Consider the following 57671-nt stretch of genomic DNA (forward strand, 5'->3'; position numbering starts at 1 on the left):
TGGTGATGGCGTTGCGGGCGGGGGTGTTGCCGCGGACGTTGCATGTGGATGAGCCGAGCCGGCATGTGGACTGGTCGGCGGGTGCGGTGCGGCTGCTGGAGGAGCAGCGCCCGTGGCCGCGGACGGGGCGGCCGCGGCGGGCGGCGGTCTCGGGGTTCGGGATCAGCGGCACGAACGCGCACCTGATTCTGGAGGAAGCACCGGCGGACGAGGGATCACCAGACGGCAAGGAAGTGCCGGCCCAGTCCTCCGGCGTGCTGCCCTGGGTGGTCTGCGGGTCGAGCGCGGCAGGCCTTCGCGCGCAGGCCGCCCGGCTGGCGGAATTCGCCGCCGAGCAGGAAGCCGACCCGCGGGCGGTCGCAGCCGCGCTGGTCGGATCCCGGGCAATGCTGCGGCACCGGGCAGTGGTGTGGGGCACCAGGCGTGATGATCTGGTGCGGGGGTTGGAGTCGGTCGCGTCCGGCCAGCCGACGCCAAATGTGGTGGTGGGAAACGCGCGTTCGGGCAAGACCGCGCTGCTCTTCTCCGGAGCGCATGCCGACCTCGGCATCGTGCGCCGCCTTTGCGACGCCTACCCGGCCTTCAGCGCCGCGTACGAGGAGATAACGGAACTCCTCACCGACCGGTCGGGCGAAGCCCTCGAGCAGATATCCGCAGCTGCGGTCTCCTTCGCCTGCGAGATGGCCCTGTGCGCACTCCTGGAATCCCTCGGCGTCGCACCTGACCACCTGATCGCCGACCGCGACGGCGAAGTGAGCGCGGCCTACGCCGCAGGTGCCATCTCCCTCCCCGACGCCTGCACCCTCTGGGCCGCTCGCGCCGAATCGGCCCCCGAAGAAGACGACCACAGCCGACCGGCACCACCGGCAGTCGAGCCCATCGAGTACGACGAAGAGCGATGCCCGGTGATATCGGTCGTGACGGGCCGCCCACTCGACCTCCGAACGCTCGCTTCCTCCGCGGCAGATGAAGGGGGCGCGGAAAGCGAGGACAGTCTCCGCACCGCCGTTCTCGACGCGCAGCGCAAGGGGTGCACGCGCTTCCTCGAAGTGGGCCCCCCGTCCCGTATGACGCCGGTCGTCGCCGACTGCGTCGCCGCCGACAGGAAGGCCGCAGCAGCGGTGCTGCTCGACAGCGCGTCGACCGCCGCGCCCCCGGTCCTCGGCGTTCTCGCGGACCTCTTCGTACGGGGACTGCCCGTGCGCTGGCAGCAGGCGGCGGCACACTCTCCCCGGGAACTGCGGGAAACGGCCGTGCGGCTGCCCACCTATGCCTTTCAGCGCAAGAGGTTCTGGCTGGACGGCCCCGGCACCGGCGCCGCTCCTGCCGAGCCCCTACCGGAGGCCCATACGCTGCTGGGCCGGCCCATCGTGCTCGCGGACCCCAATCAGCGCTGGTTCGAAGGCACATGGTCTCCGCCCGCAGACATAGCCGGAGAACCGGCCGCAGTGCAGCCGCTCCCCCTGGCCGCCCTCCTCGAATGGGCTCTCGCGGCGGCGAACACCGCAACCGCGCACCCCTCAGGCACGGCGTGGGAACTACGCGGGGTGGACCTCTCCGCACCCCACCAACTGGACGCGGACGGCGCCATCACCACCCAGACCGTCGTCGTGGAGCCCGCCGGATCCCCCGAGTTGCGCTGTTACGTCCGGAGCGGGAAGCCGGGCCCGGAGCCCTGGCACCAGCAGATAGCCGTCGCCTCGCTCTCCCCCGCGCCCAGGACCGAGCGCCACGTCGGGCGCCCCGCGGACCGGCTGGCGGGGATGACGGAAGTCCCTCCCCGGGAAGGCGGGGCGCTGACCAGGGCCGGGATCAAGGGCGAGGAAGCACTCGCGCAGCTCGCCGGTCCGTCCGCCCCCGGGCGCTGGCTCGATCCCCGCGCACTGGACGACATGCTCGGCCTGCTGGCGGGGGAACTCGGAACCACCCCGACCCCGGGCGGATCCCGTATGCCGGCCACCGCGGAGTCCATCCGGCTGCTCGGGGACATGCCCGCCGCAGCCTTGTGGTTCCACGCGGTCCGCCGGTCGTCTTCCCGGCGCCAGGCGGTCATCGACCTGCAGGTCGTGTCCGACGAGGGCGTGCTGCTGGCCGAGATGGAGGGACTGGCTTTTGGCGACCGCACGGGCCGGGCCGATGGCGCACCCACCGGAGAACGGGAAGCAAGTAACGTCACCAGCCGATCTGAGGTTTCATGAGCAGGCAACAAGTGATCAAGCGGAAGTCGGCCGAGCAGGAAGCCTCGGAGAAGAAGTTAAACCAGGCCGGCGGGGAGCAGCCCCAGAAGAAGCAGAAGAAGCAGGGCGGGAAAGGAAAGAACGGGAAAAAGGGCGGCGGCCTCACCGCGCCCTTCCGGCTGCTCTGGGAAACCAGCAAGGGCCTCACCATCGCGGTCGTCGTCTACGGCGTCATCGCCTCGGTCGCCCCCATTGCCGTGCTCGGCGCCCTCGGCCGGCTGATCCAGAAGATCCACACCGCGGGCCAGCAGGAGCTGACGTCACAGCTCGAGGCCGACATCCTCGACGCCCTCGTGCTGGCGGCCATCGCGTACGGCGTGACCCTCCTGCTCGGCCCCGCCCAGTCCGTCCTCTCGGGCACGGTGAAATGGCGGCTCGTCTACCGCACCCAGGACCGGCTCATGACCGCGGTGTCCAAGCCGGTCGGCACCGCCCATCTGGAAGACCCGAAGGTGCTCGACGACCTCTCCCTCGCCCAGGGCAAGATGGTCAACTACTACTCGGCAGACGCGCCTATGACCCTGGTGGGCGTGCTGGTCAAACAGCTCAATGGAATTCTCGCCTGCGCCGTGCTCGCCTGGTGGCACTGGTGGCTGGGACTCGCCGTGCTCATCGCCTGGGTGGCGATTCTGCGGCCGCAGCTCCTTCTCGTACGGAAGCAGGCCGCCGTCTTCTCCACCCGCGCCGAGGTGATGCGCCGCGCCTTTTACCTGGAAGAGCTGGCGTCGAAGCCGGCCGCGGCGAAGGAATCCCGGATATTCGGCCTCGGCGACTGGCTCGTCGACGGGTTCCGTGCCCAGTGGCGGCGCGCCATGGAGGGCTCCTGGAAGGTGATGCGGCAGCAGAACCGGCAGATCTTCGTGCTCGCCGTCTGCGTCCTGGCCGTCTTCGCCGCGGTCGCGGGCCTCATGGGAAACGCCGCCTACGACGACGACTTCGGCGTCGGCGCGCTGGTCGTGCTGCTGTCCGTGTTCATCGCGAGCTCGGCGCTCGGCGTGCTGTCCATGGAGGACCTGCGGCTGCCGTGGATGCTCCAGGGGCTGCCGCGGATGGGCGGACTGGAGAGCACGCTGACCGACGACGCGGAGGCGGCCGCGAAGGAGACGCCCGGGCCCGACCTGCCCAGGTCCGAAGTGCGCTTCTCCGGGGTGCGGTTCAGCTATCCCGGGGCGGACCGGGACGTGTTCCAGGGCCTGGATCTCACCATTCCGGCCGGGCGGTCCACCGCGGTGGTGGGGGTCAACGGCGTGGGCAAGACCACGCTGGTCAAGCTGCTGTCCCGGCTGCACACCCCCACCGGAGGGTCCGTCACCGTCGACGGCACCGACCTGGAGTCGTACGACCCGCGCGCCTGGCAGCAGAAAGTCGCGGTGGTCTTCCAGGACTTCACTCGCTACCCCTTCTCGGCACGCGAGAACATCGCCTTCGGCTCACCGGCGCACGCCGATGACACCGAAGGCCTGGAGTGGGCGGCGGAACAGGCCGGAGCACTGCCCCTCATCGAGCGGCTGCCGCAGGGCTGGGAGACGGTGCTGTCCCGGCAGTTCGGCCAGGGCGTCGAGCTGTCCGGCGGCGAGTGGCAGCGCGTCGCGCTGGCCCGGGCGCTGTTCGCGGTCCGGCACGGGGCGCGCATTCTGGTGCTCGACGAACCGACGGCCTGGCTGGACGCGCGTGGCGAGGCGGAGTTCTTCGACCGTTTCCTCGATATCACCCGGAACGTCACCACGCTGATCATCTCGCATCGTTTCTCCACGGTACGGAAGGCGGACCAGATCTGCGTACTCGACGAGGGACGGGTCGTCGAAGCCGGCGACCACGCGGCACTGATCGCCCGCGACGGGCAGTACGCGAGGCTCTTCGCCCTGCAGGCCGCGCGTTTCACCGAGGAGGACGGCAATGACCGCGACAGCTGACGCACCCGTTCGCGAGCGCTCCGTGGCGCTCGACGCCGACCTGCCGCGCTGGACCGTGGTGCGGTCCGTGCTGCGCTGGGGCTGGGCGGCCGCCCCGCGGCAACTCGTCCGCTCGGTGCTGCTGTTCCTGGCCGGCACCGTATGCCTGGTCCTCTTCCCGGTGGGGCTGGCGGCGATAGTCGACGCCGTGGTCCGCCAGGACTCCGGGCAGCTCGCGTTCGGCGTCTCCTTCCTGGCCGTCACCTTCACCCTGAACTGGCTGCTGACGATGCGGGTGGTCACCGAGGCCACGGTGCTGTGCGACCTCACCCAGGTGCACCTGTCGAGCCACATCGCGTCCAAGGTGAACGGCATCGGCGGCATTGAGCACTTCGAACGGCCGGAATATCTCAACGAACTGGAGATGATCGAGGAAAACCGGCTGCAGTTCAGCATCTGGCCGCGGCACGCGCTGTTCATCGCCCAGCTCGCGATGTACGTGATCGGCGTGGTGGTGGTCTTCGCCGTCATCTACCCGCCGCTGGGCCTGCTGCCGCTGTGCATCATCGCGCCCGTGCTCGGGGAGCGGTACGCGCTGCGGCTGCGGGAGCGTACGGACGAGGCGCTGGCGTCCGACCGGCGGTTCGCCGCGGAGCTGTTCTCCCTGTCGACGTCGGAGAGCGCGGCGCGTGAGCTGCGGCTCTTCGGGGGGATCGGGCCGATGCGGGAGCGGCACCGGGAGACGGCCGCACGGATCCGCGGGCGCTCGGGGCGCGCCGCCCTCCTGGGCGGCTGGCTGCAAGTGGCCGGCTGGATGCTGTTCGCCGCCGGGTTCATGACCGGCATCGCCGTGACCGTGCACCGCGCCTCGCGGGGGGACGCCTCGCTCGGCGAGGTCGTGCTCGCGGCGACACTCGTCCTGCGCGCCCAGGGTCTCATCACCCCGGCCGCCCAGGCGCTGGAGAAGCTGCTCTCGGCCGGCCGCACCGCCCGCCGCATCCTTTGGCTGGAGCGGTACGCCGAGTCCGGAGGCCGCCAGGAGCCCGCGTCCGCACAGGACCCCGCGCCCGCGCCCGACCGCCTGGAGCGCGGCATCACCTTCGAGGGCGTCCACTTCGCCTACCCGGGCGGCGTCGCCCCGGTGCTCGACGGGGTCGACCTGCACCTGGAAGCCGGCTCTGCCGTGGCCCTCGTCGGCGAGAACGGCGCCGGAAAGAGCACCCTCGTGAAGCTGCTCACCGGCATGTACGAGCCGACGGCGGGCCGCGTGCTCGTGGACGGGATGCCGCTCGACCGGATCAGCCTGCCGGCCTGGCGGGCCCGTACCTCCGCGGTGTTCCAGGACTTCGTCCGCATGGAGCTGCTGGCGAAGGAGGCGGTCGGCACCGGCGACCTGCCGTACATCGACGACGCCGAGCGGCTGCGCCGGGCCCTGGACCGGGCCGATGCCGCCGGGGTGGTCGACGAGCTGCCGGAGCGTCTGGAGACCCGCCTCGGCAAGTCCTTCACGGACGGCGTGGATCTGTCCGGCGGCCAGTGGCAGCGGATCTCGCTGGCCCGCGGCATGATGCGGACGTCGCCGCTGCTGCTGGTGCTCGACGAGCCGACCGCGAGCCTGGACCCGGTGGCCGAAGCGGCCCTGTTCGAGCGGTACGTCGAGGCGTTCAGGAGCGCCGCGCGGGCCGTGGGCGCCATCACACTCCTGGTCTCGCACCGGTTCACGACCGTGCGGATGGCCGATCAGATCGTGGTGCTCGACGGGGGCCGGGTGGTGGAGCACGGCGATCACGCGACACTGCAGGCGGCCGGTGGACGGTATGCGGAACTCTACGAATTGCAGGCGAGTTCCTACCGGTGACTCACCTCCCGCGCGGGCAAAGGGACCTGGAGACCGATCAGTTGGTGAGGTACGTATGACGAATATGTCCGATGGCGGGGGCGCGGAGCTGCCGTCCGGTGCCGCTGCAGGTGCCGAGTCGGCGGTGGCCCTGGAGGCACTGGGCGTCGCGGTGTCGGCCGGAGTGCCGGTGGTGTTGTGGGGCAGTCCCGGCACGGGAAAGACCTCCGCCGTCGTGGCGCTCGCCGAGGCGCTGGGCTGGCCCGTGGAGGTCGTGATCGGGTCGATCCGGGAGCCGTCCGACTTCGCGGGCCTGCCCGTCGTGGACGGCGGCACCGTACGACTCGCCGCTCCCGCGTGGGCGCAGCGCCTGGCCGAGGCCCAGCACGGCCTGCTCTTCCTCGACGAGCTGACCACCGCCCCGCCGGCGGTGCAGGCCGCGATGCTGCGCATCGTGCTGGAGCGCGTGGTCGGCGACATCCAACTGCCGCCGCAGGTCCGGGTGGTGGCGGCCGCCAACCCGCCGGGCGAGGCGGCCGACGGCTGGGACCTGGCGCCGCCGCTGGCCAACCGGCTGGTGCACCTCGACTGGACGATCGACGCAAAGCAGGTGGCGCAGGGCATGGCCGCCGGTTTCCCCCAGCCCAGCTTTCTGCTGCCGGAGGGGCCGCCGGACCCCACCTACCGGTCCGTGGCCAAGTCCGCGGTGGCGGGCTTTCTGCAGGCCCGCCCCGAACTCGTGCTGCAGGTGCCGACCAGCGTCACGGCCGCGAGCCGGGGGTGGCCGAGTCCGCGCAGCTGGGAGTCCGTCGCCACCCTGCTCGGGGCCTGCGAGGCGGCGAAGGCTCCGCCCGAGGTGCTCGAGACGCTGGTCGTGGGCGCCGTCGGCGAAGGGCCGGGCATCGAGTTCCTGTCCTGGCTGGCGGACTCCGATCTGCCGGCCCCGGAGGCGGTCCTCGAAGCACCCGGCGAGTTCGTGCTGCCGTCGCGCAGCGACCGGGCCTTCGCCGTACTGACCGCGGTGGTGAGCCTGGCGGTCGCCCGCGGCGACGAGGAGTCGTGGTCGGCCGCCTGGATCGTGGTGGGCAGAGCGGCCGAGGCGGCGCCCGACGTGGCGGCGCTCGTGGCCCGTAAGCTTGCCAGGCACCGCCCCGAGGGCGCCGCGCTGCCGGTGCAGATCACCCAGCTGCTGCCGGTGCTGCGGGCCGCGGGACTGCTGTGATGGAACCCGGCGTACGACTCACCGGGCTCGAAGGACTGCCGCCCGACGCGTCGCAGAAGTGGGCGGCGGCGCGGGTGTGGGCGGCGAGCCAGGCCCCGTATCTCGCCACCGCGCTGCTGGCGCTGCAGCCGCTGGTCGTCGACCAGAGCGGGGTGGACGGGGATCCGCCGTACGACCTGAGCAGACTCCCGGTGGACCGGGGCTGGCGGGTCTATCTGGATCCGTATGTGCTCGACGACCTGGACGTGCCCACCATCGGCTACTGGCTGGTGCACCAGGTGGCGCATCTCCTCCGCGACCACGCCGGCCGGTTCCCGGGTTCCGGCGCCCCGCCCGCAGAGGGCGAGGGCGATCTGTTCGGGCGGCGCAGCGCGGACAGCGTCCGCTGGAATGTCTCCGCCGACATGGAGATCAACGACGATCTCGAGGCCGGCGAGGTGAAGCTGCCGCCCGAGGCGCCGCTGCCGGAGCAGCTGGAGCTGCCCGACAGCTGGCTCGCCGAGCAGTACTGGCACGCGCTGGAAGGCCGCGAGGTGCCGGCGGTGGACTGCGGCAGCGCCACCGACGCCAGGCCCCGGGACTGGGAGACACACCAGCCGGGCCTGGACGGACCGAGCACCGGCCTGATCCGGCGGGAGGTCGCCCGCCGCGTCAAGGAGGCCCTGGAGGCCGGCCGGATGACGGGCGGCTGGGCGCGCTGGGCGGAGGAGGTGTTGTCGCCGAAGGAGAACTGGCGCCAGCAGTTCGCGTCCGCCATCAGACGGGGCGTCGCCGACGCGGTCGGCCGCGTCGACTTCACCTACGAGCGGCCCTCGCGCCGCTCGGGTGCCGCGCAGGGCGTGATCCTGCCCAGCATGCGGCAGCCGCTGCCGCGGGTCGCCATCGTGATCGACACCTCCGCGAGCATGCGGCAGGAGCAACTCGCCCAGGCGCTGGGCGAGGTGAACGGCGTTGTCCGCGCCGTGGGCGTCGGACGCCGGGAGTTGCACGTGATCTGCTGCGACGAGCGGGCGTACGACGCCCAGCGGGTGCTGGACGCGCGGGCGCTGCGGCTGGAGGGCGGCGGCGGTACGGATCTCGGCGAGGGCCTGCGGGCCGCGTCGGAACTGCGGCCCAGGCCGCATGTACTGGTCGTCCTGACCGACGGCCACACCCCTTGGCCGGACCGGCCGCCCGCGGGCCCGCGGGTCGTCGTCGGCGTGCTCGACGCCGACGGCTCGGCGCCGGGCTGGGCGAAGCGGGTCATGATCGACACGGGAGGAGAGAAGTGAGCCAGGAATTCGATCCGGCGAGCTGGCAGCGGGCGGGCTTCACGGAGGAGCAGATGGCGTCCTGGAGCCGCTGGGACATCCCGCTGGAACGGGCGCTGGCCTGGCGCGCGGCCGGAGTCGAGTACGGCTCCCGGGCGGCGCAGTGGACGATCGCGGGGGTGACGCCGGAGGAAGTGGCGGTGTGGCAGGCCGCCGGCGTCGACTCCACCGAGGCCGTCACCTGGCACGAGCTGGGGTTCGGCCGGGAAGAGGTGCGGGACTTCAAGCGCCGCGGGCTCGGCCCCGACAAGGCGATGGAGGAGCGCAAGCGCGCTCAGGACCGTAAGAAGTCGCTCGAACGCCCGGTCCCCGGCCAGGAGGAGATGTCCGTTCCGCTGGCCGACGACGACGCCATGGTGTTCTCCGTACGGCTGGTCAGCGACGCGCCGCCGGAGTGGGCCGAGCACGGCATTTCGGCGGCCGACGCGAAGCTGTGGGGGCTGCTGGGGCTCACGCCCGACGAGGCCGGGCGGCTGACCCGTCAGGGCCGGGAGGCGGAGGAGACCGTACGCGAGTGGTGGCGGTCGGGGATTCCGTACGACGAGGTGGCCAACTGGCTGGCGGCGGGGATGTCCCCGGCGGAGGCGGCGGAGCAGCGCTCCCGCGGGGTGACCGCGGAACAGGCTGCCGTGCTGCGCGCCCTGCGCAACGACGACGAGGACGCGGCGGGCTGAAACGACCGGCCGGGGGTGACGGCCCGCGTGGGGGACTCGTGCCGTCACCCCTTGGGGCCACCGGCGATCCGCCGGGTCACTCACGCTCCGCGGTCACCAGCCAGCCGGCGGCCACGTCCGCGGTGAGCTTGCGGCCGTAGTCGCCGGCGTACTGGCCGGCGCGCCGGGCGTCCGCCCGCCAGCCGTGGGAGGCGAGCCATTCGGCCGGATCCTGGCTGAGGCCGGAGCGGTAGAGCGTCTGGGCGGCGCCGGCCAGCGGGTTCGACTTCTGCTGCGCCACGGTGGAGCGGTCCTGATGGCCGAGGGCCACCCGGCTGCCGGGTGCGGACAGGGTGCTGACGCCCTTGATGAGCTTGGTGGTCTCGTCCTCCGACAGGTAGACGAGCAGGCCCTCGGCCGTCCAGGCGGTGGGCTGATCGGTACGGAATCCGGCCTCGATCAGCGCCGGCGGCCAGTCGTCGCGCAGGTCGACGGGGACCGTCGTGCGGCTGCAGGAGGAGACAGCGTTCTGGCGGGTGACCACCTCCTCCTTGAACGCGAGCACCTCCGGCAGATCGATCTCGAAGACACGCACCTCGGACGGTAGGTCCAGTCGGTACGCCCTGGTGTCCAGGCCGGCGGCCAGGATGACCACCTGCTTGCAGTCGGATGTCGCCGTGCGCAGGAAATCGTCGAAGAAGCGGGTGCGTACGGCGATGAAATGGGGCATCGCCCGGTAGTGCGCGTAGTTGGCCGGGCGTAATAGCTGCCGCAGCATGCGCCACGCCGACCCCTTTTTCCGGCCGCCACCGCCACCGCCGCCGGGGCCGCGGCGAAGCGGAGGGGCCGCGGCGACAAAATGTTCCGCGAATGGGTCATGGAACAAACGGTTGCGGCGCTTGGACTCCAGCGCCCGGAACTTCGCTACGGCAACAGCCGTCTGGCCGACCCCTTGTGGGGCAACAGGCTGGGTCATGGCTCCAGTCTTAACGGTGTGGATTGTGGGGCACAACAGCTTCGCGGCAAGGGCCGGGCCCCTGTGTGGACCGGTGCGCCGGGATATAGGGGGCGGCCCCGCCGCGATAGGGGGATGCCAGCTGTGCGTTACGGGTGCGCCGCGCGAAAGCGTCATCAGGCGGTGCCGGCGCCCCTGAGCGCGAGCGCTTCCCGCCGTGCCAGCTCCGCGTCCGGATTCACCGAGTCGATGGCGCTGACCCGCTCCATCAACTCCGCCACATCTACCCCGACTTCGTCCGCGACCCGGGTGAACATCGGGAAGGAGCTGGAATGCAGATCGGTGTACGCGCCGACTAGTTGATAGTAACGGCTGTCGGCAATCCGGTCGAGCGGCTGGATGAGCTGCTCGCTGGCGCTCGCCAGCCGGAAGCTGTCGATGTCGGGGTCGATCGCCAGCTTGCGCAGCAGCGTGGACACCGCCTCCGTGGACGCGTTTCCGGCGCTGCGGCCCATGCCGTCCAGGGTGGTGTCCACCAGGGACGCGCCCGCCTCGACGGCCGCGAGCGTGTTCGCGTGCGCCATCCCGAGATTGTCGTGGCCGTGGAATCCGACCGGGATGCCGACGCTGTTCTGCGAGCGCGCGACAAAGCGCCGGGCGTCCTCGGGCAGCAGGCTGCCGTACGAATCCACCAGATAGACCATGTCGGCGCCGTAGGATTCGCAGCGCTTCACGGTTTCTATGACCGCGTCTTCGTCCAGCACCTGCGTTTTCATCAGGTTGACGGAGGTGCGCAGGCCGAGTTCCTTGGCGCGCTCGACGAAGGGCGGGGCGGTGTCGGCCTCGGTGATATTGGTGCCGACGCGCAGGAATTGAATCCCGGCGTCGGCCGCCCTTTCCACATGCTCGAGGGAGGCGATACCGGGGACACAGATGGCGCCCCAGGACGCCTTCTTGACCACCTGCGCGGCGATCCGGAAGGCCTCCTCGTCCGGCACCAGGCTGGGGCGCGCCATGGTGTGGCCGTTGAGGCCCCAGCCATGGCCGAGCTCGATGTGGTGGACACCCGACTCCTCGAGCTCGATCAGAACGCGCTCGATGGTCGCGGCCGGCAGCTGGAAATCGACCGCGTAACTGCCCTCGCGCAGCGTGCAGTCCAGGATCTCGACCCGGTGGTCGGAGGCCGTGGCCGGGCGGGCGACGGATGCGCTGGTCATGGCGGGAATCTCCTCTGGTGGGTGGACTGGTCGGCGGGGTTCAGGGGTGGTCATGCCGGGATCGCGGCGCCGCGGGCGACGGCCGCGATCCGCTCCTCGGCCATCGCGTTGGCCGCGTCGCTGGGCAGCCGGCCGTCCCGCTCGGCGCGGGCGAGCAGCCGGCCGGTGGTCTCGTGGATGCCGAGTACGCGGGCGCGGGCGCGCTCGAAGTCGAAGCCGTGCCGTTCATCGGCGACCTGGATGAGACCGCCGGCGTTCGCCACGAAGTCGGGAATCCACAGAATTCCGCGCTCGGCGAGCAGCCGCTCGACGCCGGCGGAGCCGAGCTGGTTGTTCGCGGCCCCGCAGACGAGACGCGCTCGCAAGGTGCGCACCGACTCCGTGGTCAGCGAACCGCCGAGCGCGCACGGCGCGTACACATCGGCATCGGCGGCGCGCAGCGCGTCCGCATCGGGGAGCACCCGGACGTCGGGAAAGGCGGTGACGGTCCGCTTGACCGCCACGTCGTCCGGGTCACAGACGCTCACCGACGCGCCCTCCGCGACGAGATGGCCGACGAGGCGGTGACCGACCTTGCCCACTCCCTCGACGTTCACCCGCAGCCCGCTCAGCTCCGTGGTGCCGAAGCACTGCGCGGCCGCCGCCCGCAGCGACTGCAGCACCCCGAGCGCCGTGAGGATCGCCGAATCCCCGGCCCCGCCGCGCTCCGCCGTCCTGCCGACGGCGTGCCCGGTCTCCTGCGCGATGACGTCCATGTCCTCCGGGGAGGTGCCGACGTCGCAAGCGGTGATGTAGCGGCCGGAAAGGGATTCGATGAACCTGCCGTAGGCGCGCAGCAGTTCAGCCGACTTGAGCTGGTGCGGATCGCCGAGAATGACGGCCTTTCCGCCCCCGAGCGGCAGCCCGGCCGCCGCGCTTTTGTACGCCATGGAGCGGGACAGTCTCAGGACATCCGAGAGTGCCGCGTTCTCATCGCGATACGGATAGAAGCGGGTGCCGCCCAGCGAAGGGCCCAGCGCTGTCGAATAGATGGCGATGATGGCGCGCAGTCCCGTCGGCGCGTCATGGCAGAAGACGATCTGTTCATGGCCGCTCCCTCGGGCGAACACTCCGGACATGGTGGCTCCCCTGACCGCTCGGCTCTTGGTTCGTCACGAGTTTTCCTCCAGCAGCCGCTTCCCCGGAGCCCGGGATCGTAAGACCGGCCCCCTAGAATGCGGAGATGTCGCCTCAGGAGTGCAAATCCCCGCGTCATTGCCCGGAAGTCGCCCGCGCCGGGGCCGGGTATCCGCGCGACGTCCGCGCAGCTCCGGGTCGGGGTCCGGGGGATGTGTGGCAAATCCGTGATTGCGCACGGCAGTAAGGGGCTCGGATAGGGGTGGGGCACCGCACTCTGAGGGGTTGTTGGCTAGGGGGTATCGAACCGTAGGCTGCATCCCGGTCCGGTCGACAGGTTTCGTGTCGCATATCTGGAAGGTGGTCGTCATGCGGCTGTGCAGCGTGAAGGTCGATGAATCGGAAGAGGCCGCCGTCGCCTCCGGTGATGAGGTCATCCCGGTCAAGGTGATCAACGAGACCATGGGAACGAATTTCTCCGGCCAGCTGCTTGAAATCATCAAGAACGGCGAGACGGCAGAACTCTCCCGTGTGGTCGCAGAAGGCGAGGAAAAGCTCGCCGGCCTGGCCACATCCGCATACGAATTCGCGCCGCCGTACCGCAACCCCCCGAAGCTGTGGGGATTCGGGCCGAACTTCCGACGGCACGCCGAGGATCTGGAAACCGTCCCGCCGCCCAATGGGCCCGGTTCCTACATGCGTCCGGTACGGAACATGATCGGCCCCGGCGACACCATCATCCTGCCCCCGCAGTCGAACCGGGTGACGGCCGAGGCCGAACTCGGCGTCGTCATCGGACGGGAATGCCGGAACGTGACCCCGGAGGAAGCGAAGTCCGTCATCTACGGGTACACCACGATTCTCGATATGACGGCCGAGGACCTGCTCCGAGAGAACCTGCGGTACATCGCCAGGGCCAAGGGCTTCGACACCTTCTGCTCCATCGGCCCGTACATCGTCACCGAGGACGAGGTCGACGAGGTGGAGAAGATCCACATCGCCACGAAGGTCAACGGCGAGATCATCGCCGAAGCACCGGTGTCGTCGATGGTGCGTGAGATCCCCTGGCTGCTCAGCTTCCACTCGCAGATGACCACCCTCGAAGTCGGCGACATCATCGCCACCGGCACCCCGGGAGCCGGCGTCATCCGGCACGGCGACGTGGTGGAGGCGGACGTACGCGGCATCGGCCACCTGCGCAATCACGCGCGCGCCGCGACCGCCGACTGAACCGGTGGACCTGGGTCTGGAGAGCCGCTCGTACGTGGTGACCGGAGGCTCCCGTGGTCTGGGCTTCGCCGTCGCACAGGCGCTGGTGGCCGAGGGGGCGTACGTCACCGTCGGGGCCAGGAGCGCCGGACGCCTGGCCGCGGCCGCGGACGAGCTGGGGCCGGCCGCGCGGGGAGTGGTCGCGGACAACGCCGACCCCGCGGCCGCGCGCCGCCTGGTGGACGCCGCGATGAGCGCCCACGGCCGGCTCGACGGCCTCCTGGTGTCCGTAGGAGGACCGCCCGCCTCGTCGGTGCTCGGCACCGGGGACGAGGCGTGGCGGTCCGCGTTCGACAGCGTCTTCCTCGGCGCCCTGCGTGTCGTACGGGAAGCCGTGGAGGTGCTGTCGCCGGAAGGGGCGGTGGGACTGGTGCTCTCCAGCTCCGTCCGCGGCCCCATCCCGGGACTGGCCCTGTCCAACGGGCTGCGCCCCGGGCTGGCGATGCTGGTCAAGGAGCTGGCCGACGAGATCGGCCCCCGCGGGCTGCGTGCCTTCGGGCTGCTGCCGGGCCGGATCAGGACCGAGCGGCTGGCCGCCATGGAGCGGAAGGACCCCGGGGCCGGGCGCGGTGCCGACACCATCCCGCTGCGTAGGTTCGGCGACCCGGCCGAGTTCGCGAAGGTGGCTGCCTTTCTGCTCAGCCCGGCCGCCTCCTACGTCACCGGGTCGGTGATCGCGGTCGACGGCGGGGCCATCCGAACGTTGTAGGCATGGGGAAGGGACATCAGATGACGACCGATGCCGGCAGCGCCGAGACGGAGCGGCCGACCGGGCACCCCCTGCTGTGGGCGCAGCAGTACCACTGGGCGCACTACCGGCTGACGCCGCCGGGCACGCGCTGGCAGGACAACGTGCGCTCGGCCGTTCCGGTGCCGGAAGGCGTCGGCACGGACGACCTCCTGCGGGTGGTGCGCGACCTGGTGGCCACCCACGAGGCGCTGCGGACGACCTACGGCCTGGGCCCGGACGGCAACGTGACCGCACGGCCGGGCCCGGCCTTCGACCCGCCGGTCGACATCCGGGAGATCGATACGACGCAGACCGCGGAACGCTGGGCGCTGCACTTCTTCGACGAGCTTTTCGAGCGCGACTTCGACATCGAGGCGGGCCCTCAGGTCCGGTTCGGCGTGGCCGTACAGGACGGCGCGCCGCGATGGCTGCTGTTCATGTTCCACCACATCGCCATCGACACCTTCGGCGTGATGGCCTTCCAGCGGGACCTGGCCGCCGCGCTGCGGCAGCAGACCGAGCCCGGGGAGCGCCGGCCACAGGTCCCGCCGCCGTCCGCCGAGCGCGACTACGAGGCGTCGCCCGCCGGGCAGCGGGTCAACGACCGCGCCCAGGAGTACATCGCGGGCGTGGCCGCGAAGTTCCCCGCCAGCACCATTCCCGTACGGGCCGGCTCCGGGCGCGGCCCCCGCTTCACCCAGGGCGCCCTCGACTCCGACGCCGGAGTCGTCGTGCGCGACCTCGCACGGCGCTTCCGGGCACCCGAATCGGCGGTGATGATGGGCGTGTTCGCCGCCGCGCTGTGCTACGTGACGGGGAACCGGCGCACGGCGCTGCGGGCCTCCTCCGCCAATCGCTTCCGGACCGAACAGCTGGACTTCGTGGGCTGCGCGGCCCAGACGCTGCCGCTGCTCCTCACCCCGCCGCTGGACGCGTCCCTGGCCCAGCTCGTGGGCTACGCCAAGCGGTCGCTGACTCCGGTGTACCGGCACGGCCGCCACGATCACTGGCAGGCGCGCGAGGAATTGCTGCGCGCGCAGTTCTTCCGCGGTGTCGGCACCGAGGCGATGGTGGCCTTCAACTATGTGGACCGGTCCGCCGAACGGCAGAACTTCAGCCGGATCGAGGAGCAGGAGGCCTACATCACCGGCCCCAAGGGCAGGGTCGTCCTCTCGCCGGTCAAGGCCGACTTCTTCGATCACTTCGGCCTCTTCGTGCGCCGGTCGGTGGACCGGCTGACGCTCAGCGTGCGCTACGACGCGGAACTGCTCGACGACGCCTGGGTCGAGCGGTTCCTGATCGGCCTGCATGACGTTCTCGTGGCGGCGGCGCGGCCCAGCGGGTCCGTACGGGATCTGCTGGACCAGGCGGGGCTGCCGGTGCTGCCCGCCGACGGCCGGTGGGCCGTGCGGCAGGGGTGCCGGGTGTCGCTGGACGAGACCGAGAGGCTGCTGCTGTCCCGGGACGGGGTCGCGGCGTGCCACGTCGTCGCCGAGGAGGGCACGGAAGAGCTGGTCGCCTACGTGGCGGCGGAGGGCGCCGATCCGCACACGCTGCGGTGTCACATGGCGGCGCGGCTGCGCTCCTGGCCCGCCGCCGTCATCCCGGACCGCATGGTGATCGTGCCCGCCGACGCGAGCCCGGCCGACGCGGCGGCGGGCGGCGAGGCAAGGGGCGTCCCCGTACTCGCCGACGCCCGGGGCGACAAGGGACCCGGTCTTCCCGCCGGAACTCCCGCTGCCACGGTGCTCGCGGAGGCGCTGTCGGCGTGCGTGCCGGACGCCGACTGGTCGGCCGCCTGGTCGTACGTCGGAGCGGGCGGCCGGCTCGGCCGTGCCGATGCCTTCCTCGACGCGCTGCGCAGCCGGGGCGTTTCGGGCCTCGATTACGCGGATCTCTACGCGGCGGTGCCGCCCGCCGAGCTCGCGGCGAAGCTGAAGCCGGCTACACCCCGGCGGTGAGCGGGCTCAGCACCTCGGACACGGCGCGGGCCAGCGGCGCCGGGTCGTCCTTGAAGTAGAAGTGCCCGCCCGGGAAGAGCCGGAGCGCGAACGTCCCCGTGGTGTGCTGCTCCCAGGCGGCCGCGTCGGCGTGCGACACCCCGGGGTCGTCGACGCCGAGGAAGGCGGTGATGCCGGTGCGCAGCACCGGCTCGGGAACGTGCTGATAGCGGCGGATGGCCGCGTAGTCGGCGATCAGGATCGGCACGATCATGTCGATCATCTCCTGCTCCAGCAGCAGCCGGTCGTCCGTGCCGCTCAGCCGCCGCAGCTCCGCCAGCACATCGTCCTGGGAGCGGAGTTCCACGGTCTTCCGCCCGGTGCGCGAGGGCGCCGGGCGGCAGGAGACGATCAGCCGCGCCACGGCGGCGGGGTCGTCGCGCTCCAGGCGCCGCGTCACCTCGTACGCGAGAGTGGCGCCCATGCTGTGGCCCAGCAGCACCAGCGGCACGTCCGTCCACGGCACCAGCGCCTGCGCGATCTCGTCCGCCATCTCGTGGACGTTGTCGCGGAACGGCTCCTGCCGGCGCTCCTGCCTGCCGGGGTACTGGACCGCCAGCACGTCGCAGGCGCCCGTGACCGTCCGGGACAGCGGCACGTAGAAGCTGGCCGCACCCCCGGCGTGCGGGAAGCACACCAGCCGCGCCCGCCGGTGCGGCACCGAACGGAAACACCTGATCCACGGGGAATTGGCCGCACGGTGGTCTGCCATTAACTAGCCGTCCTTCCAGCGCCATGGGTAGGCCGCCATCTCACGCACGGAGCGGGGTAATTGCGTCGGAGCCAGAACGTATCCGTGCGGCCACCCCTACTGCCAACCCCTAGCGGTGGCGGACGACAGGGCAAGGGCTTGACACTTCCGGAACGTCTCCTCCTGAATTTCTTTTGATGTGCGGCCGAAGCGCAGGAGTCGAACCAGGGGTGGGCGATGAGAAGTTCGGGCAGGTGTACCTGCTACCCGGGGGTCACGGTCTGGTTCACGGCGCTGTCCGCGCCGGCCGCGCACCTGGATGCCGCCGCGGGGCTGCTCGCGGAACGGCTCGGTGCGGACGGGCGCCGGGTGGCGATCCTGCGCGAGCGACCGCCGGACGACCTGCACCGGGTCGCCGTGACGGCGGAGGTCCTCGCCCGTAACGGCATGGTCGCCATCGCCGTGGCGGGCGGGAGCAACGAGACGGCGATGGCACGGCACCGGGCCAGCAGCACCGCTCTGGTGGAAATCCCGGTCGAGCCCGGGCGGTCCCCCGAGCAATCGGCGCGCGCGGCGCATACGCTGCTCGCCGCCCGAGGGCTCGCATGACGTCGTATCTCGCGCTGCTCGAAGCCGAATCGGTGCACATTATCCGGGAGGTGGCAGGGGAGTTCGAGCGGCCGCTCATCCTCTATTCGGGAGGAAAGGACTCCGTCGTCATGCTCCATCTGGCGGTCAAGGCCTTTTCCCCCGCGCCGCTTCCCTTTCAGCTGCTGCATGTGGATACCGGACACAATTTTCCCGAGGTGCTGGAATCCCGCGACCGCATGGTCGAGCGGCACGGCCTGCGGATGCGGGTGGCCGCCGTGCAGGAGTACATCGACGACGGCAGGCTGCTGGAGCGGCCGGACGGGCTGCGGAACCCGCTGCAGACCGTGCCGCTGCTCGACGCCATCGCGCAGGGGCGCCACGACGGCGTGCTCGGCGGCGGGCGCCGGGACGAGGAGAAGGCGAGAGCGAAGGAGCGGGTGTTCTCCCTGCGCGACGAGTTCGGCGCCTGGAACCCGCGGCGCCAGCGCCCGGAACTCTGGCAGCTGTACAACGGCCGGCACGCCCCGGGCGAGCACGTACGGGTTTTCCCGCTGTCCAACTGGACCGAGCTGGACGTATGGCAGTACATCGCCCAGGAGTCCATCGACCTGCCCTCCATCTACTTCGCCCACGAACGCGAGGTGTTCGAACGCGACGGCATGCTGCTCTCCCCGGGCCCCTGGTGCCGCCCCGAGGAGACGGCGGAGGCGAGGAAACTGCAGGTGCGCTACCGCACCGTCGGCGACATGTCCTGCACCGGTGCCATCGAGTCCGAGGCGACCACCGTGGCGCAGGTCATCGCCGAGCTCGGCGCCTCCCGTACCACCGAGCGGGGCGCCTCCCGTGCCGACGACCAGATGTCCGCGGCGGCGATGGAGGACCGCAAGCGCGAGGGCTACTTCTGATGGACCAGGAGGACACGGACGGGGTGCTGCGGCACCCTGACTTCCGCCGGCTGCTGTCGGCCGTGGCCGTCAGCCAGGTCGGCACCCAGATGTCCCTCGTGGCGCTGCCGCTGGTCGCGGCCGTCCAACTGCGCGCGCCCGCGGCGCAGGTGGCGCTGCTGACGGCGGTGGAGACGGCCGGCTTCCTGCTGATCGGCCTGCCCGCCGGTGCGTGGGTGGATCGGATGCGGCGCCTGCCGCTGATGGTACGGGCCGACTGGGTGCGGCTCGCGGCCCTGGGCAGCGTCCCGGCCGCGCATCTGCTCGGCGTCCTGTCCATGACGCAGCTGTATCTCGTCGCCTTCACCGCCGGCCTGGCGACCGTCTTCTTCGAGGTGGCCCACCAGAGTTACGTGCCGCGGCTGCTGCCGCGACCCCGTATCGCCGCCGGCAACGGGGCGCTGGAAAGCATCCGCGCCTCCGCCCAGATCGCCGGGCCCGGCGCCGGCGGTGTCGTGACTCAGGCGCTGGGCGCACCGGTGACGGTGCTGCTGGACGCGCTGAGCTATGGCGTATCCGCGCTCTTCCTGCGGGCCATCCGCAAGCCCGAGCCGCCGCCCGTACGGGACCGGGGCGGTTCGCTGTCCGCGGAGGTGCGGGAGGGCGTGGCCTTCGTGCTGCGGCAGCCGCTGCTGCGGGTCATCGCGCTGTCCACCACGGTCGCCAACTTCTTCTCCGCGCTGCTGCTCTCCGTCCAGAGCGTGTTCCTGACCCGGGACCTGGGGCTCTCCCCGAGCGCCCTCGGGGCGACGCTCTCCGCCGCGGCGGCCGGCGGCCTGGCCGGGGCGCTGTGCGCGGGGCGGGTGGCGGCGCTGGTGGGCCAGGCGCGGTCGATCTGGCTCGCCACGGCCGTCACCGGGCCGTTTGCGCTTTTGTGGCCGCTGGCGGTGCTGGGCCCGCCGACCCTGCTGTTCGCGACCGGGTCCGCGGTGGTGGCCTTCGGCGCGGTCGTCTACAACGTCGCCCAGGTCAGCTTCCGCCAACTGCTGTGCCGGGACGAGCTGCTGGGGCGCATGAACGCCACGATGCGCTTCCTGGTGTGGGGCAGCATGCCGCTGGGCGCGGGCGCGGGTTCCGTGCTGGCGGGAGCGGTCGGGGCGCACGCCGCCGTATGGGTGTGCGCGGCCGGAATGCTCGTCGTGCCCCTCCCGCTGGTGTGCTCGCCGCTGCGGAGCCTCCGCGATCTGCCGGTCTCCTGACAAGCCCGTCTCCTGACAAGCCCGTCTCCTGACCGCCGGTCTCCTGACAGAAGGACAGCCCTGTGACCAGCTCGAGCATCACCGCGCAGTATCTGGCGCGCTTCGCCGCCGTCACCGCCGACGGCGCGGCCGGCGAGCCGCGGCCACTGCCGCTCACCGGAGCCCAGCGGCGCTTCGTGGTCATGCGCAGCGCGAACCGGGGCGGCCCGCCGGACGTGGTGCCGCTGTACTTCAGATTCCCGGCCGGCGCCGTGGACGAGGACCGGCTGCGGGACGCCGTCGGGCAGGTGGCGGCGGTGCACCCGGCGCTGCGCCTGCGGGCGGGGATACGCCGCGGCATCCCCGTGCATCTGCCCGGCGCCCCCTCGCCGGTGGTGCGCAGGCTCGTACCCCGGCCGGACGAGTCCGCCGTCGGCGCGCTGCGCCGGGCGATCGAGGGCGAGCGCGAGGCGACGCCGCTGCGGCTGTACCTCGCCGCGGACACGGCCGGCGGCGAAGCGGTGGATGCCCTGGCGCTGGTGGTCGACCACGCGGCCTGCGACGAACAGGCGCTGGCACAGATCACGGACGACCTCGCGGCCGCATACGCCGCGCGCTCGACGGCCGCCGACGTACCCCCGGCGCGGCTCAGGGCGGCGGACGACGCCTACCGTGCGGCGGTGGAGCTGCAGCTCGACGCCGAGCTGCGGGCGTCGGACCCCGGCGCGCTCGCCTACTGGACCCGCCGGCTCGCCGGGGTCCACCGGCCGCAGGCCGCGCACGCCCCGGGCCCCACCGGCCGGGTCGCAGCGGCGGACGCCCGCCTCCCCGGCCCGCCGGACGCCGGTGCGGGCAGCGCCTTCCCCGCACTGCTGGACGCCTGCGCCGAGGCGGCGCGTGAGCTCTACGGCGAGGCGCGCCGGCCGCTGCTCGGATACCCGTGGGGCGGGCGGCCGTACGGCGCCGGTGACGTCCTCGGCTGCTTCCTCAACACGGTGGCGCACCTGGCCCCCAAGAAGGCCGCGGCCGACGTCTGGTGGGACGATCTCGACCGCGCGGACACCCCCTTCGACGAGGTGGTACGGGCCGTACGCGCCGCGGGCCAGGACTGGTACGGCGAGCTCGACGGCATGGTGACGCTCGAAGACCTGGGCCGGCGCCCCCCGCTGCGACTCGGGGACGCCGAGGGGCACGAGTTCCATGTGCCCGCCCGGCCGTCGCAGGCCCCGTTCGCCGTGTCCTTCTCCCAGGGAGACGGCCTCCTGGTCCGGATGGTGTGGCGCACTGACCTCTTCCCAGAGCCGCGCGCCATGGCCGCGTTCGGCCGCCTCACCGGACGGCTGGGTACCCCTATGCGGGCCCCATAGCAGAAGTGGGGTGCGCCGCCCGAGTCAGGGGCTGTGCGGGTCCGGTGAGCGCCCCAGGATGGGCGGTGCGGATGACGTGACGCCAAGAACGGGGAGTGACGATTCGGCATGTTGGTTCTGTCGCCTTCACAGGAGATCGTCTGGCTGCACGAACAGGTGCTGCCGGGGAGCCGGGCCTACAACTTCGTCGCGACCATCGACCTCGACGGGCGCCTGGACGAGACGGCCCTGCGCAGCGCGCTCGCGACAGCCGTCGAACGGCACCCGGGGCTGCGACTCGAACTGGTCGAGGAGCCGGGGCAGGCCCCGCGGCAGCGGGTGAGAGACGACTGCACGCCGCGGTTCAGGTCCGTGGACCTGACGGGAGAGGCGGAGCCGGAGGCGGCCTTCGAGATCCTGCTGCGTACGGAGGCCGTGACCCCGGTCGATCCGTTCGACGCTCCGTTGCTGCGCTGGTGCCTGGTCCGGCTCGGCGCCCGGCGGCATCGGCTCGTCCACGTCGAGCACCATCTCATCCACGACGGACACTCCTTCGCCCTGCTGCTGAACGACGTGTTCGGCACATACGACGCCCTGGTGCGCGGCACCACCGTCGAACTGCCGACCGGCCGCTCGTACGCCGAATATGTGGAGTCCGTGACCGCCCAGGACCGGCGGCGCGCCCTGGACTACTGGCGCGAGGAGCTGCGTGGCGCGGACTTCGGACTGACGCTGCCCGGCCTGGTCCGCAAGGACGCCGGCGGCGCCCGGGCCGACGGCCGGAACGAGGGCGGCCAGCTGCGGCAGCGGATCGGCCCGGAGGACGCCGAGCGGCTGCGGCAACTCGCAAGGGCCCAGGGGCATACGCCGTTCTCGACCCTGCTGACGCTCTTCGGCGAGTTGCTGTGCCGGCACAGCGGCCGGACCGAGATCGCCATCGGCACCGCGGTAGGCAACCGCCCGCCGGGCTTTGAGCGCACCGTCGGCATGTTCGTCAACACCATCCCGCTCCGGCTGAGTTCCGACCGCGGCGACCGGGCGCGGGCCGCGGTCGACGCCGCTACGGACACCCTGTTGCGGGCACTGCCGTACCAGAGCCTTCCCGTGCAGGAACTCACCCGGGAGCTCGGACTGCACAGCGGCGGGACGGACAACCCGCTCTTCCGCGTCATGTTCAGCGCGCATGACGCGCCGCTGCCGGAGATCGATGTGCACGGCCTCGACGTGTCGCTGCACGAGGGGTTCAACTCCGGGACCAGCCGGTTCGACCTCGATGTGGTGCTGATCCCCGACGACCGCCGCACCGTCGGCCCCCGGCATGGGCCCGCGGGTATGGAACTCGTCTGGGACTTCGACCGCGGCCTGTTCACCGAGGACACGGTGCGGCTCATCGCCGGGCGGTTCCTCGATCTGCTACGGGCCTACCTGCGTACCCCCGAGGAATCGCTCGCCCGGCTCGCGGCCGCCGCCCCGGCACCGGCCGCGGACCTGCAGGACCAGCCGTCCGTCACGGCCGCCACCGACGCCGTCCTCGACCCCCTGACCGGCCGTGCCGACGAACGCACGGCCTTCGTCTCCGGCGCCAGGACCCTCACCCGCGCCGAACTCTCGCAGGCGGTCGACACGCTGATCGCCCGGCTGCGGGACGCGGGCGTCACCGAGGGGCAGCCCGTCGCCTGCATCCTGCCGCGGGGCGAGCACGCCATCGTCGCGCTTCTCGCGTGCCTGCGCGGCAAGTTCGTCTACTGCTCGCTGTCCCCGGACGATCCGCCCGCCCGGCTGGAGTCCGTACTCCGGCGGCTGGAGCCGGCACTGGTCGTCACCACGGCGGAGACCGCCGCGGCGCTGCCCGCGGACCGGCTCCCGGTCGCGGTGATGGACCGGTGGACGGAGATACGGGCCGCGGCGGCCGAAACGTACCCGGGAATGGCGTACGTCATCCACACCTCCGGATCCACCGGCGTGCCCAAGGCGGTGCTGGTGAGCAGGCGGGCGCTGGCCTATCACGCACGGGTGACCGCCGACCGCTTCGGCCTGTCCGAGCGGGACCGGGCGCTGGTCTTCGCCCGGCCCTCCTTCGACGTCTCCCTGGAGGAGGTGCTGCCGCCCCTGCTCGCCGGCGGCTCACTGATCGCACCCCGCCCGGAGGTGCCCGTCGGGGCGGAGCTGGCCGCGCTCCTGACCGCACGGCAGGTCACCGTGGCCAACCTGCCGACCAGCTATCTGCTCGCCGTCCGCGACCAGTTGTGCGAGGTGCTGCGCGACGGGCGGTGGCGGCCGCGGCTGATCGTGCTCGGCGGCGAACGGCTGCCTGCCGACGTCCTGCGGCCACTGCTCGACGCCACCGACGCCGATGTCCGTAACGCCTACGGGGTGACAGAGGCCGCCATCACCTCCGTCGTCCACGACGTGCAGCGCCAGGATCTGATTGCCGCCGAGGTGCCGCTGGGCACCGAACTGCCGGGCACGGAGCTGCAGATACTGGACGACACCCAGTGCCCGCTGCCGCCGGGCGCGGTCGGCGAGCTGGCGATCGGCGGACCGGGGCTCGCCGAGGGATATCTGCGCGACAAGCCGGAGACCGACACGCGTTTCGTCGAGCCCGGCGGGCTCGGCGGCCGACGCCTGTATCTCACCGGCGACCTGGGGTACCGCGACGACCGGGGCAGGATCTGGTTCCTCGGCCGCCGGGACAACCAGATCAAGCTGCGCGGCCACCGGATCGAGCTCGAGGAGATCGAGACGGTGGCGACCGCGGAGACGGGAGGCATGCCCTGCGCCGTCGTGCTCGGCAGGGACGATGACGGCGAGCCGCGGCTCACCGGATTCGTGGAGGCGGCCGAGGAGCCGGACCACAGCGCCCTGCACGACGCCCTGACGGAACGGCTGCCCGGCGCGCTCGTACCCGGCCGGTGGGTCCGCCTCGACGCGCTGCCGCTGCTGCCCGGCGGCAAACCCGACCGCTGCGCGCTGCTGCGTATCGCGGACGGGCTGCGCCCGGAGCCGGCGTCTCCCGCGGCTGCCGGGAGTGGGGCCGACCCCGCCGTCGAGTGGCTGGCCGAGGGGTGGCGCAGCGTGCTCGGCCACGACCGGTTCGACGCGACCTCGCACTTCTTTCACGCGGGCGGGCACTCGCTGCTGGCCGCGCAGCTCGCGTCCTGGCTCGAACCCGTCCTCGGCCGGCGGCCCTCCCTGCGGGTGCTGTTCCAGCATCCCGTGCTCGCGGACCAGGCGCGCGTGCTGCGGGAGGCGGGGGCGTGAGCGTGACACCGGCATCCGTACTCGAGGACGGGCACCAGGAGCTGGTCAGGTCCTTCGAGTCGTTCCTGACCCGCGAAGTGGAGCCGCTCGCCGCCGAATTGCCACCGGACACCGAGATCCCGCCGACGGACCTGCGCGACCACGTCCGCCGCCGGTCGGCGGAGCTGGGCTTCTACGCGGGTGACTACCCCGAGGAACTCGGCGGCTCCGGCATGCCCTTCCTCGCCGTCGTCCTGCTGCACCACGCCGCGGGGCGCAACGGCAGCCTGCTGGCCCCGTACACACTGGCCGGCTCCGACGGCCCCAGCCCGCTGCTGCGGCACGGCACCACGGAACAGATCAAGCGTTATCTGGTGCCGCTGGTGCGCGGCACGGCCCTGCGCTGCCTTGCGATGACCGAGCCGCACGCGGGCTCGGACGCCTTCCGGCTGCGCACCCGGGCGCGGCCCGCCGATGGCGGCGGCTGGACGCTCTCCGGCCGCAAGACATTCGTCAGCAACGCCGACCGGGCCGACATCGCCATCGTCATCGCCGACGTCACGGACGTGGACGGGACACCGGCGAACGGGCCGGGGAGCGGGGGAGGGCCGACCGCCTTCATCGTCCCGATGGACGCCCCCGGCCTCCACATCGGACAGTCCTACCAGGGCATGTCAGGAGAGCCGCTGTTCGAGCTCGTACTCGACGGCGTCCGGCTGCCGGCCGACGCAGTCATCGGCGGCGCGGACGGCATTGGTTGCGCCGCGGCGGACGGCATGGAGAGCCTGACGCGCGGCCGCCTGGTGGTGGCGGCCATGTGCGACGGCATCGCCGAGTACGCCCTGCGGGCCGGCGTGGCATACGCCAGGGAACGCGAGGCGTTCGGTGAGCGCATCGGCTCCTTCCAGCACGTCCAGGAACACCTGGTGAGCACCCGCGCCGAGGTCGAGGCGGCCAAGCTCCTCACGCTCGCCTGCGCCAGGCTCGTGGACCAGGGGCAGGAGGCGCAGGAGAACGCCGCTATCGCCAAGCTGACCTCGTCACAGACCGCGATACGGGCCGTGGACCGCTCCCTCCAGGTGCACGGCGCCACCGGCTGGGTGCGCGGCCATCCGCTCGAACTCCGCTACCGGCAGGTGCGGATGATGACGATCATCGAGGGGACCACGGAGCTGCAGAAGGTCATCATCGCCCGCGCGATGGGCCTGCCCTGAACCCGCGCCGCCCGGACACCCGCAATCACCCCCGTGTCAGAGACCTGAACCGTTCACGAGCGGAGACAGCGTGAGCACCACATCACCCCACACGCCGGACAAGGCAGCCACATCACCGGGACAGGCCCTGCTCAGCGTCGAATACGGAGCCGCCCACGGGCGGGCGCCGGTCGGCCGGTCCGCCATCCTCGGCCGGTACGGCCACTGGGTCGAGAGAACACCGCGGGCCCCGGCCGTCATCGAGGCCGGCGGCGAGTGGAGCTACGGGCAACTGGACGCACTGGCGGACCGTATCGCCGCCGCGCTGCGCGGCCGGGTGGGACCCGGCGACCTCGTGGCCGTATCCCTGGAGCACTCGGCCGCCCTGGTCGCGGTCTGGGTGGCCGTCGCCCGGCTCGATGCCGTCTGCCTGCCCCTGGGCCCGCGCCCGGGGGAGCAGCGGCTGAACGCGGTGCTCGACGAGGTGCGTCCGGCCTGTCTCATCGGCGAGCGGACGCGGCTCGCCGGCCGGGCGGACGACGCGGCGCAGGCCGTGCCTCTCCCCGTGACGCCGCCCTGGGCCGACGCGGAGGAACACGACGGCACCGTCGCCGTGTTCCTCACCCCCGAGCGGCATCCGACGGTGCCGGAAGAGGCCTTCTACGTGGTCCTGACCTCCGGATCCACCGGCGGGCCCAAAGCCGTCGTGGTCGGCGGCGTCTCCTTCGACGCGCTGCTGCTCTGGTACTGCGACCGCACGGCGAGCGGCCCCGGCGACCGCCACAGCATGCTGATCGGCGGCGCCTTCGACCCGCACCCGAAGGAGGTGTGGGCCGCGCTGACCTCCGGCGCCGCCCTCGTCATACCACCGGAAACGGTGCGCTCCGACCCGCACGCGCTGACCACGTGGTGGCAGGACGCGGGCATCTCCCTGTCCATCCTGCCCACGCCGCTGGCCGAACTCGTCCTCGGCCGTCCCTGGCCCGCGCTGCCGCGGCTGCGCCACCTCGAGATCGGCGGCGACCGGCTGCGCAGCTGGCCGGCGCCGGAGGTCACCGCCCAGGTCCACAACGCGTACGGCCCGGCAGAAGCGACGGTGCTGACCACCGTGCACCGGCTGGACCCGGCGGCCGAGGACACCGGCGTGCAGCCGCCGATCGGACTGCCGATGGACGGCGCCGTCGTCTGGGTCACCGACGACGCGGGCCGCGTCGTGCCGCGCGGCGAGGCCGGGGAGCTGCGCATCGGCGGCACCTGCCTCGCCCTCGGCTACCTCGACAAGGGCCTGACCGCCGAGTACTTCGTGCCGCCCCCGGCCGGCGTCACCGGCACCGACCGGGTCTACCGGACCGGCGACCGGGTGCGCATGCGCGCGGACGGCGTGCTGGAGTTCCTGGGGCGCCTCGACGACCAGGTGAAGATCAGCGGCGTACGGATCGAACCCGCGGAAGTCGAGGCGGCGCTGGAACGCACCGCCCAGGTCGCCCGCGCCGTGGTGGTGCCGCAGCGCGTCCGCGGCCTGACCCGCCTCCTCGCCTTCGTCCAGCCGCTCCGGGACGCCGCGGCCCCCGACCCGGCACTTACGCTGGAGGAAGTGCGCGCCCTGCTGCCGGAGCAGGCGGTGCCGTCGTCCGTCGTGATCCTGGACGCCTTCCCGCTGGACGCCAACGGCAAGGTGGACCGCGCGGCACTGAGCGCCATGGCGCGGCCGCCCGAGCGCACCGCCGGGGCGGCACCCGCGCAGGAGGAGGCGTCGCCCGCCGACGAGAGCGCCCTCGCCCCACTGGAGAAGAAGATCGTCGCCGTGACCCGCGACCTGCTCGACAACCCGGACCTGAGCCTGCACGACCACCTGACGGACGCCGGGATGACGTCACTCGTAGCGGCGCATCTGCTGCACGCGCTGGAGGAGCTGACCGGCGTCCGGTTCAGCGCCGCGGAGCTGCTGCGCCAGCCCGACCTGCGCGGCATCCTCGCCCTGGCCACCGCGCGGCCCCCCGCCGGCCTCCGCCACAACTGACCGCACTCTCACGGAGGTTCCAAGCCGTGCCCACATCCGCGTCCCGCGCCCCCGCCGCGAGCCACGGGATCCTCCCGCTCGTGCTGCGCCGCGCCCGTACCGACCCCGGTGCGCTGGCCGTATACGACGGGGAGACCGCCTTGACCTATGCAGACCTGGTGGCCGCCGCCCGCACGCTCGCTCTTTCGCTGCGGGCCCGCGGCGTCGCGCCGGGCTCCGCCGTCGGCCTGCTGCTGCCGCACTCGCCCCGCGCCGTGGTCGCCAAGCTCGCCATCTGGTGGGCGGGCGGCCACTTCGTACCCCTCGACGCCGGCTACCCGCCGGCCCGGGCGCGCATGATGCTGGACACGGCCGGCGCGGAACTGACCGTTGGCGACCGTGAGTTGGCGGCAGCTGCGGGCATCACCGCCGAGCGCACCCTGGTGCCGCCCGACCCGGCAGGACCGCACGGGGAGGGAGCGCCGGCCGCGGCGGGCAGCGAAGCGGAGAGCACGGCCGGGGAGCTGCCCGGGACGGGCGGTCCGGACGCGGTGGCTTACGTGATGTACACCTCCGGCTCGACCGGCCGGCCCAAGGGTGTGGTCCTCACCCACCGCGGGGTGGCCAAGCTGGCGGAACAGCCCGAGTACCTGGTGCTCACCGAACGCGACCGGGTGCTCTTCCACTCGCCGATGACCTTCGACGCGTCCGCCTTCGAGCTGTGGGCGGCCCTCGGCAACGGCGCCGCCGTCGTCACCTCCGGCGCCACCCGGCTCTCGCTGGACGCGCTGGTCCGGGACATCGAACGGCTCGGCGCCACCGTCGCCTTCTTCACGACGGCGCTCTTCCACCACCTGGCGGCCCACGACTCCCCGGTGTTCCGGCTGCTGCGCACGCTGATCGTCGGCGGCGAGGCGCTGTCGGGCGAGCACGCGCGCAAGGTGCTGCGCGCCTGCCCCTGGCTGACGCTGATCAACGCATACGGCCCCACCGAAGCCACCACGTTCACCAGCCTCCATCTGCTGCGGGACGGCGACTGCGACGAACCGCCGCCCATCGGACAGCCGGTGGCCGGTGCGACGGCACACGTCATGGACGAGGCAGGACGGCCGGTGCCCGCCGACACCGTCGGCGAACTGTGGATCGGCGGCCCGCGGCTCGCTCGCGGCTATCTGGGCCGGCCCGAACTCACCGCCGAGCGCTTCGTCGACCACCCCGGCGCCGGGAAGCTGTACCGCACCGGGGACCTGGTGTCCCAGCGATCCGACGGCACGCTGTACTTCCGCGGACGCCTCGACGACCAAGTGAAGGTGCGCGGCTTCCGCATGGAGCCCGGTGAGATCGAGTACGCGCTGCGCGCCCACCCGGACCTCGCCGACGCGGCCGTCACCGTACGGAGGCCGAGCCCGGACGACGCCCACCTCGCGGCGTTCTACGTACCCGCAACCGGACGGGAACCGGACCCGGCGTCGCTCCGCGACCACCTCAAGCAGCAGCTGCCGCCGCACATGATCCCCAGCACCTGGACACGCGTGGCCGAGCTGCCCCTGAACAACAGCGGCAAGGTCGACCGTCACGCGCTCGCCGAACTGCCCGCCCCCGGGGAAGCCGCCGCGGCCGGGACGGCAGCGCTCTCGCCGATCGAGCAGGCCGTCGCCGAACTCTGGAGCCGGGCCCTGGAGTCGCCGGTGACCACGGCGGACGCCAACTTCATCGCCCTGGGCGGCCACTCGCTGCTCGCCCTGGGCATCCTGAAGGACCTGCGCGCGGAACTCGGTGTCGATCTCACGCTCACCGAGTTCTTCTCCGCCGAGACCGTCGCGGACCAGGCAGGGCTGGTGGAGAAGGCGCTGGTGGAGGTGGCGGCCGACGACACCGGAGCGGAGCCGGGCCGGTGACGGGGGCGAGCGCCGCGGCGCGGCAGCGCGAGCTGCTGGAACGGGCCCGTAAGCGCCGCGCCGGCACCCGCGCGTCCGAGGCCGCGCGCACCGCGGCGGCGGCCGAGGACACCGGGCGCACGCCGCTGTCCGACGCCCAGCGCCGCATGTGGCTCATGGACCGGCTCGGACAGGGCGGCCCGCTGTACAACGTGCCGGTGGTGACCCGGGTCTACGGCCCGCTGGACCTGGACGCGCTGCGCACCGCCCTGACCGAGGTGCTGCGCCGCCACCCGGTGCTGCGCGGCCGATACGCGGAGGCGGACGGGGAGCCGTACCAGGAGGCGGCGCCGCTCGCGCCACCGCACATCGAGGTCGAGGACGCGGACCCGGAGACCGGCGCGGCCGCCGTACGGGCCGCGGCGGCCCGCCCCTTCACCCTCGCCGAAGGCACCGCCCCCCGGGTGCTGGTCGTCCGGCACGCCCCCGATCACCACACCGTCGCCCTCACCTTCCACCACATCTGTGTGGACGGCGAATCCCTCCCCGTGGTCCTCGGCGCCATCGGCTCCGTCTACGGCGACGTCGTCGCCGGACGGCCGCCCGCACCTCCCGGACCTGTGCCGCAGTACGCGGACTTCGTGCGCCGCGAGCGGGCCCACCGTACGGCGATCGAGGAAGGCCTGGCGTACTGGACCGGACGGCTCGAAGGCGCCCGGCCGGTGCCCCTGCCCGCGCCGCCGCCGAGGCCGGACGGTCCGCGGCGCGGCGACGGCGGCGTGCTGGAGGAGCCGCTGGAGCCCGGGCTGATCGGCCGGCTGCGGGCGGCCGGGGTGCGGCACCGCGCGACGCTGTACGCCTGCGTCCTCACCGCCGCCTTCGCCGCGCTGCGCGCGGAGACCGGGCAGGAGGACCTGGTGGTCGGCTGCGTGAGCAGCCTGCGGGACGGGCCCGGGACGCGTGATCTCGTCGGGCTGTGCGTCAACACGCTGCCCATCCGTGCCACGGTGCCCGCAGCCGGCACCTATGCGGAGCTGCTTGCCGGCGTACGGCACTCCCTGTTCGAGGCGCAGCAGCATCGCCGGGTGCCCTTCGACCTGATCGTGGAGCGGCTCGGCGCTGCCGTACGCGACCAGGACTCGAGTCCGCTGGTGAATGTGATGGCCGACATCCTGGCCGCGCCGCCGGCACTGCGGCTGCCCGGCGTACGTACCGAGGCTGTGCCGGTCGACCTGGGCACGGCCAAGTTCGGGGTCGGCTTCTGCGTCGCCGGGGTGGAGGAGGACGACGCGCCGCGGTGTCTGGTGCAGTACGACCGCGCGCGCGTGGGGACTGATACCGCGCGGGCCTTCCTGCGTGCCTTCAGCCGTGCGCTCAGGGCGCTCGCGGACGACCCGTTGTCACTGCCGGATCCACCCCGGCCGGACGCGGCCACCGCCACCCACGACGTGCCGCACCGGCCGCGTGACGAGAGCTCCGGGGCCCCCACCGCCCCCGGCCACCGGACCCGCGCCGTGCTCGACGTCTTCCGTGAGCTGCTCGGCGACGACCCTGGTCCGGACGACGACTTCTTCCTGCTGGGCGGACACTCACTCAAGGCCGTCAGGGCGGCGGATGGGCTGAGGGAACGGCTCGCGCTGCCGGTCACCGGCCTGGACGTCATGGAACACCCGACCCCCTCGGCCCTCGGCACGCTGCTCGACGAGCGCGCCCGGCAGCGCGACGCCGTGCGGCACGCCCCGGCCCGGCGCCCGGGCACCGCGACGTCCGCCGGCACGGTGCTGGTCACCGGGGCGACCGGCGGGGTCGGCGGATTCGTGCTGGACGAACTGGCTGCCCGGGGCATCCCCGTGCGCGCCCTGGCCCGCCCCGAGTCGGCGTACCGGGCCGCGGCCGCCGGCGCCGAGGTGTGCGAGGGCGACCTCACGGACCCGGCATCCCTGCGCGAGGCCATGCGCGGGGCCGACGCGGTGATCCACGCGGCAAGCACCTTCACGTCACCCGAGGTGGACCTCGCGGCCATGCGTACCCTCCTGGAGAGCTGGCGGCACGGACCGTTCGTCTTCGTCAGCAGCACCGACGCCTACGGCAGTGCGAGGGCCACGGAGGTCACGGCCGAAGTCGCGGCGCAGGAGCCGCTGACCCCGTACGGGCGGGCGAAGCTCGAGTGCGAGCGGCTGCTGCTGGGCGCGGCGGGCACCGGCGGGCGGGGCGGGGCGAGCGCCGTGCGTACCCCGATCGTCTGGGGCGCTCATGACCGGCTGCGCGAGCAATTGCGCCGGGGGGCCACCGGAGCATTGTTCCAGGCGGTGCGCGCGGGGAAGCCGGTGGAGCTCCCGGATCCCGGGCTGGGATGGTACGGGACCTCTTGGGTGCACGCGGCGGCGCTGGCCCGGGTGCTCACCGCCTGCGTCGCGGAACCGGCCGGCGGCACGGTCAACGCGGTGAGCGGCCACGTCACCTGGCATGAGTGGACCTCGGAACTCATCCGGCTCCTGGGCAGCGACAGCCGCATCAACCACAGGAAGCGACTCTCGCCGCATCCTGATGCACCCGACCTGCTGCACCAACGCCGCTATCTGCCCACGGGATTCGCCCGCGAACTGACACCACGCCCGAGAGAGAACTGGCAGGAAACGCTCGCCGCAATGTTGAAGCCCTGATCTTCCGGGAGGATTTTGTGCAAGAGTCCGCAGTAGGGTCACCGATACCGCGGGTGGCACTGCGCGAGAACGCGGCGGGGATCCTCGCACTGCGACGGGATCAAGTCGGATACCTGCGTGGAATGGTCGCGGCGCACGGAGACATATTCCGGATGCGCATGGGCGGATTCCCGGTCGTGATGGTGAATCACCCCGACTACGTCCAGGACGTACTGGTTAATCGCCATGAGAACTATGACAAGGAGAACTTCCTCTACCGGGCCGCGCGCGCGATCGTCAGGGACGGCATCGTCACCAGCATCGGCGGCGCGGAGTGGCAGCGGCGCCGCAAAATGCTGAATCCGGCCTTCCATCGGCCGAGCATCGCGCGGTTCGTCGATGTCATGACCGAAAAGACCGGTGACATGCTGGACGGATGGGGCCGAGCGGCGCCCGCTGAGGTAATTGACGTCAGCGCGGCGAGTTCGGGGCTGGCCCTGAAGATCGTGCTGAGTTCGCTTTTCGGAGCCGGTACCGGCGACGGGATACGGCGTTTCGAGCGGGCCTTTTTCGATGTGAACGAGATCGCGGGGAAGTTCTTCCGCTTCCCCTTTCCGCCTCTGACCTGGCGGACCCCCTCCAGGAACCGGCTGCGCGCCCGCATCGCGGAGATGGACGCGTTCATCCACGAGGTGATCGCCGCCAGCAGCAGGCCGGACGCGGCGCATGGCCTCGACCTCTTCACCTTGATGCTCGACGCCGTGGACGAGGAGACGGGGGCCCGGTTGACCGCCGAGCAGCTCGCCAGCGAAGTGATGTCCATGATCGTCGGAGGATTCGAAACCTCCAGCAACTCCATCGCCTGGATCTACCAGCAGCTCGCCGAGCATCCGGAGGTCCAGCGCAGGGTGCAGAGCGAGGTCGACGAGGTGCTGGGCGGGCGGCCGCCCACCTTCGCGGACCTGTCCCGGCTGGTGTACACCCGCCGCGTGGTCGACGAGACCCTGCGGATGTTCACGCCGGCGTGGCAGACCATGCGCCGCGCCGCGCAGAGTGACCAGATCGGCGGCTACCGCATCCGTCAGCATGCCAACGTCTACATCAACTTCTTCACCCTCCACCGGCACCCGGAATTCTGGCCGGATCCGGACCGGTTCGACCCCGATCGCTTTTCGCCGCAGGCGAGTGCCCAGCGGCCCCGGCACGCATATCAGCCCTTCGCCTCGGGGCCGCGCCACTGCATCGGGAAGCACTTCGGACTCGCGGAACTGCAAGTCACCACGGCCATGCTGGCGCAGCGGTTCCACGTAGAACAGCCTCAGAACCTGCCATCACCCGGGTTCGACCCGCTGCTCACGCTCCATCCCAAGAACGGCATTCACCTGCGGCTGCGACACCGTTGAGCGACCCGGAAGGACGTATGCGATGGCTCCCCCGAGAACACTTCCGACCATCCGGCCGGGTGACGGCAGCGGCGGGACGCTGGCCTTCAAACGCGACCAGCTGGCCTTTCTCACCCGCGGACTGGAGCGGCACGGAGACATCTTCCGGTTCCGCCCGCTCGGCATTCCCATGGTGCTGGTCAACCACCCGGACTACATTCGCCACATCCTGGTCGACGAGGCAGAGCGCTACGACAAGAACGCCTCTCTCTTCAAGGTTGTACGCCCGGTCCTGCGCAACGGGCTGATCGCCAACGCGGACACCTCCCACTGGCGCCGCCAGCGCCGCATGATGGCACCGCACTTCACACCGCGTGCCGTCAGCGCCTTCGTCCAGGGGATGACCGATGAAACCGCGCGCATTCTCAACCGCTGGGAGCGTGATTACGGTATCGGAGGCACCCTGGATGTCACCGATGAGATTGGTCAGCTCGCCCTGCGGATCGTCAACCGGTCACTGTTCAGCGCCGACGTCAGCGACGCGGCGCAGGCGTTCGAGCGAGCCTTCGGCACGGCCAACGCCATTCTCGGCGCCTTCTTCCGTTTCCCGTTCCCGCCACTCGGCGTGCCCACGCCGAGCCATCGTCGGCTGCGCCGTGCCATTGCCGACATGGACGCATTCGTCTCCGGATTCATCAGGCGCAGGCTCGCGGCCGACACGGCCCCCCCGGGCGAAGAGGCCGATCTGCTCACGCTCCTGCTCCACTCCGTGGACGAGGAGGACGGCGGCGGCATGGACCTGGAGCAGCTGCACCACGAGGTACTCAACATCTGCATCGGCGCCTACGAAACGACTACCAACACGCTGTCGTGGGTGTTCTATCTGCTGGCCCGCCACCCGGAGGCGGAAAAGCGCCTGCACGAGGAAGTGGACCGGGAACTCGACGGCCGCATCCCGGAGTTCGGGGACCTTCCCAAGCTCGCGTACACGCGCATGGTGGTCGAGGAGGCCCTGCGGCTGTATTCGCCGGCATACCAGTTCATGCGGCGGGCCACGACGGATGACGTGATCGACGGCTATCGTGTCCCGGCCGGCAGCAACGTGCTCATCAACAGCTATCTCCTGCACCGACACCCTGATTTCTGGGAACGACCGGCGGAGTTCAAGCCAGAGCGATTCACGCCGGAAGAGACGGCCAGGCGACCGAAGCACGTATACCTTCCCTTCGGCGCCGGACACCGTATCTGCATCGGAAAGCACTTCGCGCTGACCGAACTGATGCTGGTACTTGCCACGATCGCGCGCGGACATCGCCTGGTCATGCCCGATGGTGCGCCCGAGATTCACCCCGAGGCGCTCATCACGCTGCACCCGAAGGGCGGAGTACGGCTGCGTCTCGAGCAGCGGAGTTCACCGACGACAAGGATGAGACATGGCTATGGACAGCGAGACTGACATTGACAGCCCGTTCCCCTTCCGCATCAGCCCGTTTGTCGATGGCGCGCGAGCTCATATGACGAACTGGGTGCGGCAAACCGGCCTGGTGCGCCGGGCTTCCGCCGGACAGCGCTTTGAACGGGCGGACTTCGGCTGGTTCGCGGCGGTGGTGTACCCGGCGGCCACCGCTCCGAGACTGGACCTGCTGGCGGACTGGTTCGCCTGGCTTTTCCTGGTTGACGACCAGCTAGACGACGGCGAGTTCGGGCGCGACCCCGACCACCTGCGGACCGTCATCGGGCAGCTGCGTACCGTCCTGGAGAGCACCGATGGCCAAGTCGACCTCGGTGTCCGTGCTCCCACCGCCGTCTCCGCGCTCGCGGACCTCTGGCGGCGTACGGCCGTCCGAGCCACTGCCGAGTGGCGTCGCCGTTTCGTCCGGCATCTTGAGCTGTGCCTCAGCACGGCGGCCGACTGGGAAGCGGGAAACCGGCAACGGGCCGAGATACCGTCCGAGGATTCGTACATCGCCAATCGTCGGCATACCGGCGCCATCTATCCCTGCATGGACCTCATCGAGATCGCCGAGGGCATATCGATACGGGACGACCTGCACCGCAGTCCGGAGTTTACGGCTGCCCTCGACGCTGCCTGCGATGTCGTGTGCTGGACGAACGACGTGTACTCGCTGGAAAAGGAGCGTTCGCTGGGTGAGGTGCACAATCTCGTATATCTTGTGCAGCATCATCGAGGACTCGACCCGCGCTCCGCGCTCGACCATGTCCACCGCGCGATAGAACGGCAGACGGAGCGGTTTATCGAGGCGGAGGCGCGTGTACTGTCGACATATCCAGAATTCGCTGCCGAGCTGAAGATGTGCCTCGCGGGCATGCGCTCCTGGATGCGCGGAAACCTCGACTGGTCCCGGCAGACGAAACGCTATCTGCCCCCGAGCGATACCGGGGCGGCGGCACCGGAGCATTATCTCGAAACGCGCCTCGTGGAGGTCGAGCGATGACATCGGCAACTCGTCCGGACACCCGGGAAGCCTGGGAGCTACTGCGCAGGGCTCGCGAGGTGACCGGCCCGGAGCTGCGCCGCGTCGTCGGCGGGCTGCCCGAGCCCGTGCGGAAGGTGGCTCAGTACCACTTCGGATGGCGAGATGCGTCGGGCAATCCAGCACCGGGCGACTGGGGGAAGGGGGTACGCGGTGCTCTGACCCTCGCCAGCGCGCAGGCCTGCGGCGGCGGCACCGAGGAGGCGATCCGCGCGGCCGTCTGCGTGGAACTGGTGCACAACTTCTCGCTGCTGCACGACGACTTGATGGACAACGACCGCCTGCGCAGAGGGCGCCCCACCGCATGGGCACTCTTCGGTGATGCCCGGGCGGTGCTCGCAGGCGATGCTCTGCTGGCCACGGCGCTGAACGTGCTGATCGCGGAGCAGCCCTCGAGCATGGCCGCCGTCCGGGAGCTGTCCGAGACGCTGCTGGGACTCATGGCCGGGCAAGGAGCGGACCTGGCCTCCGAGGCACGTGACGACGTGGCACCGGAGGACTGGCTGCGCATGGCCGCCGGGAAAACCGCGTCTCTGTTCGCCGGAGCGTGCGCGATGGGAGCGCTGGCGGTGGACGCCCGACCTGACCAGGTCGCGGGAGCGCGCGCCTTCGGTCATCATGTCGGGCAGGCATTTCAGCTGACGGATGATCTGCTCGCCATCTGGGGGGACAGCGATATCTCGGGGAAGCCCGTGGGTGGGGACCTCCAGCGGCGGAAGCAGTCGTTTCCCGTGGTGGCAGCGTTGATGAGCGGGACCGCGGCGAGCCGTGAACTCGCGGAGCTGGTCGGCGGTGGAGCGCCGCTGTCACCGGCGGAGATACACCGGGCCACCGTGCTGATGGCCGAGGCGGGCGGAAGGGAGCTGACCCGCCGGGAGGCCGCCCGGCACCGTATCCTCGCCCTCGGCCAACTGACTTCGTTGGCACCGGAGCCGGAAGGCCGGCGGATCCTGGAATCTATCGCCCACTTGGCCACCCACCGCGAGCGCTGATGCAGCGAGCGGTTCCACTGACCTTCCTGCGCAAAGAATCACGTCGGCGAAGGCGACCTGGAATTTTCTGGCCGGTGACCCGTCGGGTCCGGATGCGAGCTGAACCACTCGCCGGGCAGGGAGCGGTCGATGAGACCGGGCCCCGGGGTGCCAGCGCGAGGGAGATGCCCAGGATGACGCGAACCTTGATCACTGGCGGCCTGGTCATCACGGCCACCGACGAGATCTACGCAGACGTGTTGATCGAAGACTGGCAGATCGCCGCGTCCCATAAGGAGAAACGGATGGCTCGTAAGGCCCTTGGCCAGCAGGGCTGTTGGTGTTGGTGGGGCCTGGTCGGCCCCCCTCTCTGGCCCCTCGTCGGGGCAGAGGTCCGGCGCGGAGGCATCCAGGCGCAGTTGACCAGGGTCTGATGGCGGCGGATGGCGCGGTCGGAGTGGACTTGGAAGTCGGCCCAGCCGAGTTCGTCCTTGATCTGCTAGTAACTCTGCTCGATCCACGGCCGCAGTCCGTAGAGGCGCACGATCTCGGCGAGGCCGGCCGGCGGGTGCAGGCCGGTGGCGGCGTGGGGTGCATCAGGGTGGGGCAGGTTGGTGGCCAGGTACCAGGCGGCCTTCTCCGGCAGCCGGGCTGGGTCGGTGGTGGCCACGACCAGTCGGCAGGGAGAGTCGGGTCCGTAGCCGCCCAGGCGGGCATCGGCCGCCCACCAGGTCTCGGTGTGCCCCTCGCGGAAGTGCCGCTCCACGGGTGTCCAGTCACCGGGACGCTGGGCATCACGCCAGGTCAGGGCGCGGGCGGCCTCAATGGGAGTGGGCGGCTGGTCGGCCCGGGCCCACCGCAACAACGGCCTGCGCTCCGCCCGGCTGGAGAAACACCGCCTCGCCTACCGCCGCCACTCCGCATTCCACGCGGCCGAGCGGGCCGCCGGAGGCACGCTTCTCCTCGACGAGCACTTCCGCTGCCACCCGGACATCGCCGCTGTGTCCAACGAACTCTTCTACGAACAGGGCCTCACGGTCCTCACAGACGCCCGAGGCCGGCCGTCCTTGCCGAGGCGATCCATCTTCTGGTCTCACGTTCCCGGGCGAGCTACCCGGCCACCGTACGGCAGCTCCTGGGTGAACTACGACGAGATCAGACAGGTGGACAGCTTCGTACGCACGCTGCTGGAACAGCTTCCTGAGGACGCCACCATTGGTGTGGTCACGCCGTTCAAGCCGCAAGCCGACGAACTCCGCGCCCAGCTTCGGCAATACGACCAGCAACGCGTGCGCGTCGGCACCGTGCACACTTTCCAGGGAGGGGAACGCGACGTCATGGTCTTCTCCCTCGTCGCAGGCGAGGGCATGCACGCAGGCGCCATCGGCTGGGTCCACCGCCGGCTCAACTTGTGGAACGTCGCCATCACACGCGCCCGCAGCCACCTCATCGTGGTCGGAGACATGAACCTGTGGCGCGAGCGGGGCGGTGTCGCCGCCGAGCTCCTGAACGCTGCCACCACAAGCGGCCCCCGCGGCGACGACCGCGAAGCAGGCGACCTGGTCCGGCGCCTCTACCAGGCCATGTCAGCACAACCCGGAACGACAGTGGCACTCGGCGAAAGCATCAACGGGCACCCGGTCGATGTACTCGTGCGGCCCCCCGGGCTGCCGGCCCACACGCGGTCCTGCTCGATTCCGGCCCGGACGACGGCGCTGACGAAGCACGCCACCTGCGCCTGATGCTGCGCCGCCGTGAACTCCTGGACAGCGGTGAACAAGGCGGCCAGGCCCTGCGCTACCCGGCATGGAGGCTCTACGACACCAGCACCGGCTGACCCAGAGGCGCTCCTGCAGTACGGGTTACCTCCCGTAAGCCTGCTTCCAGCGTGCCCGGTGACGTGCGTCCCCCTGGCCGCGACCGTTCACACTGCCCAGCGACAGCAGGGACGTGCCGTTGTTCCACAGACCAAGGTGATCGCGGTGCACGGCGAGAATGCCATGCTCCACCGCGAACTTCTCCGACGGCCCGCTGAACCTGGTGGTCGTCACGAACACGGCCACATCGGCCTGGAAGTGCACCTTGGCGCCTAGCAGGTCACGCAGCTCACGACTGGCGATGGTGCTGGTGGGCGCGTACCGCTTGCGCTGGACCACCATCGTGCGGCTATCCGGCAGACGCCCCACGACGTCGGCACCGTTGTCGTGTGAACCACCGACTCGGCGTACTGCGGTGCACCCGTCCCGCCGGCACAGCGTGGCGACCAACTCCTCGGACTCGGTCCCGCTCATGGCATCCAGCTTTGCCAAGGTCCTACGTCGGACATGCACCGCGTCTTCGTGGCGCCACCGACCGTCCCCGGCTCGCAGCCTCCTGTCCGTACGCCCCAACCACCAGCCCACGAACCCCACACCGCCCAGGACCGCGAGTGCCGTGGCATAGGGCCACACGGCTGTCCCGAAGACCGCTGACGCGATCACCGGTCCGCCACCACCGAGCGCAACCGGCTTCACTGCTGACGTTCGCCAGCGACGTGTAGTCGAGCCCTGTTGACGCCTAGCAACTAACCCCGCCTCCCCCTCAACCGTCCCTGTCGTGAAGTCTGGACAGCCCAGGACAAGTTGAGAAGAGCACGACTCGGCCACGGCGGAATTCCGCGTTGTATTGGGCAGGCAGTCCGGGCTCACTCGGCAGTTCGTTGGCGGCTCGTTCTGCGGGAGGGCGGGCTCTGGCCGCCCAGGATGCGCCCCCCGTGCAGGCGCACGGGGGGCATCGACGGCGACGTTGGCGGCAGTCGCTGCCGGCGTTCGTCCCAACGGCACCAGCTCACAGCGGGACCGAGAGGGCGTCACTGCCGACAGGTGCGGTGGTCGCAGGGGAAGGCCGCTTGCTCAGCCTTGCGTCAGTCACCGTGGCCGGTCGAGCTGATCAGCGCTATCAGGACAAGGAGGCAGGTGGTGAGGGTGATGACCTGCTCGGCGCTCCAGCCCTGCTGGATGGTGAGGGTGATCACGGCGGCGGTCACGTAGGGCCATGAACGGCGGTGCGGCTGCGGAGAGTTGGGCTGTGACATGCCGGGCTCTCCAGGGGGACGGGTGCTTTGCTGGAGACCCACGGTCATCCATGATGGCGTTGTTCCCTCGAATCGAACATGATTGCCGCAGGTGAACACTTGTATATCGGGGACAACCCTGGGGTTGTTCCTGGACAAGCCTGAGACGGGGGAGTGGATGGGGCGGCCGCTAGGGGCGTTAAATGGCCGGACGGAAGAGGCCAACGAGTTCGCCCGCTGGTTACGCAGGATCACCACCAACGTGACGGTGCGGTCCCTGGAGGAGGACTTCCCCTACGGCAAGTCCTCGTGGAGCGGGTTCCGTGACGGCAGCCGGCTCCCGTCCCCGGATCTGGTCAAGCAGGTCGCTGAGCGCTACCTGCGCGAACCTGCCATGCGCACACGCCAGTTGGAACAGGGGCTGCGCCTGCTGACGGCCGCTCAGCAGGCCGCGAAAGATCTGGAGGACAGGACTGCCCCGAGTAGCCAGGACCTTTCGGCGCTGCTGGCGGCCAAGTAGGGCAGCGCCTCCAGCCACTGGCCGTGCGACGCCTCCGGAGCGGCCCGTCCGCGACCGACCCTCGTCTCGTCCAACCCGCCCTCCCGCCTCCGTCCGCACCCCTACCCTGGGCGAGGACGGCAGGTGGGGGAGCGGCAGGGGGGGGACCGTGGGCGAGGGCGTCGGTGTGGTCGGGCAATTGTTCTTCGGGCGGGACGACGCCGAGAACGATCTGGTGGACGGGCTGCTGAACGGCGCCGTCTTCCGGCCCAACTATGCCTACCGGGAGGTCCTCTCAGGGCGGAAGTCCCTGATCATCGGCCGCAAGGGCGCCGGCAAGAGTGCCATCTGCCGACGACTGGCCGCTCCGGACGGCCACCCGGGTGCGTGTGTGCTGATCACCCCCGACGACACCGCCGGAGACGAGATCCGGCGCTTCGAACTCCAGGGGGTCACCGCCGACACCGCCAAGTCACTGATCTGGCGGTACGTCCTCGCCGTCCACGCGGCCCGCCATCTGACCCTGCACGCTCGCGCCGCCCACGGCCGTCGCCCGCCACCGGCGGTCCGCGCCCTGCGCGTCTTCTTGCGCACGAACGGTGAGTCGGACGACGCACGCCTCTACGACCGGCTACGGCGCGGCGCGAGTGGGCTCCAGTCGGCCAATCTCTCCCTGAAGGCGTTCGGCGTCGAGGCCGCCCTTGGGGTGAACGGTGCCTCCGAAGGGGCACGGGCCAGCCGCCAGTTGGAGGTGCTGGAGGACGGGGTGGCCGCCGCTTTCACCGCTCTCGGCTGCGCGGCAGTGCACCCCCCGCTGCTATTCCTCGTCGACCAGCTCGAACAGGTGTGGACGGTCGACGCCGACAGCCACGCCCTGGTCACCGGCCTCCTGCTCGCCGCCAAGCATGTGACGGGCCGCTACGGCCGGGCCGTACGGACGGCCCTGTTCATCCGCGCCGACATCTACGACACCCTCGACTTCAGCGACGGAGACAAGTTCCACAGCGACGAGATCCGCATCACCTGGACCCACGACGGACTCAAGGACATCGCGTTGGCCAGGGCCCGCGCCTCACTCGGCGCCGAACTCACAGTCGCCCAGCTGTGGGAGCAGCTCTTCCCGCCGAGCGTCCGGGGCGAGCCGACCGCCGAGTACCTCTTCGCACGCGCCCTGCCGCGCCCGAGGGACGCGATCCAGTTCCTCAACGCCTGCCGGAGCGTGGCCGACGAGCGGGGCGGGCTCGCCATCACGGAGGAGGACGTCCTCGCGGCGACCGAGCGCTTCTCCCGCTGGAAGCTGCAGGATCTCGCCAAGGAGTACCTCGTCAACCATCCCTTCCTGCGGTCGCTGTTCCCGCTGTTCGCCAACAGCGGGTACGCCGTCACCCGGGAGCTGGTCGAGACCCGGTTCGAGGCGCGCAGGGAGGCGCTGCACGAGGAGTTTCCCGCCTACACGGACAGCCTGACCCCGCAAGGAGTGATCGACGTGCTGTACGGGGCGGGCTTCCTCGGCGTGTGGCGAGGCGACGACGTCGTCTATACCGGCGGGATCCACGCGCCGCCCGGCCCCGGGGAGGACGAGTTCCATGTGCATCCGTGTTTTCGGCCCGCTCTCAACAGCCTGGGGCCCGGGCGGGGCGCCCCGGCAGGGGGCGTCCGGCTGAGGGGAGACGTGGACGAGGCCTGCGAACGTCTGCGGCGGCTGCTGGATCGGTCTCCCCTCCCGATGCCGGCGCACACGGAGACACTGAACCAGATCCTGTCCATCGAGACGGAGGCCCTTCGGCGCAGAACGCGGGGCCGTCATCCCACCTCGGCTCAATTCGCCGTCGTCGCCGGGCGGTTCGAGGTCCTCGCCGACGAGCTGGCTCGGACGGGACTCGTCGGCCACCCCGTGACCCGGCGTCTGCAGGACGAGGCGAGGGCCCTGCTCCGCACGTCCGGCGGTGCGGTGGGCAGCGGCCAGGGATCGAGCTCGGGGGGCTGACGACTCGGGGGCTGACCACGCCACCTCAATACATCCGCGTCACCGCTCCCGAAGCCTCCTCCGGTGGCGGGGTGCGCCGCTGCCAGTCCTGTGCCAGCTCCGTGGGGAAGCGGCGTCCGCTGCGGGCCAGCACGACCCCCTCGGTCAGTTCCAGTTCGTCGCCGCCGCGGAACTCCCGCCGGGCATCCTTGCCGATGTCCTGCCACTGCCCGGTGCCCGCCTTTCCGGCGGTCGGCCGCCAGCGGGTGCCGTAACTACTCAGGTCCTCGACGTGTACGACACCTCCCGTGACCTGGAGTTCCACGTGTGCCCGGCTGATGCCGGCGGCGCGCTCGTCGGGCACCAGGCCGTGCAGGGCGATGCCGTCGGGTCCCGGGCGGCGGCCGATCCGTACGGTCGAGCCGTCCTCCAGCGTGAAGCGGGCCAAGCAGGCGCCGTCGAGCATCAGCTTCACCTGCGCCGTGGCGGTGCGGGGCCCGTCGTCGACCAGTGCGAGGCTGTGCAGGTCGCAGGTCGGCACGCCGCCGCGCATGCGGGGCAGCATGACGGACGATCCCTTGCGGGTGTCGTAGAGCGTGCATCGGCGGTCCGGGCAGCGCCAGTTGCGGCGGACCACCTCGGAGCGGGGGGCGCGCCGCGGCCCGAGCAGGCCCTGCTTCTTCAGGACCGTCTCCTCGGACTTGCGGGAGATCTGCGCGTCGCTCGCCACGCCCATGTCCAGGGGCCTGAGTCGGACCGTGCCGTCGGGTCCGGGGACCGGCTGCAGGAAGTCGTCGGTGTTGCCCTGGAGGAAGGGGAACTCCACGCGGGCGTCCCGGTAGTAGTCGTAGGTGATGACGGGGATGCCGGTCATCTCGCACAGTTCCAGGACGCGCCCGTCGGCGTCCTCCAGCTCTTCGACGAGGCCCCGTCGCACCCAGTCCCGCAGTATGCGCACGTCCGCCGGATCGTTGAACTCGTCGCGGCCGCCCGCGCGCAGACTGCGGTCGGCCACCAGGAACAGCTTGACGTCCGGGTCGCGGGCCAGCTCCGCGGCGGCGTCGACGACCAGGGTCAGCCGGCGCAGCGAGCGCAGACCGGGTTCTCCGATGTCCCTCCGGCGGACGACGGGTGACAGGTCGACGAGGAAGCATGCCTCCTCGAAGTCCGCCGTCAGGTGCTTCTCCACAGGTTTGCCCCGTTTCCCCGAAACTGCCCACGCGGCGGGCTGATGTGATGTTAATTACCTTACGACGGGCCATTATTGGCGATACGCGTAGCGCGTGGACACCCGTTGGAGAAACGGGTGGGCCGGTGTGGGCGAGCTGGACTTGAACCGTGGGGGCGCTTGTGTCCGAGTGGGGTTCGTTCGTGGACGAGTCGCCGTCGTCGGGAGGCGGTCCGCCGTCGGCTCCGCCCCCGTCGTCTCCGTCGGCCGCGGACCACGAGTGGGGATTCTACGAACCGGAACCCGAACCCCAGTCCCGACCCGGGACCGGCCGGTCGCCCTCGGCGGCCGTGGACGCGGATCCCGGCTGGGGCTTCGACGACCCCTCCGCCGCGAGCGCACCATCGCCACCCTCCCCTCCGACGGGTGTACCGACGCCCTCGCCGGAGGTCGTCGCGTCCCTGTTGACCGTCGGCGAGACCCTGTGGGCCCACGTCGACGGCCCTGTCGCGGTCCTCGGCTCGGGCTGTCCCGTCACCGCCGTCTACGACGGCGAGCCCGACGGCTTCAGTGGGTGGCGCCCGGTCACAGTGGTCGACCCCGGCAGTCTCACCGTGCGCCCGGTACCGCTGTCGCTGGGCGAACCGCCCGTCGGTGCCGCCACGTCCGTCGCCGAGCTCTACTCCGACCTCGAGCCGTCGTCCGCGACCGAGCCCCGCCGGGCGGCACCCTTCCCGGTCGGTCAGGGGCCCGACCTGGAGGCCGTGCTGAGCCGGGCGGTGGCGGAGGAACGCGAGCGGGTGCGCGCGGAGGCGGCCGCCGCGGCTCATCGGGCTGAGGCGCAACTCAACTTGGCGAAACGGGAGTTGGCGGAACGGACCGAGCTCGCCGAACGGCATGCCCGGATGCGCGAGGAGCAGGCGCAAAGCGAGGTGCGGCGCACCCAGCAGGAGGCCGCCCAGCACGTGTCCGCCGCCCAGGCGCAGATCGCCGCGGCCCGTGACCAGTTCACCCAGGCCCAGCAGCAATGGCAGCTCCGGGCCCGGCAGGCGGAGGCCGAGCAAACCCGCCTCACTCGCGAGCTGAACCGGGCGAAACGCGCGGGCGTACAGCACCTCGTGCTGGTCGGCGTACTCGCCGTGCTGGCGGTCGTCCTGACCTTCGTACTCAAGGGGGCGTGACGCGATGGAGTCACCGCTGAGCGGAACCCCGGCCGACGAGGACACCTCCGAGACCTCGGAGGCCTCAAGCACCTCCGACACCTCGACCACCTCGACCACCTCAAGCACCTCAACCACCTCTGACCCCGAGGACACCGTGGAGACGCCCCTGCCGCCGGAACCGGCCCAGGAAGCCGACACGGACGAGGACGCACTCGAGTTCACGGCCGTCGCCGTCCCTGAGATCGCCGTGCGCTGGAACCAGGAACTGGCGCCGACCCTGCGGGACGGCATCGTCGAGCACGACAGCCTCGACCGTGCCGACCTTCTCGACGAACTGCCCTCGCTGTGGCCGACGGTGGACGCCGCCCTGGCCCGGGTCGGACCCGGCTGCCTGGTCACCGAGTCCGTACGGCACGACATGTACGAGGGCTGGCAAGTGGCCGCGTTGCCGCGCTACGACCTGGACGGCGGCATCGAGCTGCGGGACCGGCGCGACGGAGCACCGCAGCCGCGGGACCGGCGCGCCCTCGTGCAGGCGCTGGTGGACGCGGTCGCCGACCGGCCCTGCCTCGACCTGCGGGACGCCCTGAACCTGCTCGACGTGTTCGCTGGCACTTTCCCGCCCGGCCTGGACGCAGTCTGCCGCCGACTGCTCGGCCACGACCTGCGCCAGGGGCTGGCCGTCGGCATGGCGCCGCTGCACGAGGCCCTCGGACGCCGTGCGGCGGGCCGCGTCTCGGCCACCTGCTACCAGGAGAGCGCGGTGGGCTCCCGCAAGGCCAAGGGCGACCCGGCCACCGACAACGAGGACGCGGCCGGCGCCGTGCGCGGCCCGTCCGGCACCGTGCGCTGTGCCGTCTTCGACGGCGTGACGGGAGACGGCGACGGCTCCGGCGCCAGGGCCTCCCGGGCCGCGCTGGAGCAGGCCACGCGCCGCTGGGCGAGGGAGGAGGACCTGTCGCCGCGGGAGCTGGTCGCCGAACTCGACGCGGCCGTCGGCCGCGCCACCGAAGGCAGCGCCACGGCCGTCCTGGCGACCGTACGCCCGGACGGTACGGCGTCGGTGGTGTCCGTCGGCGACTCGGAGGCCTGGCTCGTACGACCGCTGCGCACCCCGCCGCGCGACGAGCCGCACGGACCGGCCCGGGGCCGCGAACTACCGTACGCCGCCTGGAAACTGACTCCGGCCCACACCGGCTACGCCGAGCTGCTGCGGGGCAGCCCGGACGCCGAGGGCGAGGAGTCCTCGCTGGTCAACTTTCTCGGCGGGGGCGGTGGCCTGGGCCGATGGGCCCACAGCATCGTCGAGCTGGCCCCGGGCGACCTCCTCCTGCTCGCCTCGGACGGGGCCACGGAATCGGAACGGGAGCGCTGGTTCGGAGCGGTGCTCGCCGAACTGGCCACGCAACTCGACGCGTCGGGGCGCCCGCCCGCCCCCGCGCTCGCCGCCGCTCTCGTCCAGCGGGCGGAGGCTCTGGGCGGCTGGGACAACGCCACGGCACTGGTGTGTGCGATCGGAGAGGCGAAACACGTATGACCGAGGACATCAAGATCGCGGCCGACCGCCACGAGGCACACATCGGCGAGGAGTTCGTGGTGTCGATAGCGCCGCCCGTGCTGCGCCGCACCTCGCGGGTCAGCGACGGCGTCGCCTACGTCCTCGCCGTGGACGACAGCTGGTCGATGGCGATCAGGGCCGACTCCAAGTCCGAGGAGTTCGCCGACGAGAGCGACCCGGACGACCTCAGCCGCAAGGACGTGGCGCATTCCGGCGTCCGCGAACTGGCGACCGCGCTGCCGCACGGCGCCCGTGTCGACGTGATCACCTTCGCGCAGAACTCCGGACTCCGCTTCTCCGGCACCGCGGGGGAGCTGCTGCGCAAGGGCAGCTGGGACGGCAACCCCGAGAACGAGCGCGGCTGGACCAACATCGACGGCGCCCTCCACAGCGCGTACGAACGACTGGAACAGCATCGGGCGGGCTCCCGCCGGGTCGTGCTGCTCAGCGACGGGCTGCCCAACTTCGGCGAGACCGATCCGGGGCGACTGGCCGCGATCGCCCGGGATGCCGCCGACCGGGAACTGCACACCGACGTCATCGGAATCGGCGCGGGCGCCGACTACGAACTCCTGGCGGGGCTCACGACGACGGGGAGGGCCGATCACGTTGCCTCGCGGACCAATGCCGCCGACGAGATGAAACAGATCGCGGCGCGCCTCGCGGCGCACGGCAGAGACGTGGTGGTGGGCAGCGGCGAACTGTCGCTGGAGATCAACCCGTACTTCCAGGTGCTGGGCGTCTACCAGATCGATCCGACCCGCCGCCGGCTCGACGGCGTCCTGGCCGACGGTGGCGGACGGCGCCCCAGCGAGGTCCACCTCACCCTGGGTGCCATCGCCGAGGGATACGACGGCCAGCCGCTCTACGCGCTGAAACTCCGGGCGCCCGGGCGGGTCAGCGCGGGATCGGTCCCCGTGCTCAAGGCGACCGGGCGGGTCGGATCGGGGTCCGAGGCGAGGGAGTTGACCCCGGGGAGGTTCGAACTGCGGACGGTGAACAACCCGTTGGCGCCGAACATCCGGCCTGAGTACGCGCGCGCCGTCGCGGCCGCCGATCTGGACCGGGAGATCAACGACCGTGCTGCCGCGGCCGGCTCGGACGGTGAGCGGCAGCGGATCTTCGAAGAGGGCGTGGAACGTGCCCGCCGCATCCAGGCCCCCGATCTCGCGGCCGCCTACCAGCAGGCGAGCGGCGGTCTGCGGGAGGGTCTGCAGACGAAGGACGTGCTCAACGAGTCGCGTGCGACATCCAGCCGCAGCTCCACCAGGAACAAGCGGGACTGGTTCCAGGACATCCCGGTGGAGATGCCGGACGAGATCCGGGCCCGCCGCCGGCGACGCAGCCTGGACGATGACGATGACGACGACGCGGGTGCGTACGGGGGCGCGGCAGCCGGCAGCCCGTACGCCGGGAGTTCCTACGGCGGCGCTTCGTACCGCGACGGCGCCTACCGTGACGGCGCCCACGGTGGCAGGTCCGGAGGTGACCCGTACGGCGATCCGTACGGCGGAGACTCGCACGGCGAGGCCTCCGGCGGTTCGTACGGCGACGGCGCGGACGCGCCCACCCGGCCCCCGGCGCCCGGGCAGGGTTCGGCATGAGCGCTCCCGGCGTGATCATCGACGCCTCCAACGTCGCCGCGACCAGAAAAAGGCCCTGGCCGTTCTCGCGGGTCGTCGACGTACGGGAGGCCTGGATGCGCCACAACCCCGGTACCACTGCCGTGGCCGTCCTCGACGCCAGCGTCCGGCCCGTCCTCGACGACCAGCACCTCGTCGAACTGGCCGAACACGAACACTGGCTGGAGGTCCACCAGGGCGACGCCGACGACCGGATCCTCGCGCTGGCCGACCAGTTCGACGCCGCCATCGTCTCCAGCGACAACTTCCGCTACGCGCGCCGCGAGTACGCCTGGCTCCAGGGCAACGGGTCGCGCGTGTGGAGCGTGCGCAGGATGCGCGGGCAGATCATGTTCAGCCCCCGCCAGCTCGGCGTGGCCAGCGACGAGGAGATAGAGCGCGACCGGCAGAAGAAGCTGACCAAGGCGGGCCTGCTGCGCCAGGACGCCGAGGAGCGGTTTCGCTGCTCCTCCGGGCCGGGCGGCTGTCTGCGCGGCGGCGAGGTGCTGCTGCCCCGGCAGGTCAACAAGGACGGCACCCGCTGGTACTGCCTCTCCTGCGGCTACGAGGCGGTCGAGATCATCGCCGAACCGCCCCTGCTCGACGACCTCGACGGCGGGCCCGTCCAGGTGACGGTCCAGCACAGCTACTCGGTCCGGCGCACGATCACCGTGCCGTCCGACGGCCTGACCCTGGGCCGGGCCACGCGCAGCCGCCCCGGCGTCACCGACGTCACCGAGGGTCTCGGCCGGGACCAGGCCGACGAGATATCCCGCACCCATGTGCGGATCTTTCTGGACGACGACGGGAAGCCGCTGGTCGAGCACGTCCCGGAACAGGACCAGAACGCCTCCTTCCTCAACCCGGAGCTGGACTTCGCGGGTCGGCCCCAGTCCGGCCGGCTCGCCACCGCACTGCCGTACGCCTTGGAGGACGGCGACGAAGTGCACCTCGGGCCGGGCACGGTCCGGCTGCGCATCGGTTTCGGGGGGGATCAGTGAGCGGGTTCACACCGGGCTGGATCCAGGCCGAAACCGGCGACGAGCACGGCTCGCCGCGCAGGGCCTGGATCCCCGCCGACTTCGGGGCGGACGGCAGGTTCGTCACGCGTGACCTGCTCGCCATGGCGGGGCAGGGATACATCGTGCTCGCCAAGGACCGCTGGTCCGGCGGCGAGGTCGTGATCAAGGGCATGTGGTGGTCGGAGACGGCCCTGGACGACCCCCGCCTGGTCCAGAACGCCCTGTCCGTCCAGCAGGCCCAACGCCGGCAGGGGCTGAAGGCCGTCCGTCAGGCCACCCAGCTCACCCAGCAGTGCCCGGTCGTCATCAGCGTGGAGTCACAGCCCTCCCCGTCCCTGACGGCCGCCGGCCGGCATCCGGATCCGGTCCCGCCCGAGAGCTTCCTGGTGCAGCAGTTCATCGGCCAGCGGGGCGGCGCCTCGCGCAACCTGCAAAAGGACATCGAGGTCAGGGCCGAGGAGAAACGCCGGTTCACCGAGGACGAACTCCTGGATCTGGCTGAGCAGTTGTGCAACACCCTCGCCGCCCTGCACCGCGAACGGCACAGCGACAGGACCTCGTCCAAGGGCTGGATCCATGCCGACATCAAGCCGGAGAACATCCTCGTCCTCGGCCCGCCGGCCCGCTATGTGCTGATCGACTACGACGCCGCCGTACAGGTCGGCGACCACATCTCCACCACCACCCAGGCGTACGCGCCTCCCGGCCAGGAAGGATCCGACGAGGCCGGCGAGCTGGGCGAGGCACACGTGCGGTTCGACATCTACATGCTCGGCGCCACCCTCGCGCACGCGGCCGCGCTGAAACGGCTCGATGCGCAGCAGTACCGCCAGCTGTACGCGGAGGACCGCGACGCGAGCGCCCCCGGCCGGAAATACCTCACCTCCCTCGGCTACGGACCGGTGCTCACCAACGCCCTCGCCACCTGTCTGTCGGCGCGCAAGTTCCGGCTGGCCACCGTCGACCGGGTCCGTATCGACCTCGCCCGCGCGCGCAGCGCCACCGTCCTGCAGTCCGCGCTCCGCACGCTGGGAGGCCGGTCCTGATGACCACCGCCAACGCCACGCAGGGCAGGCTCCTCACCCGTATCCCCGGCCGTTCCGGTCGCTTCTGGGAGCCGCACACGGTGCAGCTGCGCCCCGGACACCTGCGCTCGGCGGTCGCCGCCGAGATCCGGGCCACTCGCATGGTCAAGGACGAGGATGAGGACGTCTACGGCGCCCTGCGCGTCTTCCCCAACCGCAGGCAACGCGGTCAGGCGGCCGCGCTGCTCGCCGCCGGCAACCCCGTCACACCCGCCCTCCTCGACCTGGTCGACCACCCCGGTCTGCCCCCCGCGCTGATCACGGCCTGGGCCCCCGGCGCCTCCTCCGTGCCGCTGCGCGCCCTGCGCGAACGCGACGACCTCGACGCCATGCTGACCGCCGGGCACCGCTGGACACCGGCCGGGGCGCTGCGGACCCTGGTTCCGCTCGGGCGCGCCCTGGACGACATGGCGCGGGCCGGGTTCGTCCCGATCGAGCTGTCGCCCGACCATCTCGTGGTGAACTCCGGCTCGATGATGATGGCGGGCATCGGCCGGCACGGATACATCCCCTCGGAAGGCCGGATGCCCGGCGCCCAGGGGATGTCCCTGCCGACCGCGCTGTTGCTCGGCAGCGACCTGCCGACCGCGGGCACCGGGAAGGAGACGTTCGCCCGGTGGCGGGAGGTCCAGGTCCGCGCGCTGACGCGGCTCGCGGGCTGGATGGTCTGCGGACTGCCGCCCGGCGCCTGGGGTTCGGTGGACGGCCCGGCCGACCTCGGCGCCTATCTGCGGGCGGCCGGCTTCCGCCGCGTCCCGGCGCTGCGGCCCGGCCGGCTCGCCGACACCCTCGCCCGGGAGGCCCGCGAGGAGGAACAGGCCCACGCCGAAGCCGACATCAGCGAGGCGCGGGCCGTGCTCGTCTACCACGACGTGGCGCAGTACAGCGGCGGCTCCCGCCGGGAGATCAACCCCGAGGCGCTGCGTCTGGCCCTGCTGCACGACCACGGCCCGAAGGTGATCGCCCTGGCCGCCTTCGACAACCTACGGCTCAACACACGCGTCGCGACGCTGCTGTCCGGCGCGGGCTGGGTGCTGGTGCGGCCGGACGAGCTGATGAACCGGGTCTGCCTGGTCGCGTCGGCCGCGTCGCACGCCCGCGTGGTGATCGCCGGCCGGATCGGCGCCGCCGACCTGCGCCGCGTCCAGCGGGAGAGCGCCCAGAGCGTCGAGCAGGTCGACCCCGAGGACCTCTCGCTGACCGCGTCGAAGATCGCCGGCATGCGCGCCGACCAGCTGCCGTACCTCACGGACCCGGCCCTGGAGCAGTACGCGGAGGAACTCCTCCAGGACCCGAATGTTCCGGCCGCACGCCGGCGGAGCACCGGCCAGGCGATCCGCCGGCGCACCTTCGCCGCGGGCTGGACCCTCAAACTCGGCGGCGCCGACCGCATGCGCCCGCGTGACCGCGGCATGCTGCTGGACCGGATGGCCGACTGCTTCGGCACCAACACCGAGCTGCTGGTGGCGGTCCGGGCCCGGCAGAACGCGCCCGGCCTGCGCAAACGCAACCGCCAGCTCGACGACGCCGGAATGCGCCGACTGGTGACGGCCCTGTCGGGCGTGCCCCGGTCCGGTTTCCGGGACTGCCTGATGTCGGCGCTGCTCGGTCCCGCCGAGGAGGACCTGTACGGGGAGGCCACGCGCCGTCTGCTGCCCGTGGCGGGCCGGCTCGCCGATGTCTTCGACGCCCGCCGACCGGTCGGTCCTGACGCGCTGCCGATGGACGACGCGCTGCGGCAGCGCCCCGGCATCCGCCGCGTCGGCTTGTACGGGCGGCTGTGCACGGCCGTACCCGAGGTGGAGCCGGAGCGGTTGGCGGCCGCTGTCACCCAGATGGACGACACTCTGGTCTCGCTGCTCTCCCAGATCCCGGCCCCGAGCCTTCAGTTCCTCGCCGGCCGTCTGGAGGACCCGAAACTCCTCGACCTGCTGAGGCCCCACCTCCAGGGCGACGACCTGGACCTCCTGGTCCGGTACACCCCGCAGATGTGGCGGCGACTGCTCGAAGGGCTTCGCCAGCCACAGCACTTGGGCGTGCTCGGTCTCGGCTGGGTTCAGGTCGTGGAGCAGGACGTCACCGGGGCGGTGGACGCCCGCGTGCTGTCGCAGATCGCAGCCGACGCGGACGTCTCCGGGCACGACACGGTGCGCGCCCTGCTCGGCACGGCTCCCGCCGACTGGCCGGTCGTCTGTGCCCACCCAGCCCTCGCCGCCCGCTGGCTGGCCGAACAGGGCGCCCTGGACATCGCCGAGATCGTCGCGAGCTTCCCCGACACCCGGGCGGCCCTCGCGGAATACGGCACCGAAGGCTTGCGGCACGCCCTGGAACTCGGGCTGGACCAGCCGTCCATGAACCGGATCAAGGGGTACGCCGACGGGATCGGCCGTACGGCGGACGAGGTCCTCACCGCCTTCCAGGAACGCGGTTTCGAACGCGCCGAGCAGACCGAGCCGCTGGACACGGCGGCCGCGGTCGCCTGGTCGCGCTGGCAGCTGGGGCGCGGTGAGGAACTGGACTGGGTCCTCGGCAACGTCATCTCCCGCCCCGGCAAGATCCGTACGTGGGCCGTGCACGGGCCCCGGCTGGAGCAGCGGGTCGCCGCCGCCGTCATGGGCCAGGGAGCGGTTCCGGAGACGGCCGACGCACTGGCCGCCGACCCGGTCCTGCTGCCCCTGCTGGCCACCCTGAGCAGCCCGGAACAGCGCACCGCCCTGCTGCGGCTCTGTGCCGCCGAGCGCGAGGCCACCCTGGATCCCCGCGCGCGCCGCGAACTGCCGCTGATCCTGTCCGCCGCCGACCCCGCACAGACGCTGCGCACCCTGCTGCGCGACGGACTGGGCGTGGTGGCGCAGCAGTTCGCCGAGCGGCACCACCTCAGCCCCGAACAGCGCCGCATGCTCGCCGAACTGGCCCCGCTCACCAGCGAGCTGGCGGCCCGCTCCCTGGAGTCCGTGCTGCAGGTCGGTGCCCGGTTCGGCCCGCGGGTCGCGGTCACCGCGGCCGTCGTCGAGCAGCGCCTGCCCGGCAGCGCCGAGGCGGTGTCGGTCTGGGGCCCACGCTGGCTGCCCCTGCTCGCCGGCGGTTCCGGACCGCGCGTACTGCGGCTGCTGGTGGAGCAGCGCGTGAAACACGGGGCCCGCGCCGGAGTGCTCACCCCGTGGCTGCTGGCGGCGGGGGAGGACGGGCTCGCACTGGTCGAGCGGTTCGGTTCCGACGCGCTGGACCTGGTCCTCGCCACCGAGGCGGCGCCGGCCGAGGCCCGACTACTGGGCGAGCTGCTGATGCTGCCCGGCCCCGGACCCACCCTCTACGGCCTGGTCACCGGCTACGGCCTGCCACCGGAAACCTGGGCGCGCACGGCCCGCATGCTGGCTGGCGGCGAGCAGCCGGAGCGGGTCCTGCTCAGACTGTGGAGCAGGGCGCCCGCCCGATGACGTTGCCTTTGCCGGATGCCTCGTCCACGCAGGTGGGATGGGGTTCGGGTGTTGGCCGAGGCCGATCGAGTCGCCGGTATCGCGCGGCGCCGGTTGGCGCGGTGATGATCGGTCGTGCTGCTGAGACTGGCGTACCTGGGTGTGACGAACGCGCTCGCGATGCTGCGACTGCTGCCGATGAGCGACCGGAAAAAAAGATGTCGAGATCCTCGCTCTGCGCCACCGGATCGGCGTTCTGGAACGGCAGCTGAACGGGCAGCAGGTCCGGTTCCACGCGAGCGACCGGGCGTTTTTGGCGTCGCTCCTCCACGGCCTGCCACGGGAAGTGCTGCGCGCACGGTCACGAACCCGTCGGGGAGCGTGCACACCTGGTCGGTGGCCTGCGCCCACCCGGTGCCGAAACCGAGGTCCGCTTAGTTCTTCGCGAGGATGTGCGGGATGCCGTACTCGGTGTAGCGGATGGTGGCGGACAGCCCGCCGTGGGACGGATGTTCCTGTTTCTGCTGGTCCTGCGCGGCTGCGGCCGGCAGCGTGCCGACGGCGGCGAACAGGGCCACGGCCGCGACCACGGAGCGTCTGAGACGGGTGCGCATCGTGCCTCCCAACGTCATTGAGGGAAGGAGCGGTTGAGCGTACCAACCGGTAGGTTGTCCCGTATGACGCCTGGACACGGCAGTACGGTTGACGGAGTGCTGCGGCGCAGCGCCCGGCGCACCCCGGCGCGCGTCGCGGTGGAGTACGGCGAGCGCGCATGGACGTACGAGGAACTCGACGACGCCGTCTCACGAGCGGCGCGCGTTCTCCTCGACCAGGGCCTGGACCGCGGTGACCGGGTCGGTGCCTACGGCCACAACTCGGACGCGTATCTGATCGGGTTCCTCGCCTGCGCCCGCGCGGGACTGGTCCATGTTCCGGTCAACCAGAACCTCACCGGTGACGACCTCGCGTACATCGTCGGCCAGTCGGGCAGCACGCTCGTCCTCGCCGATCCCGACCTCGCGGGGCGACTCCCCGACGGTGTGCGCACGGTGCCCCTGCGGGACGCCGACGACTCGCTGCTGGCCCGACTGGCCACGGCGTCGCCGTACGACGGCCCCGAACCGCGCAGCGAGGACCTGGTCCAGCTGCTGTACACCTCGGGGACGACGGCCCTGCCCAAGGGCGCGATGATGACCCACCGCGCCCTGGTCCACGAGTACCTGAGCGCGATCACCGCCTGCGATCTCAGTGCGGGTGACCGGCCCGTGCACTCGTTGCCGCTCTACCACTCGGCCCAGATGCACGTCTTCCTGCTGCCCTACCTCGCGGTCGGCGCGACGAACATCATCCTCGACGGGCCCGACGGCGACCGCCTCTTCGACCTGATCGAGCAGGGCCGCGCGGACAGCCTGTTCGCGCCGCCCACGGTGTGGATCGGACTGGCCAACCGCCCCGACTTCGCCACGCGCGATCTCAGCGGGCTGCGCAAGGCGTACTACGGCGCCTCCATCATGCCGGTGCCCGTCCTGGAACGACTCCGCGAGCGGCTGCCGAAGCTGGCCTTCTACAACTGTTTCGGCCAGAGCGAGATCGGCCCCCTCGCGACCGTCCTCGCGCCCGACGAGCACAAGGGGCGGATGGACTCCTGCGGCCGTACCGTCCTGTTCGTCGACGCCCGGATCGTGGACGAGAACGGCAAGGACGTGCCGGACGGTACGCCCGGCGAGATCGTCTACAGGTCACCGCAGTTGTGCGAGGGCTACTGGGACAAGCCCGAGGAGACCGAGGCGGCCTTCCGGGACGGCTGGTTCCACTCCGGGGACCTCGCGGTGCGGGACGCGCACGGCTACTTCACGATCGTCGACCGGGTGAAGGACGTCATCAACTCCGGCGGCGTCCTGGTCGCCTCACGCCAGGTCGAGGACGCGCTGTACACGCACGACGCCGTGGCCGAGGTCGCCGTGATCGGTCTGCCCGACGAGCGGTGGATCGAGGCCGTCACGGCGGTCGTCGTCCCGCGCGGCGAGGTCACCGAGGCCGAACTCCTCGACCACGCCCGGGAGCAGCTCGCCCACTTCAAGGCACCCAAGCGGGTGGTGTTCGTGGACGAGCTGCCACGGAACGCCAGCGGGAAGATCCTCAAGCGGGAGCTGCGGGACCGGTTCTCGTCGTGAAGGGCGTGAAGGACGTGAAGGACTAGCGGGGACGCAGGTCGACGATCCGGCGGATCTTCCCGACGGACCGCTCCAGGGACTCCGGTTCGACGATCTCGACGGCGACCGACACCCCGATGCCGTCCTTGATGGCCGTCGCGATGGTCCGTGCGGCCGCGTCCCGGGTCTCGGGTGTGGCGCCCGGCCGCGCCTCCGCGCGCACGGTGAGGGCGTCCAGGCGGCCCTCGCGGGTGAGGCGGAGCTGGAAGTGGGGTGCCACGCCCGGGGTGCGCAGGACGATCTCCTCGATCTGCGTGGGGAAGAGGTTCACCCCGCGCAGAATCACCATGTCGTCGCTGCGGCCGGTGACCTTCTCCATCCGCCGGAACACCCGGGCCGTGCCCGGCAGCAGCCGGGTCAGATCCCGGGTCCGGTAGCGGATGACGGGCATCGCCTCCTTGGTGAGCGAGGTGAACACCAGCTCACCCCGCTCGCCGTCCGGCAGCACCTCGCCGGTGATCGGGTCGACGATCTCGGGGAAGAAGTGGTCCTCCCACACATGGAGCCCGTCCTTGGTCTCCACGCACTCCTGCGCCACGCCCGGGCCGATCACCTCCGACAGCCCGTATATGTCCACGGCGTCGATCGCGAACCGCTCCTCGATCTCCCGGCGCATCTCCTCGGTCCACGGCTCGGCACCGAAGACGCCCACACGCAGGGACGTGCCGCGCGGATCGACGCCCTGCCGCTCGAACTCGTCGAGCAGCGTGAGCATGTACGACGGGGTCACCATGATGATGCCGGGTTCCAGGTCCTGGATGAGCTGCACCTGGCGTGCCCTCATGCCACCGGACGCGGGGACGACCGTACAGCCGAGCCGTTCGGCGCCATAGTGGGCGCCGAGTCCACCGGTGAAGAGCCCATAGCCGTACGCCACATGCACCACGTCCCCGGGTCTGCCGCCGGCCGCCCGGATGGAACGCGCCACCATGTCGGCCCACAGGTCCAGATCGTTGTCGGTGTAGCCGACCACTGTGGGGCGCCCGGTGGTACCGCTGGAGGCATGGATGCGCCGCACATGGTCCCGGGGCACGGCGAACATCCCGTACGGATAGTTCTCGCGCAGGTCCGCCTTCGTGGTGAACGGGAACCGGGCCAGGTCGCTCAGGGAGCGGCAGTCGTCCGGCCGGACACCCGCCTTGTCGAAGGACTCCCGGTAGAACGGCACATGCTCGTACGCGTGCCGCAGAGACGCCCGCATGCGCTCCAGCTGCACCGCCCGCAGCGCCCCGGCATCCAGTCGTTCCCCCGAGTCCAGCAGCTCCGCCGCATCAGCCATCGGAACGTCCCTTTCGCCCACCGCGTCATCACGGGCGACCCATCATTCGGTCGCGGTGCTGGGGATCAGTAATCCAGGCGACCGGTGCGGAGGCAAGAGGTCCACGCGCGCGTCGCCGGACGTCACTTCGCGAACGCCGTCATGAAGCGGTCGCGGAACTTGTCCATGCCCCACTCGGGCGCGTTGTCGGCGGGCTTGAGGCCGTCCGTCCAGTTCCAGCCGTCGACCCGGTCCAGCACCTTCGGGTCCTTGGCGACGATCGTGATCGGCACGTCAGTGCTGGTGGATCCCTTGGTGACGGTCGGGACGGGCTGGTGGTCGCCGAGGAAGACCAGGACCGTGTTCTCGTCGCCGTAGCGCTGCATCCACTGGGTCAGGCTGTCCACGGAGTACTGGATGGCCTTGCGGTACTCGGTACGCACCCGCTCCTGGCTCTTCCAGACCTCCGTCGGGTTCGTGCCCTCCTTCTTGATCTGTTCGAAGACGGAGCCGTCGCCGAGGTCGTTCCAGTCGATCGTGTGGGCGATCGGCGACCAGGGGTTGTGGCTGGACGCCAGGATGATCTCCGCCATGATCGGGTCACGGTTCTTCTTGCCGTGCTCCAGCTTCTGGAAGGCCTCCAGGCTGAACTGGTCCGGCAC

Annotated in this window: 43 protein-coding genes (1 of these 43 running past the window's edge); 32 read left to right on the forward strand and 11 right to left on the reverse strand. The window is 71.4% G+C overall.

Annotation, left to right across the window (positions count from 1 at the left end):
• The 6 genes from ACIBJB_RS43375 to ACIBJB_RS43400 form a co-directional block, all read left to right on the forward strand.
• Nucleotides 1-2198: ketoacyl-synthetase C-terminal extension domain-containing protein (locus ACIBJB_RS43375; RefSeq protein WP_398939664.1), on the forward strand; the 2198-nt coding region annotated here is incomplete at its 5' end.
• Nucleotides 2195-4150 (forward strand): ABC transporter ATP-binding protein, encoded by a 1956-nt coding sequence (locus ACIBJB_RS43380; RefSeq protein WP_398939665.1) that lies wholly within the window; start codon nucleotides 2195-2197, stop codon nucleotides 4148-4150. The genes ACIBJB_RS43375 and ACIBJB_RS43380, both read left to right, overlap by 4 nt.
• On the forward strand, nucleotides 4134-5987 hold the full coding sequence (locus ACIBJB_RS43385; RefSeq protein ID WP_398939667.1) for an ABC transporter ATP-binding protein: 1854 nt from the start codon (nucleotides 4134-4136) through the stop codon (nucleotides 5985-5987). The genes ACIBJB_RS43380 and ACIBJB_RS43385 overlap by 17 nt, the downstream gene beginning before the upstream one ends.
• Nucleotides 5988-6042: 55 nt before the next feature.
• Nucleotides 6043-7188, forward strand: a complete 1146-nt coding sequence (locus ACIBJB_RS43390) for an AAA family ATPase (protein ID WP_398939669.1) — start codon at nucleotides 6043-6045, stop codon at nucleotides 7186-7188.
• Nucleotides 7188-8459: a VWA-like domain-containing protein gene (locus ACIBJB_RS43395; RefSeq protein ID WP_398939671.1), complete on the forward strand. Its 1272-nt coding sequence runs from the start codon at nucleotides 7188-7190 to the stop codon at nucleotides 8457-8459. Before ACIBJB_RS43390 ends, ACIBJB_RS43395 begins: the two co-directional genes overlap by 1 nt.
• A complete protein-coding gene (locus ACIBJB_RS43400; RefSeq protein ID WP_398939673.1) occupies nucleotides 8456-9172 on the forward strand; it encodes a hypothetical protein in 717 nt (238 codons plus the stop codon). The genes ACIBJB_RS43395 and ACIBJB_RS43400 overlap by 4 nt, the downstream gene beginning before the upstream one ends.
• 76 nt (nucleotides 9173-9248) lie before the next feature.
• Here the strand turns inward: ACIBJB_RS43400 and ACIBJB_RS43405 are convergent, their stop codons facing one another.
• The 3 genes from ACIBJB_RS43405 to ACIBJB_RS43415 form a co-directional block, all read right to left on the reverse strand.
• The gene (locus tag ACIBJB_RS43405) at nucleotides 9249-10127 is read right to left on the reverse strand and encodes an SAM-dependent methyltransferase (RefSeq protein WP_398939675.1); all 879 of its coding nucleotides are present in this window, start codon (nucleotides 10125-10127) and stop codon (nucleotides 9249-9251) included.
• A gap of 155 nt (nucleotides 10128-10282) precedes the next feature.
• Nucleotides 10283-11323, reverse strand: coding sequence for a hypothetical protein (locus tag ACIBJB_RS43410; RefSeq protein ID WP_398939677.1), 1041 nt, complete (start codon nucleotides 11321-11323; stop codon nucleotides 10283-10285).
• A gap of 50 nt (nucleotides 11324-11373) precedes the next feature.
• Entirely contained in the window at nucleotides 11374-12441 is a 1068-nt protein-coding gene (locus ACIBJB_RS43415) for a Glu/Leu/Phe/Val dehydrogenase dimerization domain-containing protein (RefSeq protein WP_398939679.1), read from the reverse strand.
• Nucleotides 12442-12781: 340 nt separating this feature from the next.
• Between ACIBJB_RS43415 and ACIBJB_RS43420 the strand changes: the two genes are divergently transcribed.
• Genes ACIBJB_RS43420 through ACIBJB_RS43430 form a run of 3 tightly spaced genes read left to right on the forward strand, consistent with a single transcriptional unit; the run spans nucleotide 12782 to nucleotide 16399 of the window.
• Nucleotides 12782-13669 carry a fumarylacetoacetate hydrolase family protein gene (locus ACIBJB_RS43420; RefSeq protein ID WP_398939681.1) on the forward strand — a complete coding sequence of 296 codons (888 nt, stop codon included), beginning with the start codon at nucleotides 12782-12784 and terminating at the stop codon, nucleotides 13667-13669.
• Nucleotides 13670-13673: 4 nt separating this feature from the next.
• The gene (locus ACIBJB_RS43425; RefSeq protein ID WP_398939682.1) at nucleotides 13674-14417 is read left to right on the forward strand and encodes an SDR family oxidoreductase; all 744 of its coding nucleotides are present in this window, start codon (nucleotides 13674-13676) and stop codon (nucleotides 14415-14417) included.
• A 20-nt stretch (nucleotides 14418-14437) separates the two neighbouring features.
• Nucleotides 14438-16399: a condensation domain-containing protein gene (locus ACIBJB_RS43430; protein WP_398939683.1), complete on the forward strand. Its 1962-nt coding sequence runs from the start codon at nucleotides 14438-14440 to the stop codon at nucleotides 16397-16399.
• Here the strand turns inward: ACIBJB_RS43430 and ACIBJB_RS43435 are convergent.
• Nucleotides 16383-17150 (reverse strand): thioesterase II family protein, encoded by a 768-nt coding sequence (locus ACIBJB_RS43435; RefSeq protein ID WP_398939684.1) that lies wholly within the window; start codon nucleotides 17148-17150, stop codon nucleotides 16383-16385. The genes ACIBJB_RS43430 and ACIBJB_RS43435 overlap by 17 nt on opposite strands.
• Nucleotides 17151-17366: 216 nt before the next feature.
• On the opposite strand from ACIBJB_RS43435, the gene ACIBJB_RS43440 reads away from it, so the two are divergent.
• The 13 genes from ACIBJB_RS43440 to ACIBJB_RS43500 all read left to right on the forward strand — a co-directional run bounded on the left by ACIBJB_RS43440 (nucleotide 17367) and on the right by ACIBJB_RS43500 (nucleotide 37008).
• Complete coding sequence (locus tag ACIBJB_RS43440) at nucleotides 17367-17738, forward strand: hypothetical protein (protein ID WP_398939685.1); 372 nt, start codon at nucleotides 17367-17369, stop codon at nucleotides 17736-17738.
• A complete protein-coding gene (gene cysD, locus ACIBJB_RS43445) occupies nucleotides 17735-18625 on the forward strand; it encodes a sulfate adenylyltransferase subunit CysD (RefSeq protein WP_398939686.1) in 891 nt (296 codons plus the stop codon). Before ACIBJB_RS43440 ends, cysD begins: the two co-directional genes overlap by 4 nt.
• Nucleotides 18625-19863, forward strand: a complete 1239-nt coding sequence (locus ACIBJB_RS43450; RefSeq protein ID WP_398939688.1) for an MFS transporter — start codon at nucleotides 18625-18627, stop codon at nucleotides 19861-19863. The genes cysD and ACIBJB_RS43450 overlap by 1 nt, the downstream gene beginning before the upstream one ends.
• Before the next feature lie 62 nt (nucleotides 19864-19925).
• Entirely contained in the window at nucleotides 19926-21209 is a 1284-nt protein-coding gene (locus ACIBJB_RS43455; protein WP_398939689.1) for a non-ribosomal peptide synthetase, read from the forward strand.
• A 108-nt stretch (nucleotides 21210-21317) separates the two neighbouring features.
• Nucleotides 21318-24449: a condensation domain-containing protein gene (locus ACIBJB_RS43460; protein ID WP_398939690.1), complete on the forward strand. Its 3132-nt coding sequence runs from the start codon at nucleotides 21318-21320 to the stop codon at nucleotides 24447-24449.
• A complete protein-coding gene (locus tag ACIBJB_RS43465; RefSeq protein WP_398939691.1) occupies nucleotides 24446-25642 on the forward strand; it encodes an acyl-CoA dehydrogenase family protein in 1197 nt (398 codons plus the stop codon). Before ACIBJB_RS43460 ends, ACIBJB_RS43465 begins: the two co-directional genes overlap by 4 nt.
• A gap of 70 nt (nucleotides 25643-25712) precedes the next feature.
• On the forward strand, nucleotides 25713-27641 hold the full coding sequence (locus ACIBJB_RS43470; protein ID WP_398939692.1) for a non-ribosomal peptide synthetase: 1929 nt from the start codon (nucleotides 25713-25715) through the stop codon (nucleotides 27639-27641).
• Nucleotides 27642-27667: 26 nt separating this feature from the next.
• A complete protein-coding gene (locus ACIBJB_RS43475; protein WP_398939694.1) occupies nucleotides 27668-29518 on the forward strand; it encodes an amino acid adenylation domain-containing protein in 1851 nt (616 codons plus the stop codon).
• A complete protein-coding gene (locus ACIBJB_RS43480) occupies nucleotides 29515-32160 on the forward strand; it encodes a condensation domain-containing protein (RefSeq protein ID WP_398939695.1) in 2646 nt (881 codons plus the stop codon). Before ACIBJB_RS43475 ends, ACIBJB_RS43480 begins: the two co-directional genes overlap by 4 nt.
• Nucleotides 32161-32213: 53 nt before the next feature.
• Nucleotides 32214-33542, forward strand: coding sequence for a cytochrome P450 (locus ACIBJB_RS43485; RefSeq protein WP_398939696.1), 1329 nt, complete (start codon nucleotides 32214-32216; stop codon nucleotides 33540-33542).
• A 22-nt stretch (nucleotides 33543-33564) separates the two neighbouring features.
• On the forward strand, nucleotides 33565-34977 hold the full coding sequence (locus ACIBJB_RS43490) for a cytochrome P450 (RefSeq protein WP_398939697.1): 1413 nt from the start codon (nucleotides 33565-33567) through the stop codon (nucleotides 34975-34977).
• Nucleotides 34955-35977 (forward strand): terpene cyclase, encoded by a 1023-nt coding sequence (locus ACIBJB_RS43495; protein WP_398939698.1) that lies wholly within the window; start codon nucleotides 34955-34957, stop codon nucleotides 35975-35977. The genes ACIBJB_RS43490 and ACIBJB_RS43495 overlap by 23 nt, the downstream gene beginning before the upstream one ends.
• The gene (locus ACIBJB_RS43500) at nucleotides 35974-37008 is read left to right on the forward strand and encodes a polyprenyl synthetase family protein (protein WP_398939699.1); all 1035 of its coding nucleotides are present in this window, start codon (nucleotides 35974-35976) and stop codon (nucleotides 37006-37008) included. Before ACIBJB_RS43495 ends, ACIBJB_RS43500 begins: the two co-directional genes overlap by 4 nt.
• A gap of 478 nt (nucleotides 37009-37486) precedes the next feature.
• On the opposite strand, the gene ACIBJB_RS43505 is transcribed toward ACIBJB_RS43500, so the two are convergent.
• Nucleotides 37487-37852 carry a hypothetical protein gene (locus tag ACIBJB_RS43505; protein WP_398939767.1) on the reverse strand — a complete coding sequence of 122 codons (366 nt, stop codon included), beginning with the start codon at nucleotides 37850-37852 and terminating at the stop codon, nucleotides 37487-37489.
• Between ACIBJB_RS43505 and ACIBJB_RS43510 the strand changes: the two genes are divergently transcribed.
• Complete coding sequence (locus tag ACIBJB_RS43510) at nucleotides 37812-38729, forward strand: DEAD/DEAH box helicase (protein WP_398939700.1); 918 nt, start codon at nucleotides 37812-37814, stop codon at nucleotides 38727-38729. The genes ACIBJB_RS43505 and ACIBJB_RS43510 overlap by 41 nt on opposite strands.
• Nucleotides 38730-38849: 120 nt before the next feature.
• Here ACIBJB_RS43510 and ACIBJB_RS43515 read toward each other — a convergent pair whose 3' ends face one another.
• Both ACIBJB_RS43515 and ACIBJB_RS43520 read right to left on the reverse strand, forming a co-directional pair.
• Nucleotides 38850-39278: a restriction endonuclease gene (locus ACIBJB_RS43515; protein ID WP_398939701.1), complete on the reverse strand. Its 429-nt coding sequence runs from the start codon at nucleotides 39276-39278 to the stop codon at nucleotides 38850-38852.
• Between the two features lie 611 nt (nucleotides 39279-39889).
• Nucleotides 39890-40060, reverse strand: coding sequence for a hypothetical protein (locus ACIBJB_RS43520; protein WP_398939702.1), 171 nt, complete (start codon nucleotides 40058-40060; stop codon nucleotides 39890-39892).
• A gap of 157 nt (nucleotides 40061-40217) precedes the next feature.
• On the opposite strand from ACIBJB_RS43520, the gene ACIBJB_RS43525 reads away from it, so the two are divergent.
• The gene (locus ACIBJB_RS43525; protein WP_398939703.1) at nucleotides 40218-40559 is read left to right on the forward strand and encodes a hypothetical protein; all 342 of its coding nucleotides are present in this window, start codon (nucleotides 40218-40220) and stop codon (nucleotides 40557-40559) included.
• Nucleotides 40560-40707: 148 nt separating this feature from the next.
• Nucleotides 40708-42525 (forward strand): P-loop ATPase, Sll1717 family, encoded by a 1818-nt coding sequence (locus ACIBJB_RS43530; RefSeq protein ID WP_398939704.1) that lies wholly within the window; start codon nucleotides 40708-40710, stop codon nucleotides 42523-42525.
• Between the two features lie 25 nt (nucleotides 42526-42550).
• Here the strand turns inward: ACIBJB_RS43530 and ACIBJB_RS43535 are convergent, their stop codons facing one another.
• Complete coding sequence (locus tag ACIBJB_RS43535) at nucleotides 42551-43693, reverse strand: FHA domain-containing protein (protein WP_398939705.1); 1143 nt, start codon at nucleotides 43691-43693, stop codon at nucleotides 42551-42553.
• Nucleotides 43694-43842: 149 nt separating this feature from the next.
• On the opposite strand from ACIBJB_RS43535, the gene ACIBJB_RS43540 reads away from it, so the two are divergent.
• Genes ACIBJB_RS43540 through ACIBJB_RS43565 form a run of 6 tightly spaced genes read left to right on the forward strand, consistent with a single transcriptional unit; the run spans nucleotide 43843 to nucleotide 53559 of the window.
• Nucleotides 43843-44853 carry a hypothetical protein gene (locus ACIBJB_RS43540; RefSeq protein WP_398939706.1) on the forward strand — a complete coding sequence of 337 codons (1011 nt, stop codon included), beginning with the start codon at nucleotides 43843-43845 and terminating at the stop codon, nucleotides 44851-44853.
• A gap of 4 nt (nucleotides 44854-44857) precedes the next feature.
• Nucleotides 44858-46372 (forward strand): hypothetical protein, encoded by a 1515-nt coding sequence (locus ACIBJB_RS43545; RefSeq protein WP_398939707.1) that lies wholly within the window; start codon nucleotides 44858-44860, stop codon nucleotides 46370-46372.
• Nucleotides 46369-47997, forward strand: coding sequence for a VWA domain-containing protein (locus ACIBJB_RS43550; protein ID WP_398939708.1), 1629 nt, complete (start codon nucleotides 46369-46371; stop codon nucleotides 47995-47997). The genes ACIBJB_RS43545 and ACIBJB_RS43550 overlap by 4 nt, the downstream gene beginning before the upstream one ends.
• On the forward strand, nucleotides 47994-49016 hold the full coding sequence (locus ACIBJB_RS43555; RefSeq protein WP_398939709.1) for a hypothetical protein: 1023 nt from the start codon (nucleotides 47994-47996) through the stop codon (nucleotides 49014-49016). Before ACIBJB_RS43550 ends, ACIBJB_RS43555 begins: the two co-directional genes overlap by 4 nt.
• Nucleotides 49013-50083, forward strand: coding sequence for a hypothetical protein (locus tag ACIBJB_RS43560; RefSeq protein ID WP_398939711.1), 1071 nt, complete (start codon nucleotides 49013-49015; stop codon nucleotides 50081-50083). Before ACIBJB_RS43555 ends, ACIBJB_RS43560 begins: the two co-directional genes overlap by 4 nt.
• Nucleotides 50083-53559: a hypothetical protein gene (locus ACIBJB_RS43565; RefSeq protein ID WP_398939712.1), complete on the forward strand. Its 3477-nt coding sequence runs from the start codon at nucleotides 50083-50085 to the stop codon at nucleotides 53557-53559. The genes ACIBJB_RS43560 and ACIBJB_RS43565 overlap by 1 nt, the downstream gene beginning before the upstream one ends.
• A 413-nt stretch (nucleotides 53560-53972) precedes the next feature.
• Here ACIBJB_RS43565 and ACIBJB_RS43570 read toward each other — a convergent pair whose 3' ends face one another.
• Nucleotides 53973-54152 carry a hypothetical protein gene (locus tag ACIBJB_RS43570; protein WP_398939713.1) on the reverse strand — a complete coding sequence of 60 codons (180 nt, stop codon included), beginning with the start codon at nucleotides 54150-54152 and terminating at the stop codon, nucleotides 53973-53975.
• Between the two features lie 63 nt (nucleotides 54153-54215).
• Here ACIBJB_RS43570 and ACIBJB_RS43575 point away from each other — a divergent pair, with 63 nt between their 5' ends.
• Nucleotides 54216-55712, forward strand: a complete 1497-nt coding sequence (locus ACIBJB_RS43575) for an acyl-CoA synthetase (RefSeq protein ID WP_398939714.1) — start codon at nucleotides 54216-54218, stop codon at nucleotides 55710-55712.
• Nucleotides 55713-55734: 22 nt separating this feature from the next.
• Here the strand turns inward: ACIBJB_RS43575 and paaK are convergent, their stop codons facing one another.
• Both paaK and ACIBJB_RS43585 read right to left on the reverse strand, forming a co-directional pair.
• Nucleotides 55735-57030: a phenylacetate--CoA ligase PaaK gene (gene paaK, locus ACIBJB_RS43580; protein ID WP_398939715.1), complete on the reverse strand. Its 1296-nt coding sequence runs from the start codon at nucleotides 57028-57030 to the stop codon at nucleotides 55735-55737.
• Between the two features lie 122 nt (nucleotides 57031-57152).
• Nucleotides 57153-57671, reverse strand: the 3' end of a protein-coding gene (locus ACIBJB_RS43585; RefSeq protein ID WP_398939716.1) for a sulfatase. Its footprint extends 1227 nt past the window's final position; 519 of the gene's 1746 nt are visible here — the last part of the coding sequence; the start codon falls outside the window, past its right edge; it ends in the stop codon at nucleotides 57153-57155.

The sequence above is a fragment of the Streptomyces sp. NPDC050759 genome (assembly GCF_044456945.1).
In the GTDB taxonomy this organism is placed as follows: Bacteria; Actinomycetota; Actinomycetes; order Streptomycetales; family Streptomycetaceae; genus Streptomyces.

What these genes read in the sequence shown, in the direction of transcription:
- ACIBJB_RS43380 (WP_398939665.1), top strand. Translation starts at nt 2,195, where the DNA reads ATGAGCAGGCAACAAGTGATCAAGCGGAAGTCGGCCGAGCAGGAAGCC.
- ACIBJB_RS43385 (WP_398939667.1), top strand. Translation starts at nt 4,134, where the DNA reads ATGACCGCGACAGCTGACGCACCCGTTCGCGAGCGCTCCGTGGCGCTC.
- ACIBJB_RS43390 (WP_398939669.1), top strand. Translation starts at nt 6,043, where the DNA reads ATGACGAATATGTCCGATGGCGGGGGCGCGGAGCTGCCGTCCGGTGCC.
- ACIBJB_RS43395 (WP_398939671.1), top strand. Translation starts at nt 7,188, where the DNA reads ATGGAACCCGGCGTACGACTCACCGGGCTCGAAGGACTGCCGCCCGAC.
- ACIBJB_RS43405 (WP_398939675.1), bottom strand. Translation starts at nt 10,127, where the DNA reads ATGACCCAGCCTGTTGCCCCACAAGGGGTCGGCCAGACGGCTGTTGCC.
- ACIBJB_RS43410 (WP_398939677.1), bottom strand. Translation starts at nt 11,323, where the DNA reads ATGACCAGCGCATCCGTCGCCCGCCCGGCCACGGCCTCCGACCACCGG.
- ACIBJB_RS43415 (WP_398939679.1), bottom strand. Translation starts at nt 12,441, where the DNA reads ATGTCCGGAGTGTTCGCCCGAGGGAGCGGCCATGAACAGATCGTCTTC.
- ACIBJB_RS43430 (WP_398939683.1), top strand. Translation starts at nt 14,438, where the DNA reads ATGACGACCGATGCCGGCAGCGCCGAGACGGAGCGGCCGACCGGGCAC.
- ACIBJB_RS43435 (WP_398939684.1), bottom strand. Translation starts at nt 17,150, where the DNA reads ATGGCAGACCACCGTGCGGCCAATTCCCCGTGGATCAGGTGTTTCCGT.
- ACIBJB_RS43440 (WP_398939685.1), top strand. Translation starts at nt 17,367, where the DNA reads ATGAGAAGTTCGGGCAGGTGTACCTGCTACCCGGGGGTCACGGTCTGG.
- cysD (WP_398939686.1), top strand. Translation starts at nt 17,735, where the DNA reads ATGACGTCGTATCTCGCGCTGCTCGAAGCCGAATCGGTGCACATTATC.
- ACIBJB_RS43450 (WP_398939688.1), top strand. Translation starts at nt 18,625, where the DNA reads ATGGACCAGGAGGACACGGACGGGGTGCTGCGGCACCCTGACTTCCGC.
- ACIBJB_RS43460 (WP_398939690.1), top strand. Translation starts at nt 21,318, where the DNA reads ATGTTGGTTCTGTCGCCTTCACAGGAGATCGTCTGGCTGCACGAACAG.
- ACIBJB_RS43490 (WP_398939697.1), top strand. Translation starts at nt 33,565, where the DNA reads ATGGCTCCCCCGAGAACACTTCCGACCATCCGGCCGGGTGACGGCAGC.
- ACIBJB_RS43495 (WP_398939698.1), top strand. Translation starts at nt 34,955, where the DNA reads ATGGCTATGGACAGCGAGACTGACATTGACAGCCCGTTCCCCTTCCGC.
- ACIBJB_RS43500 (WP_398939699.1), top strand. Translation starts at nt 35,974, where the DNA reads ATGACATCGGCAACTCGTCCGGACACCCGGGAAGCCTGGGAGCTACTG.
- ACIBJB_RS43510 (WP_398939700.1), top strand. Translation starts at nt 37,812, where the DNA reads ATGGGAGTGGGCGGCTGGTCGGCCCGGGCCCACCGCAACAACGGCCTG.
- ACIBJB_RS43515 (WP_398939701.1), bottom strand. Translation starts at nt 39,278, where the DNA reads ATGAGCGGGACCGAGTCCGAGGAGTTGGTCGCCACGCTGTGCCGGCGG.
- ACIBJB_RS43520 (WP_398939702.1), bottom strand. Translation starts at nt 40,060, where the DNA reads ATGTCACAGCCCAACTCTCCGCAGCCGCACCGCCGTTCATGGCCCTAC.
- ACIBJB_RS43525 (WP_398939703.1), top strand. Translation starts at nt 40,218, where the DNA reads ATGGGGCGGCCGCTAGGGGCGTTAAATGGCCGGACGGAAGAGGCCAAC.
- ACIBJB_RS43545 (WP_398939707.1), top strand. Translation starts at nt 44,858, where the DNA reads ATGGAGTCACCGCTGAGCGGAACCCCGGCCGACGAGGACACCTCCGAG.
- ACIBJB_RS43550 (WP_398939708.1), top strand. Translation starts at nt 46,369, where the DNA reads ATGACCGAGGACATCAAGATCGCGGCCGACCGCCACGAGGCACACATC.
- ACIBJB_RS43555 (WP_398939709.1), top strand. Translation starts at nt 47,994, where the DNA reads ATGAGCGCTCCCGGCGTGATCATCGACGCCTCCAACGTCGCCGCGACC.
- ACIBJB_RS43565 (WP_398939712.1), top strand. Translation starts at nt 50,083, where the DNA reads ATGACCACCGCCAACGCCACGCAGGGCAGGCTCCTCACCCGTATCCCC.
- ACIBJB_RS43570 (WP_398939713.1), bottom strand. Translation starts at nt 54,152, where the DNA reads ATGCGCACCCGTCTCAGACGCTCCGTGGTCGCGGCCGTGGCCCTGTTC.
- ACIBJB_RS43575 (WP_398939714.1), top strand. Translation starts at nt 54,216, where the DNA reads ATGACGCCTGGACACGGCAGTACGGTTGACGGAGTGCTGCGGCGCAGC.
- paaK (WP_398939715.1), bottom strand. Translation starts at nt 57,030, where the DNA reads ATGGCTGATGCGGCGGAGCTGCTGGACTCGGGGGAACGACTGGATGCC.